The following is a 56,215-nucleotide window of genomic DNA, read 5'->3' as shown; positions in this document are numbered from 1 at the left end:
TAACTAGTATAGGGCAATTAGTTGGGTCGAAGAACCCGCCTATGTGGCAGCGCTCAAGGTTCTTACAAGTAAAGCAGGGCACCTCGATGACACTGCCAATCTTGATGTCGACGCTAACCGGCTGCCTCGTCTGTTCTGCTATATACAGCTTGTACGTATGCCTGCCCTTGTGTACTGTTGGCTCTCGCCGGATAAGCCCCTTCTTCAACAATCTTAGTGCCAGTCTTGAGCCTTCCCTGCTGTCCAGCCCCAGCGTCTTCCACAGTTCATGCTGGTATATACCCTCGTCACCGTGAGCCTTTATTATCTCCAGCGCCTTGGCTTCCAGCTCCTCGAGGCCCTTCCTCCCACTGCCGATGGAGGGCTCCATGGCAGCCGACAAGGGTATCCAACCCCTTTGCTACCTTCCGTTGCCTACATAGTGTCTCCCGAGATGCCCGGGGGACACCAAGATGTTATCTAGTGCTAAGCCCCGCCCCTATATCCTTATCCCGATGTGGGCCTCATGCCCGTCATTCGTAGCCTTCTTAAGCTCATGGAGTGACCGCTTCTATAAAAGCCGTTGCCTGTGTGTCTCGTGTGGTAGCTGCGGAGGCTAGAGCCTCACTTCTATGTAGAAGTTGTCCACTATGTCACGGTACCTGTTCCGTATTGTGGCGTCTGTAACGCCTATCGACTTTGCTACAGCTAGCTGGTTCCTCTTCTCGTCCAACAGTATGGATGCCACGTAAACCGCTGCAGCTGCCAGCGCCTCCGGAGGCTTGCCCTGAGCGAGCCCGCTCCTAGCCAGCATGAAAGTGAACCTTGTGGCTAGGGCCTCGACCTCCCCGCTTAGCCCGAGCTTCGAGACTATCCTGGATACATACATCTGAGGCTTAGGAGGCGCTGTGATGCGTACTTTGAGCCTTGTTACTATGCGCCGGTATGCTCTCCATACATTCTGGGAATCGAGGCCCAGAAGCTCGGCAACGTCGCGCATAGTGAGGGGGTGCCGCTCTATCCTGGCGGCTATGACTGCCGCGGCGGCTAGGTAGTCATTTACATTGTTCCTCTTTATGACGCCCAGGGAGTGCAGCTGCCTAACAATCCTGGCCATGGTCTCGGCTACGCGGGATGGCAGCTGAAGCTTCATAGCTATCCGGTTAGCCTCCTGGAGCACCTTTATGAGCTTCTTCTGCCCGTGGGTCCTCAGGCTGGCCTGTAGCGCTACCAGCTTCCTGGCACGTATATCATTCCTTGGAGCGTATATGTAGGTGGTTAACCCCTTGTCATGAACCCGCTCCGTGAGCGGGGCCCCCACACGGCTCCTCCGGGCCCGGTCCTCCTCCGTGAAGCTCCTCCACTCCGGCCCCGAGTCTATGGGGGACTCCTCGATCACGTACCCGCAGCGCGTACATACCAGCCTTCCATCGCTCTGCCTACGTGCATAGAGGCTCAGCGGGGCTCCACATACGGGGCATCTCCCATCCTCGCGCATAATCATCTCCTTCTATCCCTCCTGCTCTGAGGCCTCCCGCCCCCGCCACCCCCTCTGCCACGCTGCTGCCTGCCCCTCTGCCCCCGCCCGGGCCTCGCCTGGGGCTTCTGCCGTGGAGATGCGGCAGCCCTCCTCCCGCTGGGCTTCCGCCTAGGCTTACCCCTGCCCTTGCCGCGGCGGGGCGTCGGCGGCCGGTAGTAGAGCCGGGTCCCGGCCTCTACCTTCACGTTGGGCGAGGACGGCTTTACCACGGCGTAGGGGGAGGATACGGAGCCTATAACGTCGAGGAGTACTCCCACCCTGTTCACATTCTCGTCGTAGACAATAGTGTTTAGCGGCGGTAGCGTGTCGTCCTCCTTCTCAAGCCTAGCTACTATGTATCCATTGGGTGTTCTATGGAGCACTGTGCCGAGCTTCTTCAGCATAGGATGCGCCCTCGTTCCAGGGGGTGGCGGGGCCGGCTCCTATTATGTTGCGGTAAGTACCATAGAATGGAGCATATGGCTCTGGTTAAAAGCAGGAGGCATGGTAGTACCCCAGCATCCAGGCGCCGGGGCTTGGGCAAGGAGGTTGCTGTAGCGGGCTGCGGGCCTGTGGGCCTCTTCCTGGCTGCAGGCGTTGCCTACGCCGGCTATACACCGGTACTCCTATGCCTCAGCTCTGAAAGCGCGGCAGCGCTGCTTCAGAGGGAGATACGCGTCCACTATAAGGGCGGCGAGGCCCGGGCACGCGCCTCAGTAGCCCACATACTGGCGGCAAGGAGGAGATTCCAGCACGTAATTGTTGCTGCCAGGCTCAACTACTTAGACCACGCCCTCGAGGCGGTCAAGAGGGTGTTAGAGCCTAGCGGCGGGGTGGTTTTCGTCCAGCCCTCGCCCTACGTGCTCGAGCTAGCCTCCTCCCGGGGCTTGAAGGTCTACGGAGCCATAGCCCTCTACACTTGCGTGAGAAAGATAGGCCCAGGTGAGATCGAGTGGCCGGGTGAGGGGGCTGTACGCGTAGCAGCGGGCCCTGGGGCAGAGCACCTGGCGGACATGATGGCCCTGCCCGGCGTCCCCATTGAGCGCGTGGGGGGCCGTGTTACCCAGCTTCTCTGGGACTACAGCATAGCGGCTGCCTCGCTCCAGCCCCTCTCGGCGCTGCTAGGCCTGCCCTACTCCAGAGTCTGGAGGCTTAAACACGCCCGTGAGCTCGCGCTACGCGTCGCTGAGGAGGCAGGCCGTGTGGCGGAGGAGACAGGTACAGAGCTGTGGAGGAGCCCCCGGGAGGCACTCGAGGAGCTCGCGGAAGTGAAGGGCTGTGTGCCCAGGATGCTTCAGGACGTGAGCGAGAGGAGGGAGACGGAGGCAGACTATATGCTCGGCTACCTGCTGGGCCAGGCGCTTAGGCGCGACCTCTATACCCCCTACATAGACTCCCTATACCTGATGGTCAAGTCTGTCGAGGAGTCTATGAGGAGCGTGTAGAGGGTATGGCGCTGAGAATAGCGAAGAGGCATGTTAAGGCCCTGGTTGAGGTCCTTGAGGAGTCTGAGAGGGTAAAGCCCTTCCAGGTGGTGAAGAGGAGGGTGTTCTCCAAGTACGGCATCCTGGGGACAAGCTATGATCGCGTGTTCACCGCCCTCCTCTACAAGATGTACAGGCTCCAGGGTATATTGGATAGGATAGCGCGGGAGAGGCTCGGTGTCGAGCCCCGCCGACTCCCGGCGGGCCTCCGCCAGGGGGCCCGGCTCGCGGTGGTGCTAGCGGCCTTCGACGAGACAGGGGATGAGGAGCTGGCCAGGGCCATAGTAGATGGGCTCAGTAGGCTCCTCCGGCAGCGCTTCGGCGACAGAGCAGGGATGATAGGGAAGCTCTACAGAAGCCTCCTAAGGGAGCCCTGGAGCCCGCGGAGCAGGGTGGAGGAACTCGAGCTGCGATACCTCCTTCCAGGCCTCCTCATAGAGAGGCTTCAACGGCTACTAGGCAGCGAGGAGCTTGAGCGCTTCGCAGAGGCGGTGAACACCCGGAGGCCGACGCTGGGCTTCCGGGTGAACAGGCTGAAGTCCAGCGTAGACCGGGTGCTGCGGAGCCTCCGGGAGGCTGGCGTAGAGGCGTGGGCAAGCAGCCGGGTACCCTACCATGTCCGGTACCGCGGCCAGCTCGACTATAGGCGCTTCGAGCCCCTCGCGAAGGGGGAGGTGGTGCCCCAGGACGAGGCCAGCGCCGCTGCCGGCTGGCTGCTCGGGGCAGAGCCCGGCGAGCTTATTGTGGACATGTGCGCGGCGCCGGGAGGGAAGGCCACGCACCTAGCAGAGCTCTCCGGCAATATGGCTAGGATAATTGCGGTGGAGGTGTTCACTGACAGGATGGATAGACTGGTCGAGCTCGCCAAGCGGACCGGGACTATAGCCTCGATAGAGCCTGTGGTGGGCGACGCTACACGTGTAACCTACCTACTCCGCGGCCATGCTGACCGCGTACTGCTGGACCCACCCTGCACGAGCACCGGTGCGCTCGCCAAGCATCCCGAGGCTCGGTGGAGGCTCACAGAGGAGGGCATACAGAGGCAGGTGGAGCGGCAGCGCGCTATGCTCCTCCAGGCTGTAGAGGCTCTCCGGCCGGGCGGCCTCCTCCTCTACACGGTGTGCAGTGTACTGCCGGATGAGGGCGAGCATAATATAATATGGTTGCTCGAACGCAGGAGGGATGTGGAGCTGGTGCCGCTAGACGGGCCCTACGACCCCTCCCCGCTCCTCCCGGGCACCATGAGAGCCTGGCCCCACCGCCATGACACCGCCGGATTCTTCTACGCCCTCCTCCGCAAACGCCCGTCCATAGGAGCCTAGCGGTAGCATACAATACTCAGCTGCCAGGCAGCTGGCAGCACCGGGGTACTGGGAGCCATGGTAGGGCAGGGCGCCTGCCTGGTGGCGGTGGGCTCCTCCAACCCTGTAAAGGTGAACGCTGTGAGACGCGCCATACGCCTCCTCTGCCTAGCGGATGTGCACGGCGTGGAGGTGGAGAGCGGTATCCCTAGCCAGCCGCTGGGCCTGCGCGAGATAGTCCTAGGGGCGGTCAACCGGGCAGTGAACGCGCTGAGGAAGCTTAACGCCGACTACGGCGTGGGCGTCGAGGCAGGAGTCATAGAGACAACAATAGAGCCGCTAGAGCTGCAGGCGGCAGCTATAGTTGACAGGGAGGAGAGAGTCACAATAGGGCTGAGCCAGGCATTCCCGGTACCGAGAGACTGGATGAGCAAGCTCAGAGAGAGGATCGAACTCGGAGACATAGCATCAAGGATCACAAGACGTGCCGACATAGGCGAGAGGCTGGGCCTTATAGGCTACCTCACCGGGGGCCATGTAACGCGCACCGATCTAACCTACAACGCGGTAGTAATGGCGCTAGTGCCCAGGCTCAACCCGAGCCTCTACACGCAGGCGCCGCGCGTAAGGGAGGTCCTCGTGAAGCTGGAGAAGGGGGGACAGAGCTTATAGCCGGGTAGGCGAGGCCGCAGCCCCTCCACGGGGGAGCTGGATGGGCGTATACCAGGGCAACGACTTCAAGAAGCCCACTGGAGGAAGGAAGTGGCCGCACCAGAAGGTGAAGAGAAAGTACTGGATGGGTAGATACCCTACCTACACGAGGCTAGCCGGCGAGGAGGTCCGCGAACTGATAAGGGTGCGCGGCGGCAACTACAAGGTTAGGCTAAAGCGCGCTGTCTACGCCAACGTGGTCGACCCGGAGACCAAGACCACCAGGAAAGTTAAGATACTACGCGTGCTCGAGACACCGGCCAACCCGAACTACGCCCGTGCAAACATAATAACGAAGGGCACTATAATAGAGACGGAGCTCGGCAAGGCTGTAGTGACCTCCCGCCCCGGCCAGGACGGTGTAGTAAACGCGGTCCTGCTGGAGAAGCGGGGGAGCTAAACCCCGGAGGGCCCCGCTCCTTTAACGCGGCAGGAGGCTCGCCAGCCTCCTAATCCGCTCGAGCACCCTCCTTCTAGCCTTCTCATCGATCCTAGCCTCCTCCACAACCTTCTCGAGGAACTCTATGACCTTCTCCGCGTGGTCTCTCCGGAAGGGGTAGGGGACACCGTCTTTGCCTCCCGCCACATACGCGTACCGGAATGGGTCTATCGGGCTATTTGCCGGGTCCCTGTGGCTTACCGGCACCCCGTACACAATCTCTGCGACGAGCGCAAGGCTCCGCAGCGTGGCAGGGCCCACACCCTCTATCATGACTAGCTCCTCTATGCTTCTTGGCGAGGCCTCGTAGACCTTGTTGAGCACCCTCTCTATGTGGCGGGGAGGCCTGCTCTGGGGCCTATAATACCTCGCGTATCTCCTCAACTCCTCCAGGCTGATGCGCGGCCGGGAGCCCTGGAAGGCGGTTAGCGGCGCCACCCCACGGACCAGTGCGTAGGCCTGCCTGATCTGATCCAGTACACGCCTGGGCCCCTCCCTGGCCAGGTCGACTATGGTATTACGCGCCTCTATACTCATCCTACTGGTTAGGTCTACAACGAAGCTCTCCCTCCTCCCCGAGGCTATGGCGTTATGTGGCTCCAGCGTCGGGACCGGGGGCAGCGGCCTCGACCAGTGGTAGCGGCGCGCCATCCGCGCCTCGGTATTCATGCCCTGCTGCACTACGGTCCACCTCCCGGTAGCAGAGACTATCACCGCGTGGTGGTAGAGCTGGTAGCCGTCCTGGAGCAGCACTGAGTCGGTTTTTGCCGAGAGCCTTGACGCCAGCTTCAGCTCCTCCAGGGCCTGGGAGGAGAGGTTGAGCCTCTCAGCAGCCTCTTCTATCTCGAGGGGCGCCTCCCTAGCCTTCTCCCCCTTGCCCCCGGCCACCGCTATGCCTAGGCTTGGGTCCTCCCTTGCAACCTGTTTCACTATGCCTATTGTTACCGTGGTCGAGCCGCTGCTATCCCAGTCCATGCCTATGGCATTGTTGAACGCTTGGAACCAGAAGGGGTCGGCGAACCACTTCACAGCCCTATCAGGGCCGTGCAACTCTACAACAGCAGCCAGGATCGCGTGGGCGAGCCTCTTCATGTACCTTGCAAGCCACGCCGGCACATGGCCGCCGTGGAGGGGCAGCTCTGCGACCCCGTACATCGGCTATACAATCCCTCCCCCGGGTGCTGTAGGTAGATTGTACAGGGAGCTCTACTCTAAAAACGCTCTAAGACGGCTTCCAGGAGCCCTCCGGGCAAGCGCTACCATAGCACGGAGGGATACCTCGTCAGCAGCCTGGCACCACGCTGTGTTACCAGAACCATCTCCTCTATCCGTACACCAAACTTGCCTGGTATGTAGACGCCAGGCTCTACGGTGACCACCATGCCCTCGCGTAGCTTTGTCTCGCTCTTGTAGGATACGCGAGGCTTCTCATGTATCTCTATCCCGACGCCGTGGCCGAGGCTGTGGATGAAGTACTTGTCCAGCCCATGGGATGCGAGTACCCGGCGTGCAGCCTCATATACCTCGTGGGAGGTTACTCCAGGCTCTATGGCGTCTATGGCAGTGTAGGTGGCCTCGTGGACCGCCTCTGCTACCCTGCGGAACTCCTCCCTGGCGCCCTCCATAGCGGTGCGTGTCATATCGCTGCAGTAGCCCTTGTAGACAGCACCGAGATCTATTAGCACCGGCTGCGGCTCGTACCCCATGACTCTGCGCGGCGAGGGCTCGGCGTGCGGGTATACGGTGTTCTCGCCGAAGGCCACTATAGGCGGGAAGGAGTGGTCGGAGGCTCCTCTCCTCCTCATCTCATACTCTATCATGGCTGCTATATCGGCCTCGCTGACCCCGGCGTCAATGCTGTACAGGGCTGTGTTGAGCGCTGCCTCAGCTATCGCCGCAGCCTCCTCCATCCTCTCTATCTCCCACGGCTCCTTGACAGCCCTCATATCAGCTATAACGTCCCCAGCCTCCTCGACATTGTATGTACTAGCCAGCCTCTTGTATAGGGCGAGCGAGTCGGTGTCTACGAGTAGCCGGCAGCCCTTAGGAAGCATCGACACTATTATATCGCCGAGCCTCCCGTAGACAAGCTTGTAGTCTCCCTGGCTATCGAGCTCTAGGCCTCCAGGGAGCCCGTAGGGGGCGAACGCGGCTAGCTCAATCCTCCCCAGAAGCCCCTCCTCCTCAAGCGCGTGCTTAGCCCTCAGGTACTCGAGCGCCGGCACGAGCAGCGTGTATGAGCCAGAATCCCTGTCATAGACCAGGTGGCCTGGGCCACGGAACCCTGTAAAGTAGAAAACATTGGCCTCGCTCGACACTACAGCGCCGCAGCCCCCCTTCTCCTCGACAAGACTGGCTAGCTTCTTGAGTAGAGAATGGCGCATACCTGAACCGCACCTCCATGCATGCCTTCTAGGAGCCCGCCGCGGGCCGCTCTATAGGGTTTGCACCAGCCCCTAGCCCCGGCGGAGGCCCAGGCGCCGGCAGAGCGCCTCAAGCAGCTCTTCTACGGAGTCAAAGTACTCTATACACCTGCCCACACGGGGATCTATAGAGCCCTCGGCGAAGCACTCGGCAAACCTGTCACTCGGCAGCCCGTAGCCTCTAAGGTAGAAGACTGGAACCCCGTAGCTGCAGGCAAGAAGCACCTCAGCCAGGGTCCCCACGCCTCCGCCCAGCACGACCAGGGCGTCGCCGCTCCTCACGAGAACGCTGCTCCTCTCCCGCGGCCCAAGCCCGGTCCTCACGACCAAGGAGCCTCTGGGATAGGGATCCTCCTCATACTCTCCCGGGATAACGAAGGCTAGCTGGAGCCCAGCCTCAACGGCGGAGTCCGCTACAACCTTCATGAGGCCGCGGTAGCCGCCAAGCAGCACCGCAGGCCTGGGCTCACAGCCTGCAAGTCCCTCGACGAGCCGTCTTGCAGCCTCTACAAGCCCAGCTGGAGGCTCGCCACTATAGGCTGCAACAACAACCTGGCGCCCCATGCCCCGGGCCCCCCGGGATGGGAGTTCCTGCAGCCTCTTAGCCGTGGGGACGGAGCCTTTGAGAACCCCCGGGGGCAGGAGGAAGTCTAGCCTATAGGGCAGATGCCTTGGGGATACTCTCGGAGCAGCTCCTCTACCCCGTGGACATAATCGTGGACAGCAGGGAAGCCTCGAAGAACCGGGACGTCGTGGAGGAGCTTAGGCGCAGGGGGCTGAGAGTAGCGGTCCAGGCCCTCGAGGCCGGCGACTACTACCTCCTCGCGAGGAATCCCCGGAAGGCGTTACTGGTAGAGAGGAAATCGGTCACCGACTTCGCCAACAGCGTGCGCGACAACAGGATATGGGAGCAGGCGAAGCTGCTGCGGCAGGCGGCGGAGAAGGAGGGCGTGCGCCCAGTAATCCTGCTCGAGGGCTGGCTAGGAGTCATAGAGAAGAGGACTAGATGGAACATAGCGGCAATACTGAGGATACTGGACGAGATAGTCCTAGACTGGGGTATACCCGTCATACCCGCCCATAGCAAGAGAGCCACAATAGTATGGCTCGCAGCCAAGGCTAAGAGCCTCGGCAAGACCGAGGAGAAGCGCATCGTGAGGCTAAGGGTCGAGAAGAAGCCCCCGACTATACAGGAGAGGATTCTCTACGTCGCGGAGGGGCTGGCCGGCCCAGTGCTAGCGCGCCGCCTCCTGGAGAGGTTCGGGACACTGCGCAGGATAGCGAACGCCAGCATAAGAGAGCTAATGACGGTGGAGGGTGTAGGCGAGAAACGCGCAAAGGAGATATACGAGATCTTCAACACCGAGTGGAAGCCCTCAAGCGAAAACAGGGCGGAGAAGAAGGAGGAGAAAAGGGCCTAAGGGCCCCGGGCTCTTAGACCTCCTTCTCCTCCCAGTGTATGATGCTAACCGGGCAGGCCTCAGTAGCAGCGTTGACACAGTCCTTGAGGTCCTCAGGGACGAGGCCATGGGCGGGATCGTTGTCTATACGCCACTTAGCCACTATCTGAGACTTGCCGTCCTCCTCGCTCATCTCGAACACATCGGGGCAGAGGCTCACGCATACCATGTCAGCTATGCACTGCTCGCGGTCTATCCAGACGTGTATCTTCTTCTCCGCCACAGCTCTTCACCGGCAGCAAGGAGTGCCGCAAGGGGAGCTTTAATAGCTTGTCTGGCCTAGTTCAGCCCGCAATCGCAGCCAAAACCCGTAGAACCCCTCCAAAAATTAACAAGTGTGATGGGGAGGAGGCCCCTTCCGGCCTCATGCCTCCGGATCATGGCCTGGATATGCACGTGCCCGGCTTCACCATGTATACAGTGTCGCCGGCCTCCCGAACCTCGAGGCCGCAGCCCGCTTCCACGCAGTACGCTACAAGTGCTGCAACCAGGGCGTCTCTCTCGTGCTTGGAGAGGCCTCCTGGCTCCTCTACGCCGAAGGCGGCGTAGAAGCGGCTGTGGGAGCCGCAGCCACTGAGCCGGAGGACAGTCGAGGGATGTGTCTCCACAACCCTAACGCCTTTACCCTCAAGGAGGCCTTGGAGTCGTATAGCCCTCTCAGCGAGCTTCCTCATAGGCTCAAGGCTCAGGGGGAGGAGTCGCCCACCCATGGAGAGGAGTCTTCGCTCCACCGGGCGGAAGCCCTGGCCGGGGGGTGGGAGGGAGAGGGGCGCATCTACAGCGGCTACGAGAACCCTCCCGGCGGGGATGAGAGCTAGAATCTCGTGATCGGAGTACGCTATTCCCACCGACTCCAGCCCGAGCCTGCCCCCGCCGCCACCACAGACTATAGCGACGCCGGTGGGCCTACGGGGCGAGGCGGCAAGGTCTATTCCTGCGTAACAGGGCATCCGCCGATGTCCTCCAGCACCTGCTCTATGAGGTGCTTCGCGTAGTAGAGCCTAGCCTTCGGCCAGAAGAAGGCTAGGAGCCGGTAGCGGAGGGGCATCTTCAGCGGCGCCCCCGCGGCTCTTGGGTGGCCTCCCCCGCCGAGCCGGAATGCTATCTCCCTCACATTCACTCGGCGGGAGCGCAGGCTTATACCGCGCCCTCTGCGCCGCACTATGGCTACCACGTCGGCAGAGAGCCTGTCGATGAGGCTGTTGCCTAGTATGCTGGCGTTCGGGGGCCCAGGCCTCTTCAGCACTAGCACGGCCCGGCAGCCATGCATATCCGCTACCACTACATTCCTCAGCGCATCGTTGAAGCCGCTGAACTCCCTCTTAAGGTACTCGTTGAGGGCCTCGTCCAGCTCAGGCCACCAGAGGCTGCCCTCCCAGAAGCCGCGGAGTATCTCCCTCTTCCACCGGTCGCCCCTCGCCCCGTGATAGCGGTCGACAACGCGGTAGAGCCTGGGGGCGAGAGGGTCGTCCCACCTCCAGAGGTCGGCGGCACAAGTGGCCCGGGCAAGCCGCTCGATGACCCCGTCGGGCTCCGCCTCAAGCTCTGCAGGCGCGTACTTAGCCACAACCCCGGCTCCACATGTAGAGGTGTCCACATGCATTCTCGCGCCCAGCGAGCTTAGCTTCTCCACCCACTCCGGCGCCCAGCGGTGGTGATCGTACCACTCCACCCTCACCCCGCTCTCCACGAGCCTGGCCACGGCCTCTACTAGATCGTTGAAGGTATCGGCGTTAGGGCCTAGATCCATAATCGCGAGCCTATCCACACCGTCTATGTTCTGTAGCACCCGGTGCAGCTTGTAAGGCTCAGTGAACGTGATGCTGGCATCTATATCCGGCTCCGCGCCCGCGAGCCTAAGGTATATGGCGGCGGACGCCACTCCGTCAAGATCGGTGTGGGTCACCACCGCGTAGCGCTGCTTCACAGAGGCCTCACCCCTAGGAGCAGTAGCGCAGCAGACCCATCCCTATAGACGTTTAACCCCCGTCATCAAGGAGGGGGCCGTTAAGCCTCGGCGACGCCGACCCTGCTCATAGCCCTCCGCTCACGCCTGCCAGGAGGAGCGGGGGCTCACGCCGGTGTCTATCCTCACCGGCTCCCCGGGCCCGGGTACGTGGGTGTCCTAATATAATATAATATGTGCGGTGCCCTTGACCTAGCCTGGGAGCCCGGCAGCGGTGCCGCAGCCTTGGCCATTACGGTGAACGTTCACAGGGTAAAGGCTTTAGCCTCGGTGCTCCGAGAGGCACCGGCTTCAGCGATAGACGTGATAGAGCTGAATGACCCCCAGTACCACGCGGTGAAGAAGCTCGTATCGATCCACGGCGAGGCGGCGGTTGCGCTAGCAGCCGCTAACGCGCTGATAAGCTACCGCCTCAGCATGCCGGGCGAGAAGTACTGGATGGAGTTTGCCGGCTGGGCCTCGAAGCGGCCCCGGCCGGGTAGTGGCAGGGAGCTGGTCACAGAGATGAAGGAGTTCCTCGCCGAGAGCCGCGGAAACCGCATGGTTGGCCTACAGAAGGCTCGTAGGCTTGAGCGCGCCCTCCCCGCGCTGGAGAAGCTGCTGAGGGAGCCCAGGAAGTACAGCAATCTCGGGCTCCTTGTCCGCGAGCTGGCAGGGGCTCTCGGTGCACGCCTAGAGGAGAAGACCATAGTCTTCGCGGCCAAGATGGCCTACTACGCCTACCGGGCTCTCGGCATCGAGGTCTCCGGGAAGGACGACATACCACTGCCTCTCGACCGGAGGATGGCAGTGCTAACCTCGGCCTCGGGGCTTCTTGACGCGCCCCCCGACCGCGTGTTCACCCGGCACCGGGCCGAGGCGGTTAAGGCATGGCAGATGGTGGCCGCTGAGTCCGGCATACCGGGTATACACTTGGATGCGGTGGTCTGGCTCCCGGCGCAGGGGATAGAGAGGAACCTGCGGATAGGCCTTGAGTATGCCCGCGAGGAGTACGCCTGCAAGCTGGTAGACTATAGCAGGGGCGTGATAGGCTGGGGGCTAGCCAGGAGGGTGGCCGGCGAGATACTATATAGGGACCCGTACTCCATGCACTCCTAGTGATCCGCTCCCTCGAGCGCCTCCTCCACAATCCTGTAGGCCTCCTCAAGCCTCTCGGCAGCCCGCCAGGCCAGCCTCCAGTAGGCAGTGCGTAGAGCCTCTCCAGCCGCCTCCACGGCCCTGGCCAGCCTGTCGCAGCCGCCCCGGAAGCTGGCCAGCAGCCCGCCTGGCGCGGGCAGCGCCTCGCCCCCCGCGGTTACGCGGGCAACGTCCATATCCCTTGCTAGTGTCAGCGCCTCCTCGCAGCCTCCCCTTTCCAACGTCTTCCTTAGGGCGTTAAGATCGGCTAGATCGCGCTGGAGAGGCTCCAGGACAAGCCCCGCGTCAAGCCAGAAGGAGCCGTCCGGCCTCTCGCCGTACACGGCTGTCCAGAGCACCTGGTTCACTACCCTATACGCCCTAGCCAGCACCCTGTGGAGCCTCCTCTCCTCGGCAGCCCTGGTCGCCCGATAGAGCTTGTAGAGCACTGCAGCCAGCACTGGCGTGCTGCTCAGCCGCTCTAGCATGCTCCTAGCGTAGTCCGTGTAGCGGAAGCTCTCCCATCCTCTCCTCAGCAGCTCGGCCGCAGCCTCAGCATAGAGCCTCACCCCCCGCTCGAGCACGCCATAGTTGAGCCTCTCTGGTGAATCGAGGCTACTATGGTAGTACTCGAGCCACTCATCATACCCCATGAGCGTGGCTGCCTCTATCCCCTGCATTGAGAAGCTAAAGCTGTCCGAATCAGTTGTATCGTAGCCCGTGGCGTCTAGCCCCAGGCCCAGGCGGCCCGCCAGCTCCAGGAGAAGCCCGGCAAGCAGCGGGGTTGCATGTATCCGCACCCCCGGCGAAGCCGCCACGTCGAGGTTGAGCGCGGCGAGAACCTCGTCCAGCAGGCCCATAGAGCGGAGCGAGTCAACGTAGAACCTCGAGCCGTAGGCCCAGTACCAGCCCGGGAGCCCCGGGTCCCCGAACTCCTCGGCAGTGAAGCTCACAACCCTCACACGCCCCCCGGCGCCGCGGAGACGCTTGGCGAGAAGCTCTGCCAGAGCCAGGACCCCAGCCACGCCTGCAAGGTTGTCGTTGGCGCCGCCAAGCCAGTGGTCGTGGTGCGCGGTAATCATTACCTCCGGACCGTCGGCGCCGCCCTCGATGACGGCCTCCACGATGTAGCCGTAGCTCCTCCACATTCTGCCGCCGTGGACGACGCGGAGCCTCCTGCAGCCGAGGAGCCTGGAGGCGTCCTCCCGTCTAACATGGACTGCAGGCGCTCCCGCAAGCCCGGCCGTGCCCAGGGACAGCGGGGCCTCGGTCACGACTATCCTACGGAGCCTCCCCGGCAGCCAGTCGTAGAAGACTATGGCCGCGGCTCCGCGCCTGGCCGCTGAGCGGTAGAGGGCGAGCGCCCTATCGGGATCCCGTGGCAGCTCGGCCACGAGAACCCTGCCTTCCAGGCTCTCCGGGAGCGGGGCGTCAGGCTCCCGGAGTACCACTGCCTCCCCCTCGGCCTCGCCCCCGAGGCTGCCGGGCCACGCAGCCGCCTCAGCCTCGAAGCCGCAGCCAGCCACCAGGGAGCCCTCATCGCTCCAGGCGGCTACCGGGACTGGTAGCAGCCTCGCGTCAGCCCCTACGCCTTGCAGGAGGTCCCTTACCTCCCCGGCCAGGAGCCGCTCCGCCCTGGTGCCGGCAGGAGCCTCGCCGAGGATGTAGAGTCTCTCCACAGTATTCCGGAGCCTAGCCGGCAGCCCTTCTCCCACAGCCACGGGGCCAGCCCTCTGCCGAGATTATGAGGGAGAAGGCGCCTCGAGAGAGGTGGCGGCGGAGGGCTTGCGGTAGAAAGCCTTGGCAGCGGCTATATTGTGAGAGCGAAGGCGGGATTCTGCCTCCTCTTTATCTTTATTATCTCCTTGAGGACTACCTTCTCGTCATCGCTCAGCTCGCTCTTGTACTTGGTAAGCCACATTATAGCATGCTTCTCAGGGACATCAGTGTAGAGTACATCGCCTTCATCTATATGCCTCCCCACCATCACGTGCCCCTTTATCGATATGGCCACCGCCATTCCGGCCCTAGCTTCCGGCACGGTCTTGCCGCGATCCTGGATCTGGTGGATTACTCCCATCCTCTTCCCATCCTCCCTCATCAAGGGGTAGCCGGGCTTTATTACCCCGCCGAGGACCTCTATGCCTACTATAGCCGGGTTGCTGCGCCTGAACACGTAGCCAGGCAATATCCTTATCTTACCCGGGCGTACCAGCTGCTCTAGCTCCTTCCTCCTCTCGGCCTCCGTCTGCTCCCGGTACCACTTCTCGAAGTCCTCCAGCAGCTGGTAGATCACGTTATGCCTAAATACGGGTATTTCATGCTTCTTGGCTTCCTCCTCCGCCTCGGGGAGCGTCTTGACGTTAAATGCCAGTATCACGGCGTAGAACTTGTTTATCTCCTTGCTGGCTACAGCCTCTATGACATCGCGCTTAGCCACGGGCCCTACGTCGGCGTATCGTATCGGTATACCCCGCCTCCGGAGTGCCTCGACCATAGCCTCTAGGCTTCCAAGAGTGTCGGCCTTGACTATAACGCCCTCGGCCTCAGTCTTGATGCGCAGCGCCTCTATCTCCTGCCTAACCCTCTCCGCCAGCTTCTTGGCCTCCTCCTCGCTGGTGGCGACGTAGAGGGGTGCACCGGCCACAGCCTTCTCCAGCTCCGGTGCTACGACACGCACTCCCGCGGCCGCGTAGACCTCCCCGACGGGCTCAAGCTCCCTCTTAGCAATACGTATCTCCTGGAGGGGCTTAGGCATCAGCAGGGCTCGTACCCTGGTTATAATGGGGCCCTCGAGCCCGCCGGTGACTATCAGGTCGCCGCGCTTCAACACACCGTCATAAATTATCACGTCGGCTGTGGTACCCAGGCCTGGTTGCTCGCGCAGCTCCAGTATAACGCCCCTAGCCGGGCCCTCGGCGAAGCGCAGCCGGTGCTGTAGATACCTCTGGGCAAGGCCTGCCAACACGGCTAGCAGCTCTGCTATCCCCTCGCCGGTCTTAGCGGATATTGGGACCACGGCCACCGTCCTGGTGAAGTCCTTGACTCTGTCGAAGCGCTCGGCCTGGAAGCCGAGCTCGTAGAGCTTAGCTATAACGTTGTCCCATAGCTTCTTCTCGAGCTCCTCCTGGACCCACTTGGCCTGCTGGCGGTAGGATATTATGAAGGGCGTGTCGGGGTGAGGCTTCCAGCCCGGTATCTTGTCTATCTTGTTAGCCGCTACTACGAATGGGACGCGGCGCTGCCGAAGAATCTCTATGGACTCGTAGGTCTGAGGCTGGAAGCCATCATTGATATCAACCACTAGTATAGCGAAGTCGGCTACGCTGCCGCCCCGGCGCCGTAGGTTGCTGAACAGCTCGTGCCCAGGGGTATCAATGAACAGCAGGCCTGGGATAATGAGCTTGAACGGTATTATCTTCTTCAGCGGCTCGGCCAGCCTCTCTATAACGCTTGCCGGCACCACGCTGGCGCCTACGTGCTGGGTTATCAGCCCCGGCTCCTTGGCGGTCACCGCTGTGCCGCGGATCTTGTCCAGGAGCGTGGTCTTACCATGGTCTACGTGGCCTAGTACAACAACTATTGGCTGTCTAAGCCGTTTACCGGGCTGTTTTCCTGCCTCGTTACCGGGCATCACCCGCCACCCAGAACGAGGAGCAGCAGACACCCCACTATAACCTGCACCTAGGCAGCCTCCTCCCGCGGCTATGGGGCCAGCGCAAATAAGGGGAGGCGACGGCGGCCCTGGCACGGCCCCTCCCGCAGAGGGAGGGGATGCTGGGCCCCTGCAGGGCCCGGGGATGAACCCCCTGGAGGTGCAGAAGGGCCATGCCGGAGTTCAAGATAGTAATATCCGACCCCCAGGCTAAGGCCGACTCCCCGATAGTAAAGGTCAAGGTCAAGGGCGACGGGAACATAGAGTGCGGCGAGGAGGAGAAGAGCCAGCGTAAGCTGCCTACCTGCAAGGCCAATCCCAAGCTCCTCGAGAAGCTGGGGGCAGTCCACAGAGTAATAACCATTAGGATAAGGAAGGAGGAGAAGAAGATAAAGCATACCTGCAAGGCGGTGGCGGACGCCGAGGTTCCCGAGGACGAGGTGCGTGTAAGCCTCGAGTGGCTGGGCGACGCTGTTGGGGCTGAGGAGGCTGAGGGCGAAGCGTTCCGCGCCAAGGCGTGGCAGGTGGCTATAGGCAGCCCGCAGGCTGATCAGCTGATAGGCCTTAAGATAGGAGATACGTTTGACGGCAGTATAGTCGGGCTTCGAGGTTACCAGCTGAGGATACGTGGAGGCAGCGACAATAGCGGCTTCCCCATGATACCCTCCATTCCAGGCCCTGTGAAGAAGAGGGTGCTGCTATCCGGCCCGCCGGGCTTCCACCCGCGCGAGAAGGGGGAGAGGCGCAGGAAGACCGTCAGAGGCAACACGATATCCCACGATATAGTACAGATAAACACTGTGATAGTCTACTCGGAGGAGCGTAGGTGAGGAGCACGCTCCCAGCCTTATTTTTAAGCCCCCTTCGCCCCTCCCAGCGTCCGTCCCCAGCGGGGCCGAGCCTTCTTTACTCCCTTAGCGGCTGCTAGGCCTCTAAGCGGGGTGTAGCAGTATTGGCGAGACTCGACATGGACGAGATCGAGGCTCAGCGGCGGCGCCAGCCGGAGGTGAATATAGGTACAGCGGGCCATGTCGACCACGGCAAGACCACGCTGGTGCAGGCCCTCACCGGAGTCTGGACAGCCAGGCATAGCGAGGAGCTCAAGAGGGGTATGACAATAAAGCTCGGCTATGCCGAGGGCGAGGTCTGGTACTGCGAGGGAGCCGAGCCCCCGGAGGCCTACCAGCCCTTCCCGGAGAAATGCCCGGAGGGTACGGTGCCCAAGCTGCTTAGGAGGGTATCCTACGTGGACGCGCCCGGCCACGAGATACTGATGGCCACAATGCTCTCCGGCGCGGCGCTTATGGACGGGGCGCTGCTAGTGATTGCCGCCAATGAGCGCTGCCCCCAGCCCCAGACCTACGAGCACTTGATGGCTCTCGACATAGTGGGTACCCACGACATCGTGATAGTGCAGAATAAGGTAGACGTGGTGACCCCGGAGAGGGCCAGGGAGAGCTACCGCGAGATAAAGGAGTTTGTTAGGGGTACATTCGCGGAGAGCGCTCCAATAATGCCGGTCAGCGCGCTCCACAAGATAAATATAGACGCCGTGCTCATGGCCATGGAGTACATCATACCAACTCCCAAGAGGGATCCATCAAAGCCTCCACTAATGTTCGTGGCAAGGAGCTTCGATGTAAACAAACCCGGAACACCGGTAGAGGAGCTGGAGGGAGGCGTGGTGGGTGGCTCCCTGATACAGGGCGTCCTCCGCGTGGGCGACGAGGTCGAGATAGTCCCAGGCGTGAGGGTCGAGGATAAGGGGCGTGTACGCTACGAGCCCCTAGTAACCGAGGTGACCAGCCTACGCTTTGGCAGCCTGGAGGTGGAGGAGGCTAAGCCCGGCGGCCTCGTCGCCGTCGGCACCAAGCTGGATCCATCCATAGCTAAGGCCGACAATCTTGTCGGCAACATAGTGGGGAAGCCTGGCCACCTGCCCCCGGTCCGTGATACCCTGAGGCTCGAGCACCATCTCCTGGAGCGCGCTGTCGGCGCACGCGAGTTCGTCAAGGTGACGCCGATACGCCCGAAGGAGATACTGATGCTGACTGTTGGGACAGCGATAACCCTAGGCATAGTCACCAAGGCGGGCAGCGGTGAGGTCGAAGTGAAGCTCCGCAAGCCTGTGGCGGCATGGGAGGGCGCCAGGGTAGCGATCTCCAGGCAGATCCTCGGCCGCTGGAGGCTGGTTGGATGGGGGTTGGTAAAAGACTAAAACGGGTCATTTACGACACCAGTATGCTAATGCTCCTCTATGAAGGCGTTCCCGTGTTCGAGGAGAGCGCCTCCCTACTCCTATCAAATCCCGAGTGCGTGGTGCCGCGCCAGGTTCTAGAGGAGCTGGAGCGCATCGCCTCCGGCCCTGGCCCCATCCACCGCCGGCGGGCCGCCCGCCTCGCCATAGAGGCTCTAAGGAGGGAGAGCTGCCGCGTTGTAGACACTAGCGCCGAGAGCGCCGACGAGGCTATCCTGGCGCTTGCCCTCTCCGACCAAGAGGCTATAGTGGCTACGGCCGACAATGAGCTCCGGAGGAGGCTCCGGGAGAAGGGGCTCCCCAACATTTACTACCGCCGGTCCCGCCACGGCCTCATGCTCGAGGGGGATTAGCCTGAGGGCCCCTATCCTTATTTTTAGGCCTATACGGACACGCTTAATACTTCCCAGCCTCCAGTCAGCCCTCGGCGCTGCTAGGGTATCGTATAGGCGATACTGAGGCTCATGTGCGGGTGACAGCTTGTACATGGTATACCGTGTTAGGGACACTGTTAGGATCCCGCCAAGCATGTTCGGCATGCCCCTTGAGGAGGCTGCCTTCCAGGTGCTGACTGAGAAGTACGTAGGCTATGTGCACCCTGATATGGGCATCATAGTGGCTATATTCGATGTAAAGGTTGGCGAGGAGGGCCGCGTAATACCGGGCGACGGCGCCACTTACCATGAATCGGAGTACAGTGTGCTGGCCTTCAAGCCGGAGGTCAAGGAGGTCGTCGAGGGCACTGTGGCCAATGTGCAGCAGTATGGCCTCTGGGTAAACCTTGGCCCTGTCGAGGGGTTTGCCCACATAACACAGCTGATGGATGACCGTGTCGTGTTCGACCCACAGAGGAAGGCGCTGATAGGAGAGCGCACGCGGCGCCTGGTAGAGATAAATGATGTGGTGAGGGCAAGGGTGGTATCCGTATCGATGCCCTCCGAGCCCACTATGAGGCCCAGGATACAGCTGACGATGAGACAGCCTTACCTGGGCAAGCTGGAGTGGTTTAAGAAGACGGAGGGCAGGGAGAGAAGCGCCGAGGCGGAGAAGGCGGCCTAGCCTACAGACCGCGTTTTATCCGTCTCGTGTGGCCCGGGAGTTCGCGTACATGGTATCGCCTGTGTCACGGCACCCTCATACGGGATAGTGTCCACGGAGGTATTGGGGCGCTATGTCCGCGCGTAGGAGCAGAACTCCCCCTTTCAAGGCCTGTCGTAGGTGTAAGAGCCTAGCGCCTCGCGAGGCCACCCGCTGCCCTGTATGCGGCTCCACAGACCTCTCCGAGGACTGGGAGGGCGCGATAATAGTTATAGACCCGGAGAACTCGCTCATAGCGAAGAAGCTGGGCATTACGAGGCCGGGCAGGTATGCCATCAAGGTTAGGTAGGCCTGCGGGAGGGGGACGCCGCCGAGGAGCATCCGCGACGCCCCTGGGCGACGGGTGATGTTCTCCCGGCCCCTCTGCCTCCGGGAGGAGCTCCGGCCCCTGCTGGCCTCGAGAGTTCCACGCGGCGAGCTGGTTCCAGGCCTGGGGCACGTTGCCGCCGGGCTCCGCTACACGAGGCTAGTGACCGTAGGGGACATGGTGTCGAGGACCGCCTTCCGGCTAGGTCTCCGTCCCTTCGTGGCGGTGTATGACTGTAGAGAGATGCGCAGCAGCGTCGGCTGCCCCGAGCCTCCCCCGGGCTATGTCCGCATCAGGGCTCGTAATCCTCGCTCCACAATCCAGCCGGAGGCGGCTGGGGCAGTCCGGGAGGCCCTCCGCCGCGGCAATGCAGTGGTGGAGGTTGATGGGGAGGAGGACCTACTAGCACTGCCAGCAATACTCTACAGCGACGTCGGGGTTGTGGTGGCTTATGGGCAGCCGGGGGAAGGCGTGGTGCTGGTGCAGGTCGACCAGGCCGTGAAGAGGCTTGCCGCCGCTATACTTCGCAGGCTCGCCCCGTGCAGCCCGGCTGGGAAAGGCTAAAGAGCAAGCCTGACAGGCCCTGGGGCTCCCACGGGCTAGGTAGTAGGGGTGTCGGTAGTGGCGCAGGAGGCTGCCCCCATGGATATAATGGAGCTACTGAGGCCTAAGGACGCTAAGAGGCTTGAGGTGGATCTGGGCGAGGGCTACGAGGTATACGTGGTGAGGGACTGGTACAACCCGCTTATCAAGCGCCGCGAGCTGGACCTTGTGATACTCCACGTGGGCAAGCCTACTCCCAGCCGGATGAAGCTCCGCCATGCCTTCTCCAAGGCGCTCAACGTGGATGTGAAGAGGCTCTACGTGAGGAAGGTTGAGAGCGAGTACGGTGTCGGGAGGAGCAGGGTGGAGATACACGTCTACGACTCCCCCGAGCGCGCCCTCCAGTTCGAGCCCAAGTATATTATCGAGCGTAACAAGCTGCCGGAGGAAGAGGAGGAGTAATTAGCCCTGCATAGCTCCTCCGAGGCTCAGTGGGTGAGGAGGCATGGCGAATAAGGAGCTGAAGCTGTACGTGCACAGGCTCTACGAGTACGACTACAAGACTGGGACCATTAGGCGCAAGAACAAGATATGCCCGCGCTGCGGCAGCTTCATGGCCTTCCACAAGAAGCCCGTGCCGAGGTGGCACTGTGGCAAATGCGGCCACACCGAGTTCGTCAGGGAGAGTAAGTGACCCCCGTCTCCTCTACCGTGGCCTTGACTGGGACCGTGAGGTATACGTGCTCGGGATAGAGTCTACCGCCCACACGTTCGGGGCAGGCGTGGCCTCCACGAGGCCGCCCTACATACTTTCTAACGTGCGTGACACTTACCGCCCCGAGAAGGGCGGCATCCACCCCAGGGAGGCTGCTAGTCACCACGCCCGTGTGGCCCCCAGGGTACTCCGGGAGGCGCTTCGGGAGGCAGGGCTCAGCATACGCGACGTGGACGGCATAGCTGTCGCCCTGGGCCCCGGCCTGGGCCCCGCCCTCAGGGTTGGCGCCACTATAGCCAGGGGGCTCGCCGTCTACTACTCTAAGCCTCTCATACCGGTGAACCATGCGCTGGCTCATATCGAGGTAGGCAGGCTGGTCACAGGGCTCCTCGACCCCCTGGTGCTCTACGTGTCCGGCGGCAACACGATGGTGGCGGCCTTTGCTAAGAAGAGGTACCGGGTGTTCGGGGAGACGCTAGATATAGCCCTGGGGAACCTGCTAGACACGTTCGCCAGGGATGCCGGGCTCGCGCCACCCTACGTGGTGGAGGGGCTCCACGTGGTCGACCGCTGCGCCGAGGACGCCAAGGAGCCCGCTGACCTCCCCTACGTGGTTAAGGGCATGGATGTCTCGTTCTCGGGGCTCCTCACCGCCGCGCTCCGCATGTGGGAGAGGAGCGGCCCCAGCGAGCATCCCTCTATCTGCCTCGGGCTCCGCGAGGTGGCCTACGGCGCGGCGGTGGAGGTTGCGGAGAGGGGGCTCGTCCACATGAGGAAGGACTCGGTGCTTCTCACGGGCGGCGTTGCCGCGAGCCCGGTGCTCCGTAGGAAGATAGAGGAGATGGCCAGGTACCATGGAGCTGCTGCAGGGTATCCTCCCCCAAGCCTAGCTGGCGACAACGGCGCGATGATAGCCTGGGTCGGGCTTCTCAACCTGCTAGCCGGGATCACGATAAGCCCCGAGGAGGCCGTGGTGAGGCAGCGTTGGAGGCTAGACCTGGTGGAGGCCCCCTGGCGCTAGGAGGCTTCGAGGAGCTCGGAGAGCCCTTCCACCGAGGCGCCGAGGCCTACCTCTACCTAATCGACTGGCTCGGCCGCAGAGCGGTGCTGAAGCTTCGGGTTGCGAAGAGCTATCGCCACCCTCTCCTGGACCAGAGGCTCCGCTGGCGCCGCACCGTGAACGAGGCCAAGGCTGTGCAAGCAGCGCTTGAGGCCGGTGTAAACGCTCCAGCGATATACTATGTCGACCCTGCAGCGGCGGCGATAGTGATGGAGTACATCGATGGCGTGAGCCTCCGCGACCTCGTCGAGGAGAAGCCGGGGGAGGCGGCCCGCTACGCCCGCATGCTCGGGGAGGCAGCGGCAAGGCTGCACGCAGCCGGAATAAGCCATGGCGACCTCACTACCAGCAACGTGCTAGTCAGCGGCGATAGAGTCTACCTCATAGACTTCGGCCTGGCATCCCTCCGGAGCGAGGAGCGGGACCAGGCGGTGGACGTCCACCTCTACCTCCGTAGCCTCGAGTCAACCCACCCCGAGCACGTGGACGAGATGCTCCAGGCCTTCCTCGAGGGCTACCGGCGGGTTCGCGGGGGCGAGGCAGCGGATAGAATAATGAGCCTTGTCAGAGAGATTAGGCTGATGGGCAGGTACCGGGAGGAGAGGAGGACGGCATGGCGCCAGGAAGAGTGATATACGCGGCAACATCAAACATGCATAAGATCCGCGAGCTGGAGAGGGTCCTCTCAGAGTGCGGCTACCGGGTAGAGCCCATAGCGGCGCCCAAGGTGGAGCTGCAGGGCGACCTTAGGAGCGTGGCCCTCTACGCGGCCTCCCTGGCCTACAGCATCGTAGGGAGACCGCTCATAGTAGAGGACGCGGGCCTCTTCATAGAGGCTCTCAACGGGTTCCCGGGCCCCTACTCCGCCTACGTCTACAAGACGATAGGCATCGAGGGCGTGGTGAAGCTCATGGAGGGCGTGGCCGACCGGAGGGCCTACTTCTACTCGGTCATAGCCCTGGCCTATGACCGGGGAGTGGCTCTCTTCGAGGGTAGATGCGACGGCAGGATAGCCGAGGAGCCCCGGGGCACCAGAGGCTTCGGCTTCGACCCGATATTTATCCCGGAGGGCGAGTCCAGGACCTTCGCGGAGATGAGCATTGAGGAGAAGAACATGTATTCACACAGGGCCCGCGCCGCCCGCAGGCTCTGCAGCTGGCTAGAGAGCGGCGAGGAGCTGGGAGGCGGGCGCTGATAGCGTTTATTAGCCTAGGCCCCGGGAGGCCCGGCCCATGGCGAGCCCCCGGGACACCCGGGGGTAGGGGCTCGCCCTCGCTCGATGCGGGCTCCTACTCGCCGGGTAGCAGGGGTGATGCCCTGTGCCAGGTAAGAGGAGGAAGAAGGGTAGGTCGCACTCGACCAGGCCGGCTAGCCCGACCGTGCCGAAGTGGGTCCAGTACGACCCCGAGGAGATAGAGGAGATCATAGTCGACCTTGCCAGGAAGGGCTACGGCCCGAGCATGATAGGCATAGTGCTTCGCGACCAGTTCGGCATACCCCTGGTGAAGCCGATACTAGGTAAGAGCATAACCGAGGTCCTCGAGAAGCATGGTATAAAGATGGTTGTCCCCGAGGACCTCTTCAGGCTAATAGAGAAGGCTGTGAACCTCCGCCGCCACCTGGAGGAGCACCCGAAGGATACCCACGCCAAGAAGGGCCTGCTGGACCTGGAGGCTAAGATACGCAGGCTAGCCGAGTACTACAAGAGGGTTGGCAAGCTGCCGAAGGACTGGCGCTACGACCCGAAGCAGGCGAAGCTGCTGGTGGCTGGCGGCCTCTACCAGGAGTAAGCAGGTGGCTAGACCCCCACTCTTTTCCAGAAACCCCTTAGCCTCCAGCTTCTCTCGGCGGCTAGGGGCGTCAGGGCTTGAACCTTGACGAGTTCATCTCCAGGTTTGTCGGCGAGAAGGAGGCCGCCCTCCTCCGCCCCTCGGCTAGCCAAATAGCCGCGGCCACCAAGGACTACGGGTACATGGAGGTATACGCCTACCCCTCCGTGGACTCCGTCCTCGCTGCGGCCATACTCGCCAGCACTTTCGCCAGGAACAACGTAGGCTTTACCCTCTACTTCACAGCGGCGCCTCCCGCCGCCAGCGATGCACCCATGCTCCTCCTAGGCTACCCCTCCTCCCTGGCCAGCGAGCTCTCACCCCGCAAACCCTCCGCCCTCATAGGCTTCGGAGAGGTACCCCAAGGCCTCCTATCGGTGGCTGTGACGAGCCATACCTCCTCTAGCATAGCGGGCCTCCTAGTCGGGGTTCTCTCCGAGATAACAGTCGTAGGGCCCCCCGCGGTCTACTCGGTGGTTGCGGGCTACTGGCGCGGCCTTGACGTGGGCAAGAAGGGCGAGTTCACCGGCATAGAAAACGGTATCATAGAGACACTTAAGCTCGAAAACAGGGTGGAGGAGCACTTCAGCCTCAGGCTCTTCCGCTGGCTCTTCGAGCCGACGGAGGAGGCCCTTCACCTGACCCTTGAGCCCTACCTCCCGGGCATAACGGGTAGGCCGGAGGAGGCCCGCCGCCTCCTGGAAGAGGATCCTCGCCTCTCCCCCCTAATCGGCAAGACCCTGGAGGAGGCGCCGGAGCAGGCGGTGGCAACCCTCGGGGAGAAGCTCTACGTTATGCTGAAGGAGGCCAGCAGCGTGCCGCGCAGGCCCTCGGAGCTGATAGGGATAACCCACTACAGCCGTCCCGCCCCCCTGCAGGACCTGCGCGAGGCGGCTATAGCCCTAGCGGTCTACGGCGAGAAGCACGGGGCAGCCGCACTAGCCTCCCTAGGCGTGGCGGAGGACCTAGTTGCGGCTGCAGCCTACTACACCTACCACGAGAGTATACCCTCCATAGTAGATGCCGTGGAGGCCAACCTCTCCAGAAAGAGGCCCCCACTGAAGAGGAGCGGCCCCTTCACAGTAGCCCTCCTCGAGAGGGTTGGGGACGCCCCGCTGCTCCCAGTGGAGCGTATACTCCGCAAACTGGGGGTGATCCGGGGCCAGGAGGTGGCCGGCTACCAGCTGGATGGCTCCACAGCCCTCGTATCCATGGAGAGCCTCCTCTACAGCCAGGGGCTGGGGGCTGTGAGAGAGGCTATCGACTCCAAGTGTCTACGCTATCGGGAGGGGGAGCTGCTTGGCGAGATCAGGCTCGGATGCCAGTAGGGCCCTGAAGGTGGAGATCCTCCTGCGCATAGAGGGGCTTGGCGAGGAGGCTGCTAGAGCGCTCCAGGCCGCTATACGGCCCGACGACGCCACAGCGCCTCGATGGATGAGGATTTCTGAGCGTGTGGAGGACGGAGACCTGGTCCTGGAGCTGGCTGTAGAGGCCGGGGATCCTAGGAGGCTTGGATCTCTACGCAACACTGTGGACGAGATACTAGAGTACCTATACTCGCTGCTGAAGGCCATAGAGGAGACTACTAAGACTTTAAAGCAGCCCGGGGCAGGCCACGGCGGTACCCGGGGCAGCAGGTAATGAGCCGCAGGCCTGCTAGAACGAGGGATAAGTGGCGCCTCAAGAAGTGGTACGAGGTAGTGGCGCCCCAGGTGTTCGGTAGCGTCACCCTAGGCACGACCCCCGCCGACGACCCGCGCAAGCTCATAGGCAGGGTGATGGAGACCACGCTCTACGACATAACCGGCGACTTCTCGCTGATCCATGTTCACCTCTACCTCCAGATAATCGACGTGGATGAGGAGAACCTCAAGGCCTTCACGAGGTTCAAGGGGCACGAGCTGGCCCGCGACTACATGAAGAGCCTCATACGCAGGAAGAGCAGTAAGGTGCAGGGCATATACAATGTGACCACTAAGGACGGCTACGGGCTTAGGATAACCGGCGTGGTCCTCACGACCTATAGGTGTAAGACCAGCCAGAAGAGGGCTATAAGGAAGGTGATGGGAGACATAATAGTCAAGCGCTCCGCCGAGATGACTCTAGACGGGCTGATAAAGGCAATGCTGTTCGGGCAGCTAGCCAACGAGGTATTCGAGGCGGCCAAGAAGATCTACCCGCTACGCAAAGTCGAGATATACAAGTCCAAGCTGCTTACCGTGCCCGGCCCTGACGGGAAGCCGCAGCCCGCGGTAGTGGTGTCGCCCCTAATGTACGAGATACGCTAGAAGCCCGGAATAGCGCATTGTTTTTACCCTCTGCCAGCCCGGCTCGGTGCAACATTCTCCCCTGTACCTCCAGTGCACTAGCCATAGCTCTGGCCGCCTCTCTGGGCCTTTGCCACAGCTAGAGGGAGCGGAACAAGCTTAGACCGTCGTCCCGGGGAACGGGCGCTGGGCCTGGGGGGTGGAGGGTCTCCATAGGATGCAGGGCTCCAAGTGTAACCTCGTCCTCATGAAGACAGTGCTGGGGATGGAGAAGGTGGCTGCGAGCTACGTAAAGGAGATAGACCCCGGCGCTCGTGTCGAGCCTTCTCCCCGCGGCTTCCGCGGCCTAGTACTAGTTGAGCCCTCTAGGGACAAGTATGAGGTGGCCAAGGAGATAGAGGAGAGGGTGCCCGAGGCAGAGAAGGTTGTCGTCGCGGAGGCCTGCACAGAGGCGGACCCCAGGAAGATCGCTGAGATAGCTGCCGAGTTAGCCCCCAGGTTCATATCAAGCAGTGAGACCTTCGCAGTGCGCACCGTCCGGCGCGGGAGACATGGCTTCACGAGCATAGATGTGAACGTTGTCGTGGGCGACGCTGTGAGGCGGGCAACCGGGGCGCAGGTGAACCTCCGCTACCCCGACAAGGTTGTAGCGGTTGAGATCATCCAGGACCTTGCCCTCATAGCCTTCTACCCAGGCTCCCGTGAATGGCGGAAGATGAGGCCCGGCAAGTACCCGCTCTACAAGCTCTTCCGCCGCCTCTCGGTAGTCCAGATGCCCTACCTCGGCCCCCTGGACGCGTGCCGCACCATGGGTGTCAGGGTAGGGAGGGAGGTCCAGAACTTCGAGGTAGGAGAGCTGGTCGTCTCCCCGATAGGCCTGGTGGACGCGCTCCAGCTTAAAACCTTCCTGGATGGCGTGTTTGAGGGCATAGAGTCTAGGTACCAGGTGCAGAGGAAGAGCTACGGGAGGGACGTGCACCGGGTCCCGGTTTACGTGCAGGACCTCTACCAGCTCGTCCGCAGCCGCTATGACGAGCCGGTGATAGTATTCGAGCCCGAGGGAGACCCGATTTCCAAGAGGGCCAGGGACATACTAGAGCTGGTCAGGAAGGGGAGGAGGGTGAACCTGCTCTTCGGCTCCAGGGAGGGCATACCCGAGGGCGTCTACCGGTTCGCCGACCTCGTGCTCGATGTTGCTCCCGGTATAACGCTGTCGACAGAGTACGCTGCGGCCGCCGCACTCATAGCCATAGGGAGCGTCATCCATGACCTGCTAGCTGTAGACCGGGAGCCGGCTGGGGAGCAGGGCTCCAGGAGCTAAGGGGCAAGAAACCACGCTCCTCTCGCCCGGGGGGCTTAGACGGGTAGGCCGCGTGCCTTCAGAATCCTGGCTACCTGCTTGGCAAGCAGCGGGTCGCGGCGCCCCAGCTCCCGTATGAGCCGCCTTATGTTCTGGAGAGGGTCTGGCCTCCTGGGCTGCCTCCTCCGCCTCCGGGGTATGGCGGGCTGCGGCGGCTCCAGGTAATCTCTAACCTCGTTGAAGACAGCCTCGCGGGAGTCGTCGAGCCTAGCTGGCTGCATGGCTGCTGAGACCTTCTCGAGTATAGATTTGGCCTCTTCAAGCGGCTCATCGGATTTAATGGTTTCTTTGAGCTCCTGCATTACAGACTTTATGAACTCCTCTCCCTTGTTGCTCGCCGCATTGTATATGAAGACGTTGGCCACCAGGCTGGCGAAGCTTGTAGCTATCCTCCTAGCCTCTCCCAGGCCCGAGTCTATGGGCTTCAGCGGGGTGTAAAGCGCGTCTGCTGCAGCCACTAGCGCCTTGGCGCACCGGGCTGCGTCGGCCTCCCCGCTGGTGCACGATGCCTCAATGTGATCCAGCGCCGCCTCCAGTATTGATGCCATTATGTTGCGCCACGCCACGTCGCAGCGCCTCCACGGGTCCAGGGCCCCAGGAGGGAAGGTGCGTGCCAAGGGCTTGCCTACAAGGAGTAGATCTTATCTGTTCTCATCTGAGCGCGTAGTGCGCCGGCGAGACTACAACCACCCCCAGGGGGCCTGGAGCCCCCGGGAGGTGGCCTGCCGGGTTGGTCAGACTGCTCATAGTATCGGATATACACGGGGCCGTCGAGAAGGCTAGGCGCCTGGCCAGGATCAGGAGAGACGTGACAGTAGTAGCGGGGGATATAGCCCGGTGCGGCTCCATCGAGGAGGCCCGCGAGGTGCTCTCAGTGCTCGCGGCCCAGTCCCCGGTTGTCTGGGTTCCCGGCAACTGCGACAGCCCGGAGTCGCCGGGGATACGCGTGGAGAACGCGGAGTGCATCCACCTTAAGGCCGTCAGCATGGCGGGGCTCGTATTCGCCGGCGTAGGCGGCTCCGTGGCAACCCCCTTCGGCACTCCCTTTGAGTATAGCGAGGAGGAGTTTGCTAGGATGCTGCAGCAGCTGAGAAGCATTGTGAAGGGTTATGAGGATAGACTCGTGCTGGTATCCCACACCCCGCCCTACATGAGCGGGCTTGACAGGGTGCGCGGGGGAGAGTACGTCGGCAGCCCCAGCCTCCGGAGCTTCATAGCCGAGGTCAAGCCGCTGCTGGTGGCTACCGGCCACATACACGAAGCCTGGGGCTCAGCCTGCGTCGAGGGCGTGCCCGTGGTTAACCCCGGGCCCCTAGAGGCTGGAAGGTACGCTCTGGTCGACCTCGACCCGGGCCGTGGCATGGCCCGCGTACAGCTTGCGAGGATCTCTGAGGCGCTGTAGAGGGGCTCGGCAATCCCAGCCCGTTCTCCCCAGCAGCCCGTCGGCGAAGAGCGCTCTCCTCACCGCCCCTCCTCCCAGGGTGGCAGCACAGTATTAATTTCGGTCCTTGCCGCCGTCCGGGCCCCTGGGGGTGCGGTGGAGAGTTGTCCACGGCAGGGCTCAAGGGGATAAACGCGGTCGGCCACCGGGGCTGGGTCGAGGTAAAGTGTAGGATATGCGCCAAGAAGCTCGATATAACGCTCGACATAGTATACGTCTGCCCCCACTGCCGTGACCGCTATGGGGCCTACTTCTGCGCGGCCGATGCCAAGAGGCTCCACTACCGCTGCCCGTTCTGCGGCCGCGAGCTGCAGCCCATAACCCCCTGGATAGCGCAGAAACGCCGCTAGCCCCTACCGCCTAGATGCTTGGGCTACAGCCCCGGCCCCGCGGCCCCTCTTTCTCCCGCGCCCACCCCGGCTGCGCTCCAGGGCACGGTGGACGCGTATGCCTGTCCCCCCGGCGGCTGAGCATCCAAGCATAGTGGAGGCCTGGAGAGGGGTAACGGAGTACTGGTACGAGAACTTCCGACGCGTGCTGGTCGTGCGTGCCGGGGGCTGTACGGTACTCTCTATAGACGTGTACAGGAAGCTCGACGGCATACCCCCGGGCTACCGTGTGGCCGGGAGGCTCCAGGCCCCCGACGCGCCTGTGGAGCTGATCTACCTCGAGGCCCCCGAGCTCGCCCGGAGCCTGGAGAGCCTGGGCCTGAGGCCAGACCGTGTCGAGCTAGTAGTCGTCCATAGCAGCGGCGAGGCCGGCGACCGCTATGAGGCGGGCAACGTTAGGATAACCTGCTGCAGCAGCGCCTGCGGTGGCCTCTCCTACAGCGATGTCTACCGCCTATACCGCCGTATCGTGGAGGCTGTTGAGGGGAGGGATCCCGAGGAGAAGCCGCTCCGGGCCCCCGAGCCTGTTGAGAGGGTCTATATGCACCGGCTCTCTAGGCGCTAGCCCTGGCCCTCGCCCCCGGCACGTTATAAGGGGGCAGGCTCCTTTGCTATACTACGGTAAGGGTAACGCGAGTCATGCCCATGCCGTTCTCCATACTCGCTGATACCTTTGAGAAGCTTGAGAGGGTTACAGCGCGTACCCAGATGCTCCTCTACCTGGTAGAGCTGTTCAAGAAGACGCCGCCAGATGTTGTGGATAAAGTGGTCTACTTCCTCCAGGGTAAGCTGTGGCCGGACTGGAAGGGGCTCCCCGAGCTGGGCGTGGGGGAGAAGCTGCTGATAAAGGCTGCATCTATAGCGCTCCACGTATCCGAGCCCCAGCTGGAGCAGCTGGCTAAGAAGCTCGGGGACATAGGCCGCGCCATAGAGAAGGTGAAGGCTGAGAAGGCTAAGAAGACGCAGGCGGTGGGCCTCCTAGCCTTCATGAAGGCCCCAGGTGGGCAGCAGACGGGGCTGACGGTTGAGAAGGTGTACGATACGCTGGCCAAAATAGCCATGGCACAGGGCGAGGGGAGCCGCGAGATAAAGCTGAAGCTTCTCGCCGGCCTCCTGGCAGAGGCCTCCCCCAAGGAGGCCAAGTACATAGCCAGGTTCGTGGAGGGCAAGCTGAGGCTCGGAGTCGGCGACGCTACTATCATGGACGCCCTAGCCGCTGTCTACGCAGGCAGCGCCTCGATGAGGAGTATAGTGGAGAGGGCTTACAACCTCCGCGCGGACCTCGGCATGATAGCTAAGATACTGGCCACCAAGGGCATAGAGGAGCTGAAGCATGTGAAGCCGGAGGTAGGTATACCCGTACGCCCCATGCTGGCGGAGAGGCTGAACGACCCGGCGGAGATACTCCGCAAGCTCGGCGGGAGGGCGCTGGTCGAGTACAAGTATGACGGTGAGCGGGCGCAGATACACAAGAAGGGAGAAAAGATATGGATATTCTCCCGTAGGCTCGAGAACATAACCTACATGTACCCAGACGTAGTAGAGATGGCCAGGAAGGGGATAAAGGCCAGCGAGGCTATAGTAGAGGGCGAGATAGTAGCAATAGACCCGGAGACCGGGGAGCTGCGGCCCTTCCAGGTCCTCATGCATAGGAGGCGTAAGCACGACATACACGTGGTGCTCTCCGAGATACCCGTCGCAGTATTCCTATTCGACACCATATACGTGGACGGCGAGGATCTAACCGTAAAACCCCTGCCCGCTAGGCACGAGATCCTCGAGAAGATAATAGAGCCCAGCGACACGTGGCAGCTAGCCAAGGGGATAGTGACAAGCAGCCCCGAGGAGCTGGAGAAGTTCTTCCTCGAGGCCATAGAGAACGGCGCCGAAGGCGTCATGGCGAAGGCCATGCACGAGCGCAGCATCTACCAGGCCGGCTCCAGAGGCTGGCTCTGGATAAAATACAAGCGCGACTACAAGTCAGAAATGAGCGACACCGTGGACCTAGTGGTTATAGGCGCGTTCTACGGCAAGGGCAGGCGCGGCGGCAAGTTCGGCGCCCTGCTCATGGCGGCCTACGACCCCGACACGGACACGTTCAAGAGCGTCTGTAAGGTTGGCAGCGGTTTCACCGACGAGGACCTGGACAAGCTCGGCGACATACTGAAGCCCTACATACGTGACCGCAAGCCGGCCCGTGTTGACAGCCAGCTGAAGCCCGACGTATGGGTTGAGCCGGCGCTTGTGGCCGAGATCATAGGCGCTGAGCTGACTCTCAGCCCGATACACACCTGCTGCTATGGATGGGTGAGGAAGGGGGCCGGCATATCGATAAGGTTCCCGAGGTTCATACGCTGGAGGCCCGACAAGGGCCCCGAGGACGCGACCACAGCTAAGGAGCTCTACGAGATGTACAAGAGGCAGCTACGGAAGATAGAGGCCTCCAGCGCCCAGGGGTATTAGGGCCGGCGGCGCGGCCAGCACCCGGGGGCTGTGAGGACTACCCGGCAAGTAGGAGCCGCCCTTCCAGCGGCCATGACTGGTCAGGGTTTCGCCGAGCCCCATTAACCCCTATCCCGGCGGGGACGCTGGCCCCGGGATTACTCGTAAGAGGCTTCCCGGGTCCTCGGGCCTGAACCCCCTAGGGGGAGGGGCGGTGACGAGGGACCCTATCGCAGCTCGCAGTGCTACCTAGAACTCGGGGGAGCGTCCCGCCCTCCCCGAGGATGTTGTGGGGCCGGCGCTTCCGAGCCCCTCCCACGCCGCTGCGAGGCCGCCCCCTCCTTCTGGCCTATGAGTAGTGAGAGCAGCGTCCTAACCGTTATAGTGCCCACCACCTCCCCCTTCTCGTTGACCACGGCTATTATAGGCTCGTGGAGCAGGGCCGCGTTTGAGAGTATCTCTACAAGCCTTGTGTCGGCGGTAACTATAGGCACCTCGGTGCGCGTGAAGAAGCGCACGGGCAGGCGCCGGAGCAGCTGCGGATCAACCCCTACAAGATCCTCTGCAACCACGTAGCCTGCAGGCCTCATGTGCTCGTCCACTACTACAACGGCCCCCTTCTCCGAGACGACCCGGGCCGCGTACTCAGCCGTCTCGTCGGCATGGATAACGTTCATTTGGAGGTCTACGTCGCGTAGCCTCAGCCGCAGTATATCCGGCCGGCGCTCGGTCACGCGGAGCGACAACGAGGAGAGTATGGTAGACGCCACTATAGCCATAAGCACTGCAGTGTAGGCGTCATAGCCCAGCAGCCCGTCCTGGAGGAGTGTGAGGAGCAGCGCGGCGTCAACCCCGCCCTTAGCCAGGTAGAGGAGGCTCTCCCTCCCCCGGAACCCCTCGAGCATGGCTACCGCTATCTTAGGCGCCGAGGAGGCCGCTAGGAGGGCTAGCGAGAGGAGCAGTGTGGGAAGGCCGGGCCTAGCAGCGTTAACGCCTATGCCTATGAAGAATAGCGGCTCGAGGAACCCGTAGGTGAACGCCCTCACGCGCTCCAGGTAGAGCGGGCGTAGCTCCATATACTCGGAGAGCGAGACGCCGAGCAGCAGGGCGGTCACGGCGGCATTAAAGCCCAGCACCTCGGCTATATAGCCAGCCATTATAACGAGCGAGACCACTATAGCGAAGGGCGCCTCCCTGACAGCCATGTGCCTCTCTATGAACAGCATGAACTTGTCCAGGTAGTGCCTCCCGAACAGGTAGATCAATATGATGAACGCTGCGGACTCCACAAGCTTGTCGACGCTCAGCCCCTGGGCCACAGTGTTGAAGAGCGTCAGCCCAGCCACCTCCGCTATCAGCGCGATCCTCATAGCAGCTACATCCTGCTCCCTGAGCGTCCCCTTGGAGAGCAGTATCTTCATCAAAGGCCCGGCGCTTACCATAGCCATTACTATAGCCAAGGCCAGCTCTACTCGGAGAGGCATCGAGGCTATCACGTGGAGAAGCGGGAGAACGGAGGCAATCGATAGCGAGAGGAGCAGCAGGGACACGAGAACTTCTCTCACTCTTGGACGGAGCAGCGAGGGGTTCGAGAGCTCCTCCACGCCCGCCAGGAAGAGCGTGAAGTTTATACCGAGCATGAAGAGGAGAGACGCCTGGCCCAGATCGCTCGGCGAAACCAGCCCCGTCACAGCCCTGCTCAGGATAAGCCCCGCTAGCACAGAGCCCGCAAACCCGGGTAGCCCTAGCCGCTCTGCAGCCTCCTCGCTAGCCTTGGCTGCGAGCAGCAGTAGCCCTAGCAGTACTGCAGCCCCAGCAGCCTCCATGCCTCGGGGCCTCCGACCAGCACTCCCCCGGGCCTCGGCGTAGAGGAGAGCCGGGGAGCCTCCAGTCCTCTAGGGCCTGGAGGGAGAGCCGGGGGTCTATGGCGGCGGGATGGGGCCTATAGCTGCTTGGCCCCGTCACCCGCAAGCCTGGAGCCTATATGAAGGACTGGCTCTGCGGCTCCTTGCCAGCCACGGTGCCCGGGAACCTCTCCCAGAGTACAGCGTTAACCATGAGGAACAGGTTGACAAGCCTGGCCACACCGTCCATAATCCTCTGCCTGGAGACCTCGTCCCCGGATAAGAGCACCTCGGCTACAATAGCCTCCGGAGAGTCTATACTACCATTGAGCGCCACGCGGCAGTATGGGCACACCGCTATTAGCCTTTCAAGCAGCTGGGCGGTAAACCTCACACGCTCCTCAACCGGCATCTTCCTAACCTCCTCCCTATGCTGCTCCGAGAAGTTGACACCAATGCTGAGGATCACGTCGCCATTCTTCAGCCCTATGACGCGCAGCTTGACCTGGAGAGGAGGAGGCGTTGCAACCAGGAGGCCCCACTCGGCGTTCGAGGGCATCGGGGCGTTGAGGGGCGCCACCACGAGCCCAGCGTCGGTAAGCCATGCTGTAATCTTCTCCCTGGCCTGCTTGGCCAAAACCCCGGCCCCTCCACGGGCCTCTACAAGGATTCTCGATAAAGGGTCTAGCGGCCCCCAGAGGTGCTATGGCGATTCTCTTTATGGATATCATTTTAACCTAGCCATATACCCCTAGTAACTCCCCGGAACGGGTGAACCCGGCCATGGCTGAGCGTGTTAAGACGGGTATACCCGGGTTTGACGAGATACTCTACGGCGGCATACCCCGGAGGAACGTTGTCCTCCTCAGCGGAGGCCCGGGCACCGGCAAGACCATCATGAGCCAGCAGTACCTCTGGAACGGGCTCCAGATGGGGGAGCCCGGGGTATATGTCGCGCTCGAGGAGCACCCCGTCCAGATAAGGATAAACATGAGCCAGTTCGGCTGGGATGTGAGGCCCTACGAGAAGGAGGGAGTCTTCGCCATTGTAGATGCCTTCACCGGCGGGATAGGAGAGGCTGCTAAGAGGGAGCGCTACGTCGTACGCGACCCCAGCGACGTGGGGCTTCTGATAGACGTGCTTAAGGAGGCCATAAGGGATACCGGAGCCCAGCGGGTGGCTATAGACTCCGTGTCCACACTCTACCTCACCAAGCCCAGTGTGGCGCGCAGCGTGGTGATGATGCTGAAGAGGGTGCTAAGCGGGCTCGGCACGACGAGCTTCCTGGTGAGCCAGGTGTCCGTCACCGAGAGGGGCTTCGGCGGCCCCGGCGTCGAGCACGCGGCTGATGGCATCATAAGGCTAGACCTTGACGAGATCGAGGGCGAGCTAAAGCGCAGCCTCATAGTATGGAAGATGAGGGGCACCAAGCATAGTATGAGGAGGCACCCCTTCGAGATAACCGACAAGGGGATAGTGATCTACCACAACAAGGTGCTCCGCATAACTAGGCGGGGCGTGTTGGAGGAGGCTGTGGGTGGGCCCTAGAGTGGCTGGACGGCTTCGGCACGGCTCTTCATCAGCATCCCGCAGCCCCGCTCAGTGTGGGGCTGCGGTATCGTCGTCGCAGGCGCACCACACCGCCGTCCGGTGGTAGGAGGGCCGGTAAGAGCGTTTTATGCCTTAAAGGTGTGTAGTCCAGCGCTGCCCGTACTGGTGTGGCTGGGCCATGGGCGAGACTGGGGAGATACCATACCGGGCCAAGAGGATGATAGTCTCCGAGGCTCCTAGGGGCGGTATAACGCTCGCGGGGGTCCTGGCGTCCCTCTCCAGCCTTGTGCCCCTACTGCTCCTCAACATGGGGGCGCGCACCGGCCTTGTAGAGGATGTGTTTGCTGCACTCTACCTCTCCAGCCTCCCCGTGGTGGCCTCGGGGGTCTACCAGTTGTATAGGCTCGCTCTAAGCATCTCCGAGGCCTGTGGGCTTGCGAAGCCCTCCGGCCTCGTGTTTGCAGTCGGTGCCGCCCCGCTGGGCTACGTGGTCCCGATATACTACACGCTGTACCTGCTCAGCCGCTGCGACGGCTTGAAGGGCAGGGTTAATGCTACGCCTCTAGACATAATGCTCAACCTTATAACCTTCGGGCTCCACTCAGCGCTCTACGCCTCCCTGTTCAACAAGGTGCTTGACAACGCGTTGAAGATGCTGGGCAGACCCTACTAGCCGCATCTCTCGCGGAAGGGGCAGGAGGCGCACCAACGCCCCCTCCTTACTGCAGCTTGCCTCTCTCCCCTCCAGTACGCCAATAGGGGTGCAAGCATCTCCAGCTCCAGGTCCGGGTCGTGGGCCAGCACATGGAGTGCAGCCCCGTCGCCAGCCACGGGCCTCACCCTGGATAGGTCGAGCCCGGAGAGCAGTGCGATCAGGCTCCGATTGTCGCGGGCGGCTGCGAGCACGAGCCTGGTGCCACTGCTCATCGGGAACCCTGCGCGCTCCAGGGTGAGGGCGTAGGCGTAGAGCCTCACCTTGTCGCTTGGATAGAGCCTGCCTGGCCTCCCAGAGATCTTCCCCACGACCACAGCCGCCACTCTGCCATTCCTCACGTGGACTGCGTGGGGCCTGCCTATCACCGGCACCCCCTCAACCACAGCGGCCACGGGTATGGAGAGGGTGAAGGAGCCCGCTCCCGGGGGTATGCGGCGCCTCGCCTCGAGGAGCACCTCGACGAGCTTGCGGGCCTCGCTCGCCCTCTTCGCGCCCGGCTCCTGCTCCCCGAGCAGCTCGTACTCCAGCCTCTTCTCGCAGAGGGCCTGGCTGGCCAGGAGCCCGGGGGTGACATAGGGGAGGCCGAAGCGGAGGCAGCAGTACTCGCCCTTGGAGACAGCCTCCAGCACCAGCCTCACGTTCTCAAGCACTTCCTCGAGGCCATCCGGCATAGCGGGTCCTCGTGGCGTGGCTGGGCGGGTATCACGTGATAACCTTTGGCGCCGAAGGGCTGCGCAGCGGGTAGTGTTTAAGAATAGCCGTGGGGGCCGGTGAACGGGGTGCCTTATGATGGTGGACTACTCGAAGTTCTACTCCTCCTACGCGAGGGAGGCTAGGGCGTCCGATATACGTGAGCTGCTCAAGGTGGTCGAGAAGGGCGGCGTGATAAGCCTTGCGGGCGGCCTGCCGGACCCCAGGAGCTTCCCCCGCGACGAGATAGCCCGTATAGCCTCCGAGGTTGTGGAGAGGTATGGCGAGAAGGCGCTCCAGTACAGCCCGACCAGGGGTGTCTCCCACTTCCTCGAGGCGGTGAGGAAGTTCTCCGAGCGGCACGGGGTTGCGGTGAGCGACTCCGACGGTATAATAGCCACGGTGGGCAGCCAGCAGGCCCTCTACCTCGTCGGCCAGGCCCTGCTGGATCCCGGCGACTACGTGGTGACGGAGGAGCCTACCTACCTGGGCATGCTCCAGGCCTTCCGGGTCACCGGCGCCAGGTTCCTCACTGTGCCGATAGACGAGGAGGGGATGCGGACTGACAAGCTGGAGGAGGTGCTTAGGAGGGCTAGGAGCGAGAGGCTCAGGATTAAGTTGATCTATACTGTGCCCACCTGCCACAATCCCGCCGGGACCACTCTGCCCATGGATAGGCGCCGCCACCTGCTGGAGCTCGCCGAGGAGTACGACCTCCTCGTGGTGGAGGACGACCCCTACAGCTTCATAGCCTTCGAGGAGAGGGATGTAAAGCCGCTCAAGACGCTGGACAAGAGCGGCAGGGTCATATATATGAGCACTGTCAGCAAGATCCTCGCCCCCGGCCTGAGGCTCGGCTGGGCCATAGGCCCGGAGCCCGTGATAGCCAAGATGGAGCTAGTGAAGCAGAGCATAGACCTCCACACCCCGAGCCTGAGCCAGTTCATAGCGGCGGAGGCTATGAACCGCGGCGTGATAGACAAGCATATACCGTTCATAAAGAAGCTGTACAGGGAGAAGCGGGACGCCATGCTGGAGGCCCTGGAAGAGTACATGCCGGAGGGGGCTAGGTGGACAAGACCCATAGGCGGGCTCTTCGTCTGGGTATGGCTGCCGGAGAGCATCAACAGCCGTAGGCTGCTCGAGAAGGCTGTCGAGAAGGGCGTGGTATTCGTGCCGGGGGACGCGTTCTACCCCAACGGCGGCGGCGAGAACACCATGAGGCTGAACTTCAGCTACCCCAGCGTGGAGGAGATAAGGGAGGGTGTGCGCCGCCTAGCAGAGGCTGTAAGGGAGATGGTGGGAGCCTAGGCTTCTCGTCCAAGCCGGTACACGTAGCCGAGGAGCGGGCCCCCGGCGAGGGGCGGGGGCTCAAGCCCCTCCACAACCCCTATATTGCTCTCTATCAGCCGCCTCGCCTTCTCCAGCAGCCTTCTAGCGCAGCCCGGGGCTCCCCCCTCCAGCACCACGGCCTCCAGCCTCCTGCACCTCCTGCAGCCCGGCCACGCCTGCTGCGTGTACAGGGGGTGGAGGAGCAGCTTCCCAGGCACCGTGGCCTCGATAAGCTTCTCAAGAGTATAGAGGCTCGCCGTGGCCGCTACTACAGTGTCCACCCTGGATTGGGGCTTCTCCACGGCCTCAAGTCCCAGGCTCCGCGCGGCCTCCCTCGCCTCCCTCCTACCGGCGTATACTAGCACGTGCCCACCCTCCTCCCAGATGGCGAGCGCGGCTAGGAGCCCGAAGGGCCCTGCCCCCGCTATAAGCACCCGGTGGGAGTCCATGGCCTCTCTTGCGGCCTCGCAGGCCAGGGAGGCCTCGGGGAGGAAGGTGTAGATGGGGTCGGGCCCCTGCACCTCGGCTAGGACACTGGAGGGCGCGGCGGTGTAGGCCGCTAGGAACCCGTCGCCAGTGAACGGTGGGAGGTGGTCAGCGCTGAGCCTTGCCGGCGCCACCCGCCTGCCGGCCAGGCCCGTGTCCGCGTCGACCCCGGCCTCGAGCACAATGCCCACCCCGGAGCAGCCGAGCACCGTGCCGTTCTCGAGTGGCATGGCGCCGGCCGCGGCCAGGGAGTCGAGGGGGCACCAGCGAGCGTACTCGACGCGTAGCAGCACCCAGCCCCTAGGCACGAGGGGCGGCAGCCTCTCCTCCCGCATCGGCTCGCCTCTCCAGACTATCGCGGGGTTAGCCGTCGCCAAGGCCTCCATGCTCCTCTACTGCGGCTCTATCGTTGCCGGCGGCTTCGTTGTGACGGCGTAGGCCACCATTGTTACGCCGGGCACCTCAGAGGTTATCCTCCTTGATATACTGTCCAGCACATCGTAGGGCAGCCTCGTCCAGTCAGCCGTCATGCCGTCCTCGCTCTCCACGACACGCACTATCACTATATGGCCCTCCTCGCGGCGGTCGCCCTTCACCCCGACCCAGCGGTCATCCCCCACGACGGCGAAGGCTTGCCAGACCTTCTCGTAGAGCCCCGCCTTCTTCAGCTCCTCCTCGACTATCCGGGAGGCCCTGCGGGCTATCTCGAGCTTCTCCTCTGTAACCTCGCCTATAACCCTGACCGCCAGCCCGGGCCCAGGGAAGGGGTGGCGGTACGCAAGCTCCCGGGGCAGCCCCAGGGCCAGGGCTAGCCTCCTCACCTCGTCCTTGTAGAACTCGCGGAGGGGCTCCACCACCTCTAGGCCGAGCCAGCTAGGGAGCCCGCCCACGTTATGGTGGCTCTTGATCCTGTCCGCGCCCGGCGCGGCGCCCGACTCTATGACGTCCGGGTAGAGGGTGCCCTGGGCCAGGTACCTTATATCAGGGTTCTCCTCGACTATCCTCTTGAACACCCTGGCGAAGGTCTCTCCTATCCTCCGCCTCTTCTCCTCCGGGTCCCTGACCCCTCTAACCGCCTCCATGAACTCCCTCCTGGCGTCGACGAGCAGCGGCTCAACCCCGGCCTTCCTCAACATCCTAAGGGTCTCCTCGACCTCCCCCTCCCTGAAGAACCCGTGGTCTACGAGGACCGCGAGGAGCCGGTCCCCTATAGCGCGCCTCAGCAGCACAGCCGTGACGGTGGAGTCTACGCCCCCGCTGACGGCGACCAGCACTCTGCCCTCGCGGATTCTCTCCCGCAGCTCTCTCACTATAGAGTCCACAAGGTTCTCCGGCCGCCACCAGGCCTCGGCGCCCGCCAGCCTAGCGAAGTTGGCGAGCAGCAGCCTCCCCTTCGGCGTGTGGGAGACCTCGGGGTGGAACTGGACGCCGTAGATCGGCACGCCCTGCCGCTCGGCCCGGAAGGCGGCCACGTAGCCGTTCTCGCTCACCGCTAGCAGCCTGGAGCCCGGCGGGGGCTCGCGGACGCAGTCGCCGTGGCTCATCCAGGCCTGCTCCTCGCTCCCCCAGCCCCTGAAGAGGGGGTCACCGGGGTCCAGAACCCTCACAATGGTGCGGCCGTACTCGCCGCAGCCTGTCTCGACCCTGCCCCCCAGCATGGCGGCTAGAAGCTGGAAGCCGTAGCAGATGCCTAGCACGGGCTTGCCGAGGTCCAGGACCCAGTCGGGGATCCTCGGTGCGCCGGGGACGTGGACGCTCGGCGGGCCGCCGGAGAGCACTATAGCCTTTACCCTAGGGTCCTCCAGCTCCTCCTTCCGGATAGCGCTGTGGGGCACTATCTCGGCGTAGAAGCCCTGCTCGCGCAGCCTCCGGGCTATGAGGTGCATATACTGGCCGCCGAACCCGACTACTAGTATGCGGTCCCCCTTCTCCAGGGCACGCCCCCGGGGGTGGAGCGGCGCCACCCGCCACCCGGATATTATTAGCCCCGACTCCCTGGAGCCCCCGGGGCTACATGGGGCAGGGCTGTTGGCGCAGAGCCGTGTGGTGGACGAGGCCCTCAGCTTCGACGACGTCGTCGTCCTGCCCGGGCTTAGCCCCGTAGAGCCCTGGCAGGTGGACCTCTCGAGCAAGGCGTCGCGCAGGGTCCAGGTGAGGATACCCCTCCTCTCGGCACCCATGGATACTGTGAGCGAGTGGAGGCTCGCCGCAGCCCTCGCCCTGCTCGGCGGCGTGGGCGTTATACACAGGAACATGCCGGTGGAGGAGCAGCGCCGCCACGTCGAGATGGTGAAGAAGCACCCTCTCGTGGAGCTCTCGAGCGCGGCCGCTGGCGAGGCCGATGAGTGCTGCAGGGTGAGAGAGTACATGAGGAGCCTTGGCCTCCGCCAGCTCCCCCTCGTCGACTCGTCGGGCGCGGTGAAGGGCTACGCCGAGTTCTCGGATCTAGAGTCATGCGGCTGCGGCACGCCGGTGGGGAAGCTGGCCCGGCCCGGCCCCGTCTTCGAGGTGGGCGAGGAGGCGAGGGCACTGGAGGAGGTTAAGCGCGGCAGGAGGGACGCTGCGGCGGTCACCCTTGGAGGCAGGTTTCTCGGCACTATAACGGTGCAGGAGGCGCTGGCGGTCTACAGCCCCGCCCTGGACGAGGAGGGCAGGCTCCGTGCGGCGGCAGCGGTCTCCCCCTTCGACGCGAGGAGGATAGAGGCGCTCGACGGGCTCGCCGACATACTGGTGGCTGATGTGGCGCACTTCCACAATGTTAACGTGCTTGAGGCTGCGAGGAGGATAGTAAAGAGCCTGGAATCGGACTTTGTGGCCGGCAACCTGGGCACCAGGGAGGGGGTCATAGACACTATAACGAGGCTGGAGAGGGTTGACGGGCTCCGGATGGGCATAGCCGGGGGCTCTATCTGCACCACGAGCGGGGTGGCGGGGGTAGCGGCCCCCACGCTCTTTGCGGTGATGCAGGCCCGCGGCGCCCTCCGCGAGATGGGGCTAGGGCTCGAGGAGGTCCCGATAATAGCTGACGGCGGTATTCGCGGCCCCGGCGACGCGGTGAAGGCGCTCGCCGCCGGGGCCTCGGCCGTCATGACGGGGTACATGCTCGCCGGCACCGATGAGGCGGCGGCGCCCCTGCTGAGGATAGGTGGGAGCCTCTACAAGCCCTACCGGGGCATGGCTAGCCGCGGGGCGCTGGAGAGGAGGTTCGCGGCCGACCGCTACTCGAGGGCTGCTAAGCGTGTAGAGGAGGGCATCGAGGGGCTTGTAGAGTACCGCGGCCCCCTGCGCCGCGTGGTGCTGGAGTTCGTGGAGGGTGTCAGGGCGGGGCTGGGCTACGCCGGTGCCTCGTCTATAAAGGAGCTGTGGGCTAAGGCCCGCTTCGCGAGGCTGACAAGCAGGATAGGCGCATACACGGGGGTCGTTAAGACAAGCGTCTAGCCCCCAGACCTAAGGGGGGCTGCGGCCGCGCTGGATAGGATGGTGCAGAGCTCTCTTGCCTGCGGCGGGCTTCATAGCGTCTACGCGCACCCTCCGCCTGCCTTTAGCGGAGGCTGTCGAGAGGCTCTACGACATGGGGTTCAGGAGGATAGACGTGAACTACGCCAACCTCGAGAGGAGCGGAGTCGACGACCCCTCGGTGCTCAGCCACTTTCGCTGGGCCCTCCTCACCGCGGCTAGGCTAGGCGCGGACCCGGTGACCCTCCACGCGCCCTGGGAGGACTACTTCCTCCTCCCCCTGGGCCAGGGGGTTGAGCGGGCTCTGGCCGAGGCCAGGCTGCTGCTCGACATGGCCTACAGCTACGGGGTGGAGGTGGTAGTCTTCCACCCCCTGCCCGCCAAGCACGTGGGGAGCCATAGGGTGGAGTGGCTCAACAAGAGGATATTCTCCGCGCTGGCCGAGTACTCCGAGCGCGAAGGCCTCTCCATCGTGGCGCTAGAGAACGCCTCCAGGAGCGGGCCCTGGAACAGGCTGGAGCGGCTAGCGGCGCTCATACGCTCCGTGGCCAGCCCGAGGCTCAGGGTGTGCTACGACACTGGCCACGGGAACCTCAACGGCTACAGCCCCGGCAGGGCGGCGGAGATCCTGGGCGACATGATGGCATGCATACACCTCCACGACAACGACGGCACGAGGGACGAGCACGCTCCCCCGGGCACCGGCGCCATAGACTGGAGCCAGGCCGGGATGCTGGACAGCGAGGCCCTGAAGCGCGTGGTACTGGAGATAGACTGTATGGCCGAGCCCCGTGTCTGCGGCCTCCACATAAAGGCCGCAGAGGCCGCTGCTAGGCTCCTCCTGGGCCCCGGAGGCTGAGAGGGCCCCGAGCACCTTATATTGAGCCCCCGGGTGGCCGGCAGCCACCCGGTGCATGCGGGATGCAGGTTCCGCCTCTCTGACCTGACTGTAGCCGTCCTCGGGGCGGGCAAGATAGGCAGTATAATGGCCTCCTCCTTCTCCAGCTGCGGCATGCACGTCATAGCCACGGCCCGTAGCAGGGAGAGGATAGAGAGGCTCCGCATGCAGGGCTTCGAGGCCACGAGCGACAACGCCTACGCCGTCAGAAAGGCCTCGGCAGTGTTCATAGCAGTGAAGCCCTACCAGTACCCGGCCCTCGCCCGGCAGATAGAGGGCCACGTGGCCGGGAAGCCTGTGGTATCCGTAATGGCTGGCATCCCCCTCCGCCTCCTCAGGAAGACCCTGCCCGGGGCAGAGGTCTACCGCGCCATGCCCAACCTGAACGCGGCGGTGAAGAGGAGCGCCACCGGGTTAGTGGCCCCTCCCGGGGCCCAGTACAAGGAGCTGGTAAAGAGCATACTCTCGTGCATGGGCAGGGTATACGAGCTGCCCGAGCAGCTCATAGACGCCTGGACAGCCGTGGCGGGCTCCGGGCCGGCGATAATAGCGGAGTTCATAGACTCGATGATCCTAGCCGCCCTGGCTGTCGGGATCCCCCGGGACCTGGCCTACGACGCGGTGCTGGAGTCCATCATAGGCACGGCCGAGTACCTCCGCGCGAGGCCCGTTCACCCTGCCCAGCTGCGTGACGAGGTAACGACGCCCGGGGGCACCACTATAACGGCTCTAAAGATTATAGAGGGCAAGGGAATGAAGTCGGCGCTGATAGATGCTGTCGAGAAAGCCACGGCTAGGGCGGCGAGGCTGGCCAGGGAGATAGAGGCCATGCTCGAGGAGACTGCGGGGGACCCGCAGGGTGGAGGGGGTCAGCCTTGAAACACCTCCCCATCCCCTCCCCGGTGGGGAAGGGTGGGGGTTCACGGCCCGCATCATCCCCGGAGGCTTCTCCCCGGAAGAGCTACTCGGGCGTTATAACGTAGTCCTCGTCCCTGTAGGCCACCACGTACATGCTAGCCAGGCTCGTCAGAACGGCTAGCAGCGCCATAGACTCGATCAAGGGCTTCGGGCTCTTCAGGGTGGTTAGCGTCAGTCTGGCCTCCACGCTGGCAAGCTCACCCATCGCTATCACTGTGGCCTGGGTGTAGCTGTTCTCAAGGAAGCCGGCCTGGTTATACCTGCCCTCAAAGTAGAAGGGTTTCACCAGGACGCTAACAGTCTGGAATGGCGAGACCGGCACCTCTACCTTCACGCTCCTCAGCTGCTTGCTGCCGAGCACCAGGTGGCTGCCAGCCAGCCTCGGGTTGTAGAGGAGCCCATTATACTCGAGAGCCTTTACGAGGACACGGGCTGGGAGCGTCTGGGTGGCCTCCAGAAGCGGCGTGGCCAGCTCCCGCGCCTTGGCAACCCCCAGGAAGGCTATATCCTGGTGCACCGTGCCGCCGCCGGGCCTCCATGCTATCGAGTAGCTGGCGAACTCTATATGGGTGCTACCCGTGAACGCTAGGGCGGCCGCAGAGCCGGCAAGCAGCATGCCGATGAGCGTTAGGAGCACAGCCTTCGTTGGCGCGTTGAGGCCCCGGTGGCGGTAGAACTGGGGCAGGAACACTATTATGCCGAAGAGCCTCCTCGCCCCCGCGTAGAGCCTCATCGCCTCTAGCCTGGCCCGGTCTGCGAGGAGCGGCAGCAGGGCCATCCCGGCTATGAAGCCACCAGCATGGGCGAAGAAGGCCACGGTTGACGTAGAGGAGAAGTAGCCCTCCAGCACCTGCAGCGCGAACCAGAAGACGAGGTAGTAGGCTGCCAGCAGCTCGAAGCACACCGGGAAGATGAAGAGGAAGAAGCAGGCTGCGAGCCTAGTGCCCGGGAACAGTATCATGTAGGCTCCCAGCACGCCGCTTATAGCGCCGCTGGCCCCGACGCTGGGTACAGCCAGCCCGTTCGGGTCCTGTATGAACATGAACACGGTGTGGAAGAGCGCGGCCATAACCCCGCTGAGGAGGTAGAGGGCCAGGTAGCGGGCGTGGCCCAGGGCCCTCTCGACAGCCCTCCCGAAGAGGTAGAGGAAGTACATGTTGAAGAATATGTGCAGCAGGTTAGCATGGGTGAACATGGCGGTGAATATCTTGTAGACACTGTATGGGTTTAGAAGCATGTAGACCGGCTCGAAGCCCAGCTTGACTATCCAGTACTCAGTGCTTGCCATGAACCCGGTTTGCCACGAGGTTACAATGTAGACCAGCGTGTTCAAGGCTATCAGCAGGTACGTTACCCATGGGGCCTCGGGGCTGGGTACTTCCTCCTCGACGGCTATGGGCAGCTCGCGGGTTATACGCGGCAGGCGCGGCGCCTCCCCAGTCTCCAGGATGCCACACCCCGTACGTGCACTGCCCCATTGGACGCTTGGAGCCTCGTGCCTAATTAGGCTGGCTGCGCCGCGGCCTCACCACGCCCCAGCCCTTGACATCCTTCATCCCCGCCAGGCGGGGCCCGGCCCTCCTTTTATTACGAGGGCTTCTTCGCCCCGATACGCCACGGGGTGCCGCCGAAGTGAGCGAGGTAATGGACCTACTATCCTCGGCAGTCTCCTACGCCTCGAGGCTTGGGGCGGAGTTCGCCGAGATAAGGCTCGAGCGCACCAGGTTCACCAGGATAGAGGCTAGAAACGGCGTCTACACGGTCTCCTCCGGCACCGACTACGGTGCGGCCGTGAGGGTCTACGTTAACGGGTCCATAGGCTTCGCCTTCACCACCAGGATCAACCTGGACTCTCTACGCCGCGCCCTCGAGCAGGCCTACTCCCTAGCCCGAGCCGCCCCCGGGAAGCAGCCCAAGCCCCTCCTCCTCGACCCGGCCGAGGACTTCCACGAGCACCCGGTGAAGAGGAGCGTAGAGGATGTACCCGTAGACGTGAAGCTGAGGGACGTGACTGAGCTGGACAAGCTGGTGGCCGAGAAGAGCTTCGTCAAGTCGAGGACGCTCGTCTACCATGAGAGGGTGGAGGAGCGCTACTATGCTAGCACAGAGGAGAGGCTGCTGGGCGAGCGCAGGGAGCTAGCCTACCTCTACGCCTCCGCCTTCGGCGAGGAGGCGGGGGTCAGGGGCTCCGCCCACGTGAACAAGGGTACTATAAAGGGCTATATTCTCTGGGAGAAGGCGCCGCAGGAGAAGGTTGCAGAGGAGCTCCTTGGCAGGCTGCAGCGGCAGCTGCGTGCTAAGACGCCCCGGGCGGGCAGCTTCCCCGTCGTCATAGCCCCCGAGGCCCTCGGCGTGTTCGTCCACGAGGCCTTCGGACACCTGGCCGAGGCGGACCTGGTGGCGGCGGGCAGCGCGCTCCAGGGCAAGAAGGGCCAGCAGGTGGCGTCCAGCTCGGTAACCATAGTGGACGACCCCGATATCGACGACGGGTTCGGCACCATCCGCTACGACGATGAGGGCGTCCGCACGGCTAAGGCGGTGATAGTGGAGAAGGGCATACACCGCCAGATAATGACGGATAGGATACACGCTGCCATGCTGGGGGAGGACCCGACCGGCAATGCCCGCGCGGAGTCCTTCCGATACCCTCCCCTGGTGAGGATGAGGAACACTGTAATGCTCCCAGGCGACCATAGCGTGGAGGAGCTCTTCGAGGACATAGACTTCGGCTACTATGTAGTCTCCACGGGCGGGGGCCAGACCAATATCGACGGCAGCTTCCAGGTGGGCGTGGAGGAGGCCTTCGAGATAGTCAAGGGGGAGATAGGGGCGCCCGTCCGCAACCTAAGCATAGTCGGGAACACTCTGGAGACCCTCCTAAGAATAGACGCTGTGGCCAAGGACTTCGGCCTCTTCTATGGCCGCTGCGGCAAGGGCCAGCTAGTCTACGTCTCCGACGGCGGCCCCCATGTGAGGGTCCGCAGCATGACCATGGGCGGCCGCGAGTAGGCTCCCCTGGCCCTCCCCATTTACCCCGTGCCGTGCGTCTCCTAGACCAGGCCCTGGAGGGGTGCTGAGAGGTGTCCAGCCGCATAGCCCCGGCCGAGCTGGCGGTAATGGCGGCCCGCTGGGCTATGAGGGAGGGCGCGTCCGAGGCCGAGGTCTATGTAAGCTCGTCTCGCGGCTATAGCGTGAGCATAAGAACCAACGCTATAGAGGCTGTCGAAGCCATCGACGACGTGGGCGTGGGGATAAGGGTGGCTGTGGGCAAGAGGGTGGGCTTCTCCTACACTACCGGGATGGACCCGGCCGGTGTGAGGGAGGCGGCGAGGAGGGCGGTCAAGCAGGCTAGGGCCTCCCCTGAGGACCGGTGGTGGCAGGGCTTCCCGGAGCCCAGTAGCCGGTACGCCGAGCCCGGTGGCATATACAGCCCAGTTCTGGCCCGCGTCTCGCCCGGCACGGTGGTCGAGCACGCCCGTGGGATGCTGGAGAAGGCCTCCGGAATCAAGGGCCTCGTGCTCGGCCGCGGCGGCGTCAGCGTCTACGTGGTCGAGCGCGTGGTGGTGAACACTAACGGAGTGTACCGGGTTGATGTAGGCACAACGGCTCACGTGTACGCGGGGGTAGTTATGAGGAGGGATGGGGCCACAACACCGATGATATACGAGTTCGACTCCAGCAGGGTGGCAATACCCGATGGTGGCCGGGTGGTGGAGAGGGCCGCTGATACCGCCAGGCTCTGCACCCGCGTGTACAGCGGCCTGGAGACGGGCAGGTACACGCTCGTCCTCTCCCCCAAGGTGCTCGCGGAGCTCATGGAGGCTACTGTCCTCTACTCCCTCCGCGGCGACATCTACGTGCAGGGTAGGAGCTACTACGGCGACAAGCTGGGCTCCCAGGCGCTCTCGGAGAAGGTTACGATAGTCGACGATGGCACCATGAAGGGCGGCGACGCCACCTGGAGGTTTGACGGCGAGGGGGTGGCCACGTCCCGCAAGATCCTGGTCGAGAAGGGCGTGGTCAAGGGCTTCGTGTTCGACAGCTACTGGGGCAGGCGCGCCGGCAAGGCCAGCACCGGTAACGCTGCTAGGAGCGGCTACACGTCCAAGCCCATGCCCGGCTTCACCAACGTGGTAGTTGAGCCGGGCGACGCGGCCCCTGAGGAGCTGCTGGAGGGCCGCGTGCTAGTGATACACCAGGTCCAGGGCGCCCATACCGCGAGCAGCGATACTGGGGAGTACAGCGTCCTAGCCAACCCAGCCATCTACTACGAGAACGGGGAGCCCAGGGGATGGGTGCCCGGAGCGGTGCTCTCCGGCAACTTCTACCGGGAGATGCGGGACAGCCTAGAGGCGCTGGGCAAGCTAGTGGAGAAGGCCTACCCGGGCGTCTACATGCCCTGGGCCAGGGTAGCCGGGTCACGGTGGCGGTGAAGGGCTAGCAGAGGTATTTTACCCAGATCTCCCCGGGCCCCTCCACCCTGTACTCCACCACCAGCATGTCCCCGGCCCCGCAGGCCCTGCCCCGGTCCATGCCTGCTGCCTCCAGGGCGCGGGCCCTCAGCATCTCCAGTATCGCTCCAGCAGCCTCCTCCAGGGGGAGCCGCATCTCCATAACAGCCCTCCTTATGGCCGCCGGGTCGGGGAGGACGGCGACCCCGCTGCCAGGCGGGTCTACCCCCGCGGCGTGGAGCCCGGCCGCGGCTAGGACGTGGAGGGAGCTGGGCACTGTTATAAGCACCTTCCTATCATCCCTCTTCATGAGCAGTGTTTGCTGGCCCGGGGCCCTCCGCAGCCCCCTCCCGGGCCAGCAGTCCAGCCCAGCCCCTTCAAGCCCTAGCCCCATCACCGCGGCTGCTAGTATAGGCTCCGCGTGGAAGACAGTGGAGCTATCGGCCAGCCTCTCCTCGAAGGCTGCCAGCGCCTCCACCTCCTCCTCGAGCGCGTGGAGCCAGGGCTTGAACCTCGGCTCCATGGTGGGCGGCAGCTCTCCGGCAGAATCCTTTAGGTCGTAGTAGGCTTCAACCACGTAGTCGAAGAGCTCCTCGTAGCCGGTCGCATGGGCCGGGGGTATCGCTGCGAAGACGGGAGCCAGCTCCCCCGGGGCGCGGTAGCCCAGGCTCTCGAGCCTCCTCCGCGAGTAGTCCACCAGCGGCTGCAGCCAGCGCGGCGGCTCGAGAGAGACAGCCTGGGGAAGCATCAGCAGCCACCCCTTCCCGGTACCTGCGCCTCCGCTGCCCCGTAGCGGCCGCTCGGGGCCCTAGTAGTCCTCTGGCACGGCCACCGGGAGCCCCGCCCTCATAGCCCTCAGGGCCAGCTCCGCCGCCCTCCACGGGTCGTCGAGCGCCGGCGCCTTGACACCCTCGAGCCACACCCTCCGGTAAGCCTCGGCGACCTCCCTGGAGGAGACCTCCTCCAGGCCCTCGGCCGACTCGACGGCCTTCTTGGCGTTGAGGAGGAGCCTCGCTTCACCGGAGCCGAAGCGCCACAGGTGCTGCTCCCGGAACACCTCCAGGCTGGTCCAGCTGTACCACCGCCTCCACGTCTTCTCCAGCACCTTCTCTATAAGCTCGGGGTCCTCGAGGGGAGGGAGCTTCTCGAACTCGTGGAGCGCCTTGTAGGGGCAGAGGGTGCAGGCGACCCGGGGCACCCCGTCGAGGTAGTCGGGGTGCACTAGGCCGAGGCCCCTGACAACCTCCACGATGTCGGCCAGCGTGAACATGTAGGTGGGTCTGAACTTCCTCCCGGCGAGCACCACCCGGTTGGCAGCCGCTTTGGATAGCCTCTCGAACCTCTTAGGCGACTCCGTCAGCCGGTCCCCCACCACCTCTAGCAGCCTCGGGTCCTTCTTCCTCTCCTCCCTCATCGGCCTCGCCTTGTACATGGTGCAGAACCGGTAGCCCCTCCTGGGCATGCCCTTCCATTTCAACAGGCTCTTCATCTCCCTCCTAGGGGCAGCCCTCATGTCTACCTCTACGCCGAGCCTGGCGGCAGCCTTCTCCACGAACTCTACGCTTCTAGGGCTCTCTAGGAAGGGTATGTGGACGAACATCACATGTATCTTGAAGTCTATGTACTCCTGCAGCCTCAGGAGCACCGCTAGCGCCGCCATGGAGTCCTTGCCGCCGCTGAAGCCTAGGAGCACCCTCCTCCCCCGTAGCTCCCTTCCCACCCAGCGGGCCAGCATCCGGGCGTACTCGTCCAGGTCGGGCACGGCGCGGGCGTGCACGTAGGGGGGTGAGAGGAGCCAGGGCTTAACCGGGGCGAAGCCCCTGTCTCCGCCCTGCCCCGTCTCCAGGATCCCCCGGCGGTCGAGCAGCCCGGTAACGTCGACTCCACTGCTCTTCGAGATCCAGAGGTAGTAGCGGCAGCCACCCTCCACGCTGCACAGCTTCGTGGCCTCGCCGCCGCTGCCCAGGACGCCTGCCAGCTCGCCGCGCCGGAGCAGCGGGTACAGCTCGGTCAAGGCTCAACGCCTCTCTGGCGGGCCTCTGGGGGCGGTCAGGGAGCTGTAGGGGGCGGTCCCCACAGCCCCGGGTCGGTGGCTCAACCCTTCATCAGCCCGCGGGGGTCCCCGGGAGGATGTTTTGCTGTGGCAGCGTAGCTGCCTATATCAGCGCGCCCCGGACCCGCTACAGCCTCCGGGCTGGCAGCGGAAGGTGCCCTCCACGCCATGTTCACGATCATAGTTAGGAGTAAAAGGGACGCTGACGCTGTAAAGGCTATGCTCGACCGCTTCTACCCCGGCTGGGGGGTTGAGGTAAGGACGCTCCACGGCGCCCGCGGCGGTGAGGCCATGCTAGCCGAGCTCTCCGGCATAGTCGAGCCCGACCGCTTCTACATACTCCTCCTCGGCAGGGAGGACGCGGAGGCAGCCAGGCTGGTGAGGGAGGAGGCGCCTAGAAACGTCGTGATGCACATGGTGCCCCGCCGCAGGGTGCGCAACGCTAGACTAGAGCTGCTCTACGCCGAGGTGGCCCGGGCGCGCTCGATGATACGCGTCTCAGCCTCCTGGGACCCCTCGAGGAGGGTGTTCCTCCTCGGCCCGCGGGCCCCCGGCCAGCCCCTGGAAGGCCTCGAGCCCAAGCCGAGCCTCGAGGCCTTCATAGGCGTTGGCAGGTTCTCCGAGATACTCTCCAGGCTGGCCGGGGGCAGGGTGGGTAGGAACCCGCTGGTCGTGAGGGCCTCGGGGAGCCTCCACCTGGTCTACAACGGGGCCCGGCCCCGCGCCGAGCTGGACATTGTGGATGAGGGGCCGGCGCCCCGGGCTAGGCTGCTCGAGGGCTCCGAGCCCGTGGACGTGGACCTCCCCCGCATGGTTGAGGCCAACCGCGGGGTGCTGGGGCTCTACGAGCGGGCCTCGGCCAGGTTCCTGGAGGGCCTGGGCGAGTTCGACACCGTGATTGTGCCCTGGAGTGGGGGCAAGGACAGCACGGCCACGCTGCTGCTCGCCCTCAAGATCTACGGGCGCGACAGGGTGCGCGTGGTCTACGGGGACACCGGCACGGAGTTCCCCCTCTCAGTGGAGTACGTGGAGCAGGTGGCTGACAAGCTTGGGATAGACTATGTGCGGGCGTACGCCGGCATCGACAAGGCCCTTCTCAAGGGGGCTGCGCCGATGCCGAGCCACAGTAGCCGCTGGTGCACGGGCCTCAAGGTGGAGGCTGTAGAGAGGGCTGTGAGGAAGCTGGCCCGGGGAAGGACCCTCCTGCTCATAGGCGACCGGGACGCGGAGTCGCCGAGACGCAGCGCCCGGCCCCCCGTCCGCCCGGGCCCTGCAGAGGGCATCATGGCCGCCGCGCCCCTCAAGCTCTGGGGTGGCGTCCACGTGCAGCTCTACATACTCTCCCAGGGGCTCCCGCTCAACCCCATGTACGAGCACGGGTTCTACAGGATAGGCTGCTACATGTGCCCGGCCCTCCGCAGCTGGGAGGTCTACGTGCTCACCTCGACGCCGGGGCTCCACTTCAGGCTCCTCCGCAGCCCGATCTACCGGAGGTTCATCGCATCAAGGCTGAGGCGCGGCCCGGCGCCTGTAGGGGAGGGGGACGGGTGCAGCCTGGAGGCCGGGCTCGCCGGCTGCGGCTAGAGAGCCCGCCCGGGAGGCCGTGTTAAAGGGTCCCCAGGGGGCCTCTCTGGCCGGGCTGCGGTGCTGAGAACCCCTGTTGCCAGCCCCTCGTGGGCGCGGAGCCCCTAGGGGCGGGGGGCGGTGAGGACTTCAGCGGCGGCTGAGCAGCCCTCCGGCGGTGCAAGGCGCTGCAGGGAGCGTGGCTAGCTGGATGCGTGTTGAGGAGCTGGACCTACCCCAGGAGGCTAAGCGTGTACTCCTCGCGCAGGGGTACAGGGAGCTCTTCCCCCCGCAGGAGGAGGCTGTGAGGGCCGGCCTCCTCGAGGGCAGGAACCTGGTAGTGGCGTCGCCCACCGGGTCTGGGAAGAGCCTGGTGGCGCTTCTCGCGGCTCTACGCGTGCTCTCGGGGCCGCATAGGGGCTGCCGGGTTGTATATGCTGCCCCTCTCAGGAGCCTGGTCTACGAGAGGGCGGAGGAGTGGAGGAGCATCCTCGGCGAGCTGGGCCGCCGAGTCGCCGTGTCGACGGGGGACTATGACAGGGTGGAGCCCTGGCTCGGCGAGGCCGACGCGGTCATGGTTACCTACGAGAAGCTCGACTCCCTGCTGCGGCACGGCGCCGGCTGGCTACGCGAGGTTTGCGTGCTGGTGGTGGATGAGATCCACTACGTCGGGGACCTCCGCCGCGGCCCCGTCCTGGAGACGGTCATAGCCCGGCTCATGTCGATGAACCAGGGCATGCAGGTAGTCGCGCTCAGCGCCACGATAAGCAACGCGGGCGAGATGGCGGCCTGGCTCGGCGCCGGCCTAGTCGAGAGCGGCTGGAGGCCCGTGAGGCTAAGGGAGGGCGTGATGAGCGGCTACACTATAGTGTGGGGGGACGGCGGCGAGACCCGGGTGGAGAGGCTCGTCAGGAACCCAACCCTCGATGCAGCCCTGGACGCCGTGGCCTCTGGAGGCCAGGCCCTCGTGTTCGTGAACTCCAGGAGGAAGGCTGTGGAGCTGGCGGAGAGGCTCGTAGGGGCGGCAGCGGGCAGCAGGGAGGTTAGAAGCCTCCTCGACCCGGGTGGCGTTGAGCCCTACATAGAGCTGCTGAGGAGCCACGGGGAGCACAGGGAGCTTAACGACAGGCTCGCCCGGCTCATGTCCAGCGGGGTTGCATTCCACCACGCGGGGCTGGCGAGCTACCAGAGGGACGTGGTGGAGAAGGCCTTCCGGGCCCGCGTCCTCCGCGTCCTAGTCGCGACCCCTACTCTCGCCGCGGGCGTCAACCTCCCGGCCCGCCGCGTGGTCGTGGACAGCCTCTACAGGTTCAAGCCTGGGCGGGGCTCCGAGCCGATCAAGGTGTCGGAGTACAAGCAGCTGGCCGGCCGCGCCGGCAGGCCGGGTCTCGACGCGGTTGGCGAGGCTGTGATTATTGCCAGGTCGGGCGAGCAGGCCTGGGAGGCCATGGAGAGCTATGTGAGGGGCGAGCCCGAGCCCATAGTGTCCAAGCTGGTCTCCGAGGCCGCTTTGAGGAGCCAGGTGCTCGCCGTGGTCTCGAGCCTCGGGACGGCCACAGTCCAGGAGGTGGCCGGTATCTTCAGGCGCACCCTCTACGCAGTCCAGGCCGGGCCGCCCCGGGAGGAGATAGACAGGGTGGCCTGGCTCCTCGACGAGTATGGGTTCCTGGAGCGCGTCGGCGACGTGCTGGAGGCGACCGACACCGGGCGCAGGGTCTCCGAGCTGTACATAGACCCTCTCACCGGCTACCGGATGCTCCGCGGCCTCGACGCTCTCCGGGAGGAGAAGCCTCCCATCGAGCGGCTCCTATTCTTAGCCCTATGGAACCCCGACGCCGCCAGGGTAAGGCCTCCCCGGGGCATGCACCTCGGCCTAGAGATGGAGGCTGAGCAGCTCCTTGAGGACCTGGGGTTCACCCCTTACGAGGAGGTGGGCGAGGCCGATATAGCGGTGGCAGCGGAGGCCCTCCACACAGCCGACATGCTCCTCGACTGGGTCCTGGAGAAGCCCGAGGACGCCATACTGGACAAGTACGGCGTGGACCCCGGCGACCTGCGTGCAGTAGTTGAGACGGCCAGCTGGCTGGTGTACTCCATGGCGCAGCTCGCGCGGCTCAGGGGCCACCCGGCTGCGGGCTACCTGGACCGGCTGGCCGTAATGGTGCGGCACGGGGTCCAGGAGGAGCTCGTGGATCTCGTGAAGCTCCCTGGCATAGGCAGGGTTAGGGCCCGCCTCCTCTACAACACCGGCTACCGCGACCCAGGGAGCCTCGCCGGCCTCAGCCCCGAGCAGCTGGCCTCCCTGCTCCGCGGCCTCGGCGAGGAGCGGGCCCGCAGGGCTCTGGCGGAGGCCCAGAGGATGGCTGCCAGGGAGAAGCCCGGGGGCGGCGGGGAGGAGGCCAGGCGGCGGGGGAGGCAGAGGAGCATACTCGACTACCTCGGCTAGCCCCCGGGGCCCGCCTCCCCCTGGGCTGTGAGGAGACCGCCAGTGACCGAGCCCCGGGAGCCCCCCGGGGCGGTGACGTGCGCTTCGCAGCCCGAGCCCGTTCAAGGGTAAGGTTTTTGTAGAAGCGCGGCCTACGACCCTCCATGATGGGGAGGAGCACCATGGCGGCGATAAAGGAGGTCAAGCCGGTGAGGAAGGAGTTTAGGAGGGTGGGCGCGCATAGCCATATCAGAGGCCTAGGCCTAGACGAGAACGGCCGCGCCAAGTTCATGGCCGACGGTATGGTGGGCCAGGCCGAGGCCCGCGAAGCGGCCGGCATCGTGGTGCAGATGATACGCGAGGGCAAGATGGCCGGCCGCGGCGTGCTCATAGTGGGGCCCAGCGGCACCGGTAAGACGGCAATAGCGGTCGGCATAGCTAAGGAGCTGGGGGAGGACACACCGTTCGTAGCCATGACCGGCTCCGAGATATACAGCAGCGAGATGAAGAAGACAGAGGCTATGATGCAGGCGCTGCGCAAGGCCATAGGTGTGAGGTTCCGCGAGCGCCGCACCGTATACGAGGGCGTCGTGAGCAGGATACGCATAGGCTATGTGAAGCACCCGTTCAACCCCTACGTCAGGGTCCCCCATGAGGCCGAGGTAGTCCTAGAGACCAGGGATGACAGTGTGAAGCTCCGCGTGGGCGAGGAGATAGCCGTTCAGCTCCTCCAGCTCCGCGTACGCCGCGGTGACGTTATCTGGATAGACGCGGAGACTGGGGAGGTCCACAAGACCGGCAGGATATGCGAGAAGAGGGAGTACGACATATCGGTATACAAGTGCGTCGAGAAGCCCAGCGGCCCGGTTAAGAAGGAGAAGGAGATAGTGCACCTGCTAACCCTCCACGACCTCGACGTCGCCTACGCCGCCCAGCGTGCAGCGGCGGCGAGCTTCCTCGGCATGCCGCTGACCCGCGAGATCCCCAGCGACGTGAGGCAGAGGGTGGATGAGGAGGTGAAGAAGCTTGTAAGCGAGGGCCGCGCCGAGCTAGTGCCCGGCGTGCTGTTCATAGACGACGCCCACATGCTCGACATAGAGGCCTTCAGCTTCCTCACGAGGGCTATGGAGAGCGACCTCGCCCCGATACTGGTGCTCGCCACTAACAGGGGCATAACCAAGATAAGGGGCACGGACATCGAGTCGCCGCACGGCATACCGCTGGACCTGCTGGACCGCCTGCTAATAATAAAGACAAGGCCCTACAAGCCCGAGGAGATAAGAGAGATACTCAGGATAAGGGCTGACGAGGAGGAGGTGCCGCTCACCGAGGAAGCGCTGGAGGAGCTCACCAAGCTCGGCGCCGAGCGCAGCCTGCGCTACGCCGTGCAGCTGATGGAGCCGGCCCGCATACTCGCCGAGCGCGAGGGCCGTGCAAAGGTGACCGTCGAGGACGTGAGGAGGGCGGCGGAGTACTTCGTGGACGTGAAGGAGAGCGTACGCTACATACAGCAGTACGAGGAGAAGTTCCTCAAGTAGCGCTGCATCCTGGAGGACCTCCTCCAGGGGAAGTTGGAATAACCTCGCCCCCTAGCCTACCCTCTTCTCCCCTAGGAGGCCCCCGGGGGCCCGCTCCCCGGCGCAGAGCACCACCTGGAGAGCCCCCCGGGGTAGGCCCCGTCACCCCCCGGGCTGCTGGAGGTCTAGGGCCGGGTATGGAGGATAGCCTCTGGCTCAGCAGGTACATAGCCCGTCTCAGGGGCTTCATACGCGAGCTAGCCGGGCTCCCGGCCGGCCAGTTCGCCGAGGTTGTCAAGGCTCTAGAGGAGCCCGGCACACTGGACCTGGCGGTCCTCTACGCGGCCAGTGTTCCGAGGATAACAAGCCTATGGCTGATATGGGAGGACTACTGCAGGGGCAGGGGCTCGGGCCGGCGGGTCTGCAGGGAGGTGCAGTCAATAGTCGAGGGCGCCGGGCCCGGCATGGGTGTCGTGACCTTCTTCAACCGGGAGGTCAAGAGCCTCATAGTCAAGTCCTTCAACGACCTGTCCCCCGGCATACTGGTGCCCGGCT

General features: G+C 63.6%; 58 protein-coding genes (1 of these 58 cut by a window edge). 38 read left to right on the top strand and 20 right to left on the bottom strand.

Annotated elements, in window-relative coordinates; all coding sequences use genetic code 11:
* The 3 genes from CF15_RS00290 to CF15_RS00280 all read right to left on the bottom strand — a co-directional run.
* Positions 1–382: the 5' portion of a helix-turn-helix transcriptional regulator gene (locus CF15_RS00290; RefSeq protein ID WP_058370020.1), read on the bottom strand. Its footprint begins 50 nt before the window's first position; 382 of the gene's 432 nt are visible here — the first part of the coding sequence; the start codon lies at positions 380–382; its stop codon lies beyond the left edge, outside the window.
* Positions 383–595: 213 nt separating this feature from the next.
* Complete coding sequence (locus CF15_RS00285; protein WP_083494382.1) at positions 596–1,483, bottom strand: transcription initiation factor IIB; 888 nt, start codon at positions 1,481–1,483, stop codon at positions 596–598.
* Positions 1,480–1,902, bottom strand: a complete 423-nt coding sequence (locus CF15_RS00280) for an H/ACA ribonucleoprotein complex subunit GAR1 (RefSeq protein WP_058370018.1) — start codon at positions 1,900–1,902, stop codon at positions 1,480–1,482. Before CF15_RS00280 ends, CF15_RS00285 begins: the two co-directional genes overlap by 4 nt.
* A 132-nt stretch (positions 1,903–2,034) precedes the next feature.
* Here CF15_RS00280 and CF15_RS00275 point away from each other — a divergent pair, with 132 nt between their 5' ends.
* The 4 genes from CF15_RS00275 to CF15_RS00260 are packed head-to-tail and all read left to right on the top strand — an operon-like array spanning position 2,035 to position 5,394.
* On the top strand, positions 2,035–2,943 hold the full coding sequence (locus CF15_RS00275; RefSeq protein WP_058370017.1) for a ketopantoate reductase family protein: 909 nt from the start codon (positions 2,035–2,037) through the stop codon (positions 2,941–2,943).
* 5 nt (positions 2,944–2,948) lie between these two features.
* Positions 2,949–4,304: an RsmB/NOP family class I SAM-dependent RNA methyltransferase gene (locus CF15_RS00270; protein ID WP_058370016.1), complete on the top strand. Its 1,356-nt coding sequence runs from the start codon at positions 2,949–2,951 to the stop codon at positions 4,302–4,304.
* Positions 4,305–4,361: 57 nt separating this feature from the next.
* Positions 4,362–4,955, top strand: a complete 594-nt coding sequence (gene yjjX, locus CF15_RS00265; RefSeq protein ID WP_058370015.1) for an inosine/xanthosine triphosphatase — start codon at positions 4,362–4,364, stop codon at positions 4,953–4,955.
* 40 nt (positions 4,956–4,995) lie between these two features.
* Positions 4,996–5,394, top strand: a complete 399-nt coding sequence (locus CF15_RS00260; RefSeq protein ID WP_058370014.1) for a 30S ribosomal protein S8e — start codon at positions 4,996–4,998, stop codon at positions 5,392–5,394.
* A gap of 21 nt (positions 5,395–5,415) precedes the next feature.
* Here CF15_RS00260 and CF15_RS00255 read toward each other — a convergent pair whose 3' ends face one another.
* From CF15_RS00255 to CF15_RS00245, 3 genes are all read right to left on the bottom strand, one after another.
* A complete protein-coding gene (locus tag CF15_RS00255) occupies positions 5,416–6,588 on the bottom strand; it encodes a DUF763 domain-containing protein (protein ID WP_058370013.1) in 1,173 nt (390 codons plus the stop codon).
* 101 nt (positions 6,589–6,689) lie between these two features.
* Positions 6,690–7,817, bottom strand: coding sequence for a M24 family metallopeptidase (locus tag CF15_RS00250; RefSeq protein ID WP_058370012.1), 1,128 nt, complete (start codon positions 7,815–7,817; stop codon positions 6,690–6,692).
* Positions 7,818–7,889: 72 nt separating this feature from the next.
* Positions 7,890–8,420, bottom strand: coding sequence for an SLOG cluster 4 domain-containing protein (locus CF15_RS00245; RefSeq protein ID WP_058370011.1), 531 nt, complete (start codon positions 8,418–8,420; stop codon positions 7,890–7,892).
* 107 nt (positions 8,421–8,527) lie between these two features.
* Between CF15_RS00245 and CF15_RS00240 the strand changes: the two genes are divergently transcribed.
* A complete protein-coding gene (locus CF15_RS00240; RefSeq protein ID WP_058370010.1) occupies positions 8,528–9,277 on the top strand; it encodes an ERCC4 domain-containing protein in 750 nt (249 codons plus the stop codon).
* Between the two features lie 13 nt (positions 9,278–9,290).
* Here the strand turns inward: CF15_RS00240 and CF15_RS00235 are convergent, their stop codons facing one another.
* From CF15_RS00235 to CF15_RS00225, 3 genes are all read right to left on the bottom strand, one after another.
* Entirely contained in the window at positions 9,291–9,539 is a 249-nt protein-coding gene (locus tag CF15_RS00235; RefSeq protein WP_083494380.1) for a ferredoxin, read from the bottom strand.
* Between the two features lie 154 nt (positions 9,540–9,693).
* A complete protein-coding gene (locus CF15_RS00230) occupies positions 9,694–10,266 on the bottom strand; it encodes a DUF429 domain-containing protein (protein ID WP_058370009.1) in 573 nt (190 codons plus the stop codon).
* The gene (locus tag CF15_RS00225; protein ID WP_058370008.1) at positions 10,245–11,243 is read right to left on the bottom strand and encodes a DHH family phosphoesterase; all 999 of its coding nucleotides are present in this window, start codon (positions 11,241–11,243) and stop codon (positions 10,245–10,247) included. Before CF15_RS00225 ends, CF15_RS00230 begins: the two co-directional genes overlap by 22 nt.
* Before the next feature lie 213 nt (positions 11,244–11,456).
* Between CF15_RS00225 and CF15_RS00220 the strand changes: the two genes are divergently transcribed.
* The gene (locus tag CF15_RS00220) at positions 11,457–12,380 is read left to right on the top strand and encodes an N-glycosylase/DNA lyase (RefSeq protein WP_058370007.1); all 924 of its coding nucleotides are present in this window, start codon (positions 11,457–11,459) and stop codon (positions 12,378–12,380) included.
* Here CF15_RS00220 and CF15_RS00215 read toward each other — a convergent pair.
* Together CF15_RS00215 and infB are read right to left on the bottom strand one after the other, a co-directional pair.
* Positions 12,377–14,119 (bottom strand): M28 family peptidase, encoded by a 1,743-nt coding sequence (locus CF15_RS00215; protein WP_058370006.1) that lies wholly within the window; start codon positions 14,117–14,119, stop codon positions 12,377–12,379. The genes CF15_RS00220 and CF15_RS00215 overlap by 4 nt on opposite strands.
* Positions 14,120–14,208: 89 nt before the next feature.
* Positions 14,209–16,032, bottom strand: coding sequence for a translation initiation factor IF-2 (gene infB, locus CF15_RS00210; protein WP_058370005.1), 1,824 nt, complete (start codon positions 16,030–16,032; stop codon positions 14,209–14,211).
* 194 nt (positions 16,033–16,226) lie between these two features.
* On the opposite strand from infB, the gene CF15_RS00205 reads away from it, so the two are divergent.
* The 16 genes from CF15_RS00205 to CF15_RS00130 all read left to right on the top strand — a co-directional run bounded on the left by CF15_RS00205 (position 16,227) and on the right by CF15_RS00130 (position 27,450).
* Positions 16,227–16,883 carry a 30S ribosomal protein S6e gene (locus CF15_RS00205; protein WP_058370004.1) on the top strand — a complete coding sequence of 219 codons (657 nt, stop codon included), beginning with the start codon at positions 16,227–16,229 and terminating at the stop codon, positions 16,881–16,883.
* Positions 16,884–17,020: 137 nt separating this feature from the next.
* The gene (locus CF15_RS00200; protein ID WP_058371299.1) at positions 17,021–18,271 is read left to right on the top strand and encodes a translation initiation factor IF-2 subunit gamma; all 1,251 of its coding nucleotides are present in this window, start codon (positions 17,021–17,023) and stop codon (positions 18,269–18,271) included.
* Positions 18,190–18,663 carry a PIN domain-containing protein gene (locus CF15_RS00195; RefSeq protein ID WP_083494379.1) on the top strand — a complete coding sequence of 158 codons (474 nt, stop codon included), beginning with the start codon at positions 18,190–18,192 and terminating at the stop codon, positions 18,661–18,663. Before CF15_RS00200 ends, CF15_RS00195 begins: the two co-directional genes overlap by 82 nt.
* A gap of 133 nt (positions 18,664–18,796) precedes the next feature.
* The gene (locus tag CF15_RS00190) at positions 18,797–19,369 is read left to right on the top strand and encodes a DNA-directed RNA polymerase (RefSeq protein ID WP_236698049.1); all 573 of its coding nucleotides are present in this window, start codon (positions 18,797–18,799) and stop codon (positions 19,367–19,369) included.
* A gap of 112 nt (positions 19,370–19,481) precedes the next feature.
* The gene (gene spt4, locus CF15_RS00185; protein ID WP_058370001.1) at positions 19,482–19,697 is read left to right on the top strand and encodes a transcription elongation factor subunit Spt4; all 216 of its coding nucleotides are present in this window, start codon (positions 19,482–19,484) and stop codon (positions 19,695–19,697) included.
* Positions 19,698–19,754: 57 nt separating this feature from the next.
* Positions 19,755–20,279 (top strand): GTP-dependent dephospho-CoA kinase family protein, encoded by a 525-nt coding sequence (locus CF15_RS00180; RefSeq protein ID WP_058370000.1) that lies wholly within the window; start codon positions 19,755–19,757, stop codon positions 20,277–20,279.
* 57 nt (positions 20,280–20,336) lie between these two features.
* A complete protein-coding gene (locus CF15_RS00175; RefSeq protein WP_338052264.1) occupies positions 20,337–20,720 on the top strand; it encodes a 30S ribosomal protein S24e in 384 nt (127 codons plus the stop codon).
* A 43-nt stretch (positions 20,721–20,763) separates the two neighbouring features.
* A complete protein-coding gene (locus CF15_RS00170; RefSeq protein ID WP_058369999.1) occupies positions 20,764–20,952 on the top strand; it encodes a 30S ribosomal protein S27ae in 189 nt (62 codons plus the stop codon).
* Positions 20,909–21,994, top strand: coding sequence for a KEOPS complex N(6)-L-threonylcarbamoyladenine synthase Kae1 (kae1, locus tag CF15_RS00165; protein WP_083494378.1), 1,086 nt, complete (start codon positions 20,909–20,911; stop codon positions 21,992–21,994). Before CF15_RS00170 ends, kae1 begins: the two co-directional genes overlap by 44 nt.
* Positions 21,958–22,665: a Kae1-associated kinase Bud32 gene (locus CF15_RS00160; protein WP_058369997.1), complete on the top strand. Its 708-nt coding sequence runs from the start codon at positions 21,958–21,960 to the stop codon at positions 22,663–22,665. Before kae1 ends, CF15_RS00160 begins: the two co-directional genes overlap by 37 nt.
* Positions 22,647–23,228 carry an XTP/dITP diphosphatase gene (locus CF15_RS00155; protein ID WP_058369996.1) on the top strand — a complete coding sequence of 194 codons (582 nt, stop codon included), beginning with the start codon at positions 22,647–22,649 and terminating at the stop codon, positions 23,226–23,228. The genes CF15_RS00160 and CF15_RS00155 overlap by 19 nt, the downstream gene beginning before the upstream one ends.
* Before the next feature lie 124 nt (positions 23,229–23,352).
* Positions 23,353–23,823: a 30S ribosomal protein S15 gene (locus CF15_RS00150; RefSeq protein WP_058369995.1), complete on the top strand. Its 471-nt coding sequence runs from the start codon at positions 23,353–23,355 to the stop codon at positions 23,821–23,823.
* A 77-nt stretch (positions 23,824–23,900) separates the two neighbouring features.
* A complete protein-coding gene (locus CF15_RS00145; RefSeq protein WP_058369994.1) occupies positions 23,901–25,190 on the top strand; it encodes a hypothetical protein in 1,290 nt (429 codons plus the stop codon).
* Between the two features lie 10 nt (positions 25,191–25,200).
* Positions 25,201–25,503, top strand: a complete 303-nt coding sequence (locus CF15_RS00140; RefSeq protein WP_168371179.1) for a KEOPS complex subunit Pcc1 — start codon at positions 25,201–25,203, stop codon at positions 25,501–25,503.
* Positions 25,503–26,150 carry a 30S ribosomal protein S3ae gene (locus CF15_RS00135; protein ID WP_058369992.1) on the top strand — a complete coding sequence of 216 codons (648 nt, stop codon included), beginning with the start codon at positions 25,503–25,505 and terminating at the stop codon, positions 26,148–26,150. The genes CF15_RS00140 and CF15_RS00135 overlap by 1 nt, the downstream gene beginning before the upstream one ends.
* A 178-nt stretch (positions 26,151–26,328) precedes the next feature.
* Positions 26,329–27,450 (top strand): SPOUT family RNA methylase, encoded by a 1,122-nt coding sequence (locus tag CF15_RS00130; RefSeq protein WP_236698047.1) that lies wholly within the window; start codon positions 26,329–26,331, stop codon positions 27,448–27,450.
* A 35-nt stretch (positions 27,451–27,485) separates the two neighbouring features.
* Here CF15_RS00130 and CF15_RS00125 read toward each other — a convergent pair whose 3' ends face one another.
* Complete coding sequence (locus CF15_RS00125) at positions 27,486–28,106, bottom strand: hypothetical protein (RefSeq protein WP_168371178.1); 621 nt, start codon at positions 28,104–28,106, stop codon at positions 27,486–27,488.
* 113 nt (positions 28,107–28,219) lie between these two features.
* On the opposite strand from CF15_RS00125, the gene CF15_RS00120 reads away from it, so the two are divergent.
* The 4 genes from CF15_RS00120 to lig all read left to right on the top strand — a co-directional run bounded on the left by CF15_RS00120 (position 28,220) and on the right by lig (position 31,782).
* Positions 28,220–28,891 (top strand): metallophosphoesterase, encoded by a 672-nt coding sequence (locus tag CF15_RS00120; RefSeq protein WP_058369989.1) that lies wholly within the window; start codon positions 28,220–28,222, stop codon positions 28,889–28,891.
* Between the two features lie 143 nt (positions 28,892–29,034).
* The gene (locus CF15_RS00115) at positions 29,035–29,280 is read left to right on the top strand and encodes a hypothetical protein (protein WP_058369988.1); all 246 of its coding nucleotides are present in this window, start codon (positions 29,035–29,037) and stop codon (positions 29,278–29,280) included.
* Between the two features lie 97 nt (positions 29,281–29,377).
* Complete coding sequence (locus tag CF15_RS00110; protein ID WP_058369987.1) at positions 29,378–29,884, top strand: hypothetical protein; 507 nt, start codon at positions 29,378–29,380, stop codon at positions 29,882–29,884.
* Positions 29,885–29,958: 74 nt separating this feature from the next.
* A complete protein-coding gene (gene lig, locus CF15_RS00105; RefSeq protein ID WP_058369986.1) occupies positions 29,959–31,782 on the top strand; it encodes a DNA ligase in 1,824 nt (607 codons plus the stop codon).
* Positions 31,783–32,006: 224 nt separating this feature from the next.
* Here the strand turns inward: lig and CF15_RS00100 are convergent, their stop codons facing one another.
* Entirely contained in the window at positions 32,007–33,587 is a 1,581-nt protein-coding gene (locus tag CF15_RS00100; RefSeq protein ID WP_058369985.1) for a cation:proton antiporter domain-containing protein, read from the bottom strand.
* 154 nt (positions 33,588–33,741) lie between these two features.
* Entirely contained in the window at positions 33,742–34,242 is a 501-nt protein-coding gene (locus CF15_RS00095; protein WP_058369984.1) for a DUF2299 domain-containing protein, read from the bottom strand.
* A 146-nt stretch (positions 34,243–34,388) separates the two neighbouring features.
* Here CF15_RS00095 and CF15_RS00090 point away from each other — a divergent pair, with 146 nt between their 5' ends.
* Positions 34,389–35,153, top strand: a complete 765-nt coding sequence (locus tag CF15_RS00090; RefSeq protein WP_058369983.1) for a KaiC domain-containing protein — start codon at positions 34,389–34,391, stop codon at positions 35,151–35,153.
* 181 nt (positions 35,154–35,334) lie between these two features.
* Positions 35,335–35,829, top strand: a complete 495-nt coding sequence (locus CF15_RS00085; protein ID WP_058369982.1) for a hypothetical protein — start codon at positions 35,335–35,337, stop codon at positions 35,827–35,829.
* Here the strand turns inward: CF15_RS00085 and CF15_RS00080 are convergent.
* The gene (locus tag CF15_RS00080) at positions 35,826–36,542 is read right to left on the bottom strand and encodes a hypothetical protein (protein ID WP_058369981.1); all 717 of its coding nucleotides are present in this window, start codon (positions 36,540–36,542) and stop codon (positions 35,826–35,828) included. The two genes, CF15_RS00085 and CF15_RS00080, sit on opposite strands and share 4 nt — an antisense overlap.
* A gap of 118 nt (positions 36,543–36,660) precedes the next feature.
* Between CF15_RS00080 and CF15_RS00075 the strand changes: the two genes are divergently transcribed.
* A complete protein-coding gene (locus tag CF15_RS00075; RefSeq protein WP_058371297.1) occupies positions 36,661–37,872 on the top strand; it encodes an aminotransferase-like domain-containing protein in 1,212 nt (403 codons plus the stop codon).
* Here the strand turns inward: CF15_RS00075 and CF15_RS00070 are convergent.
* Together CF15_RS00070 and guaA are read right to left on the bottom strand one after the other, a co-directional pair.
* On the bottom strand, positions 37,869–38,756 hold the full coding sequence (locus CF15_RS00070) for an alcohol dehydrogenase catalytic domain-containing protein (protein WP_058369980.1): 888 nt from the start codon (positions 38,754–38,756) through the stop codon (positions 37,869–37,871). The two genes, CF15_RS00075 and CF15_RS00070, sit on opposite strands and share 4 nt — an antisense overlap.
* A gap of 15 nt (positions 38,757–38,771) precedes the next feature.
* Positions 38,772–40,343 carry a glutamine-hydrolyzing GMP synthase gene (gene guaA / locus CF15_RS00065; RefSeq protein ID WP_269082788.1) on the bottom strand — a complete coding sequence of 524 codons (1,572 nt, stop codon included), beginning with the start codon at positions 40,341–40,343 and terminating at the stop codon, positions 38,772–38,774.
* Positions 40,344–40,407: 64 nt separating this feature from the next.
* Between guaA and CF15_RS00060 the strand changes: the two genes are divergently transcribed.
* From CF15_RS00060 to proC, 3 genes are read left to right on the top strand one after another with little or no spacing between them, the layout of a single operon-like run.
* A complete protein-coding gene (locus CF15_RS00060) occupies positions 40,408–41,817 on the top strand; it encodes an IMP dehydrogenase (RefSeq protein ID WP_236698045.1) in 1,410 nt (469 codons plus the stop codon).
* A gap of 55 nt (positions 41,818–41,872) precedes the next feature.
* Positions 41,873–42,694, top strand: coding sequence for a sugar phosphate isomerase/epimerase family protein (locus tag CF15_RS00055; protein ID WP_058369978.1), 822 nt, complete (start codon positions 41,873–41,875; stop codon positions 42,692–42,694).
* Between the two features lie 33 nt (positions 42,695–42,727).
* A complete protein-coding gene (gene proC, locus CF15_RS00050; protein WP_168371177.1) occupies positions 42,728–43,612 on the top strand; it encodes a pyrroline-5-carboxylate reductase in 885 nt (294 codons plus the stop codon).
* An 82-nt stretch (positions 43,613–43,694) separates the two neighbouring features.
* Here proC and CF15_RS00045 read toward each other — a convergent pair whose 3' ends face one another.
* The gene (locus CF15_RS00045; RefSeq protein WP_168371176.1) at positions 43,695–44,939 is read right to left on the bottom strand and encodes a rhomboid family intramembrane serine protease; all 1,245 of its coding nucleotides are present in this window, start codon (positions 44,937–44,939) and stop codon (positions 43,695–43,697) included.
* Between the two features lie 344 nt (positions 44,940–45,283).
* Here CF15_RS00045 and CF15_RS00040 point away from each other — a divergent pair, with 344 nt between their 5' ends.
* The gene (locus tag CF15_RS00040) at positions 45,284–46,660 is read left to right on the top strand and encodes a TldD/PmbA family protein (protein ID WP_236698033.1); all 1,377 of its coding nucleotides are present in this window, start codon (positions 45,284–45,286) and stop codon (positions 46,658–46,660) included.
* Between the two features lie 71 nt (positions 46,661–46,731).
* The gene (locus CF15_RS00035; RefSeq protein ID WP_058369975.1) at positions 46,732–48,084 is read left to right on the top strand and encodes a TldD/PmbA family protein; all 1,353 of its coding nucleotides are present in this window, start codon (positions 46,732–46,734) and stop codon (positions 48,082–48,084) included.
* A 4-nt stretch (positions 48,085–48,088) separates the two neighbouring features.
* Here the strand turns inward: CF15_RS00035 and CF15_RS00030 are convergent, their stop codons facing one another.
* Both CF15_RS00030 and CF15_RS00025 read right to left on the bottom strand, forming a co-directional pair.
* Positions 48,089–48,850 carry a hypothetical protein gene (locus CF15_RS00030; RefSeq protein WP_058369974.1) on the bottom strand — a complete coding sequence of 254 codons (762 nt, stop codon included), beginning with the start codon at positions 48,848–48,850 and terminating at the stop codon, positions 48,089–48,091.
* Positions 48,851–48,910: 60 nt separating this feature from the next.
* Positions 48,911–50,116 (bottom strand): phosphoadenosine phosphosulfate reductase family protein, encoded by a 1,206-nt coding sequence (locus CF15_RS00025; protein ID WP_058369973.1) that lies wholly within the window; start codon positions 50,114–50,116, stop codon positions 48,911–48,913.
* 207 nt (positions 50,117–50,323) lie between these two features.
* Here CF15_RS00025 and CF15_RS00020 point away from each other — a divergent pair, with 207 nt between their 5' ends.
* From CF15_RS00020 to CF15_RS00005, 4 genes are all read left to right on the top strand, one after another.
* Positions 50,324–51,739 carry a phosphoadenosine phosphosulfate reductase domain-containing protein gene (locus CF15_RS00020; RefSeq protein WP_058369972.1) on the top strand — a complete coding sequence of 472 codons (1,416 nt, stop codon included), beginning with the start codon at positions 50,324–50,326 and terminating at the stop codon, positions 51,737–51,739.
* Positions 51,740–51,917: 178 nt separating this feature from the next.
* Entirely contained in the window at positions 51,918–54,164 is a 2,247-nt protein-coding gene (locus tag CF15_RS00015) for a DEAD/DEAH box helicase (RefSeq protein ID WP_168371175.1), read from the top strand.
* Positions 54,165–54,325: 161 nt separating this feature from the next.
* Positions 54,326–55,681 (top strand): RuvB-like helicase, encoded by a 1,356-nt coding sequence (locus tag CF15_RS00010; protein WP_058369970.1) that lies wholly within the window; start codon positions 54,326–54,328, stop codon positions 55,679–55,681.
* 176 nt (positions 55,682–55,857) lie between these two features.
* Positions 55,858–56,215, top strand: a 358-nt coding sequence (locus CF15_RS00005) for a hypothetical protein (RefSeq protein WP_058369969.1), incomplete at its 3' end; no start/stop codon positions are given.

The organism is Pyrodictium occultum, from assembly GCF_001462395.1.
GTDB classification, from domain to species: domain Archaea; phylum Thermoproteota; class Thermoprotei_A; order Sulfolobales; family Pyrodictiaceae; genus Pyrodictium; species Pyrodictium occultum.
The sequence above is the reverse complement of the archived record's forward strand: the minus strand, read 5'-3'. Positions and strand labels throughout refer to the sequence as shown.

What these genes read in the sequence shown, in the direction of transcription:
- CF15_RS00260 (WP_058370014.1), top strand. Translation starts at nt 4,996, where the DNA reads ATGGGCGTATACCAGGGCAACGACTTCAAGAAGCCCACTGGAGGAAGG.
- yjjX (WP_058370015.1), top strand. Translation starts at nt 4,362, where the DNA reads ATGGTAGGGCAGGGCGCCTGCCTGGTGGCGGTGGGCTCCTCCAACCCT.
- lig (WP_058369986.1), top strand. Translation starts at nt 29,959, where the DNA reads ATGCCCATGCCGTTCTCCATACTCGCTGATACCTTTGAGAAGCTTGAG.
- CF15_RS00285 (WP_083494382.1), bottom strand. Translation starts at nt 1,483, where the DNA reads ATGATTATGCGCGAGGATGGGAGATGCCCCGTATGTGGAGCCCCGCTG.
- spt4 (WP_058370001.1), top strand. Translation starts at nt 19,482, where the DNA reads ATGTCCGCGCGTAGGAGCAGAACTCCCCCTTTCAAGGCCTGTCGTAGG.
- CF15_RS00045 (WP_168371176.1), bottom strand. Translation starts at nt 44,939, where the DNA reads ATGGCAAGCACTGAGTACTGGATAGTCAAGCTGGGCTTCGAGCCGGTC.
- CF15_RS00170 (WP_058369999.1), top strand. Translation starts at nt 20,764, where the DNA reads ATGGCGAATAAGGAGCTGAAGCTGTACGTGCACAGGCTCTACGAGTAC.
- CF15_RS00270 (WP_058370016.1), top strand. Translation starts at nt 2,949, where the DNA reads ATGGCGCTGAGAATAGCGAAGAGGCATGTTAAGGCCCTGGTTGAGGTC.
- CF15_RS00090 (WP_058369983.1), top strand. Translation starts at nt 34,389, where the DNA reads ATGGCTGAGCGTGTTAAGACGGGTATACCCGGGTTTGACGAGATACTC.
- CF15_RS00245 (WP_058370011.1), bottom strand. Translation starts at nt 8,420, where the DNA reads ATGGGGCGCCAGGTTGTTGTTGCAGCCTATAGTGGCGAGCCTCCAGCT.
- CF15_RS00280 (WP_058370018.1), bottom strand. Translation starts at nt 1,902, where the DNA reads ATGCTGAAGAAGCTCGGCACAGTGCTCCATAGAACACCCAATGGATAC.
- CF15_RS00155 (WP_058369996.1), top strand. Translation starts at nt 22,647, where the DNA reads ATGGCGCCAGGAAGAGTGATATACGCGGCAACATCAAACATGCATAAG.
- CF15_RS00075 (WP_058371297.1), top strand. Translation starts at nt 36,661, where the DNA reads ATGGTGGACTACTCGAAGTTCTACTCCTCCTACGCGAGGGAGGCTAGG.
- CF15_RS00255 (WP_058370013.1), bottom strand. Translation starts at nt 6,588, where the DNA reads ATGTACGGGGTCGCAGAGCTGCCCCTCCACGGCGGCCATGTGCCGGCG.
- CF15_RS00030 (WP_058369974.1), bottom strand. Translation starts at nt 48,850, where the DNA reads ATGCTTCCCCAGGCTGTCTCTCTCGAGCCGCCGCGCTGGCTGCAGCCG.
- CF15_RS00230 (WP_058370009.1), bottom strand. Translation starts at nt 10,266, where the DNA reads ATGCCCTGTTACGCAGGAATAGACCTTGCCGCCTCGCCCCGTAGGCCC.
- CF15_RS00100 (WP_058369985.1), bottom strand. Translation starts at nt 33,587, where the DNA reads ATGGAGGCTGCTGGGGCTGCAGTACTGCTAGGGCTACTGCTGCTCGCA.
- CF15_RS00080 (WP_058369981.1), bottom strand. Translation starts at nt 36,542, where the DNA reads ATGCCGGATGGCCTCGAGGAAGTGCTTGAGAACGTGAGGCTGGTGCTG.
- CF15_RS00020 (WP_058369972.1), top strand. Translation starts at nt 50,324, where the DNA reads ATGTTCACGATCATAGTTAGGAGTAAAAGGGACGCTGACGCTGTAAAG.
- CF15_RS00135 (WP_058369992.1), top strand. Translation starts at nt 25,503, where the DNA reads ATGAGCCGCAGGCCTGCTAGAACGAGGGATAAGTGGCGCCTCAAGAAG.
- CF15_RS00180 (WP_058370000.1), top strand. Translation starts at nt 19,755, where the DNA reads ATGTTCTCCCGGCCCCTCTGCCTCCGGGAGGAGCTCCGGCCCCTGCTG.
- CF15_RS00205 (WP_058370004.1), top strand. Translation starts at nt 16,227, where the DNA reads ATGCCGGAGTTCAAGATAGTAATATCCGACCCCCAGGCTAAGGCCGAC.
- CF15_RS00250 (WP_058370012.1), bottom strand. Translation starts at nt 7,817, where the DNA reads ATGCGCCATTCTCTACTCAAGAAGCTAGCCAGTCTTGTCGAGGAGAAG.
- CF15_RS00195 (WP_083494379.1), top strand. Translation starts at nt 18,190, where the DNA reads ATGGGAGGGCGCCAGGGTAGCGATCTCCAGGCAGATCCTCGGCCGCTG.
- CF15_RS00220 (WP_058370007.1), top strand. Translation starts at nt 11,457, where the DNA reads ATGTGCGGTGCCCTTGACCTAGCCTGGGAGCCCGGCAGCGGTGCCGCA.
- CF15_RS00110 (WP_058369987.1), top strand. Translation starts at nt 29,378, where the DNA reads ATGCCTGTCCCCCCGGCGGCTGAGCATCCAAGCATAGTGGAGGCCTGG.
- infB (WP_058370005.1), bottom strand. Translation starts at nt 16,032, where the DNA reads ATGCCCGGTAACGAGGCAGGAAAACAGCCCGGTAAACGGCTTAGACAG.
- CF15_RS00085 (WP_058369982.1), top strand. Translation starts at nt 35,335, where the DNA reads ATGGGCGAGACTGGGGAGATACCATACCGGGCCAAGAGGATGATAGTC.
- CF15_RS00010 (WP_058369970.1), top strand. Translation starts at nt 54,326, where the DNA reads ATGGCGGCGATAAAGGAGGTCAAGCCGGTGAGGAAGGAGTTTAGGAGG.
- CF15_RS00200 (WP_058371299.1), top strand. Translation starts at nt 17,021, where the DNA reads ATGGACGAGATCGAGGCTCAGCGGCGGCGCCAGCCGGAGGTGAATATA.
- CF15_RS00190 (WP_236698049.1), top strand. Translation starts at nt 18,797, where the DNA reads ATGGTATACCGTGTTAGGGACACTGTTAGGATCCCGCCAAGCATGTTC.